This window comes from Alteromonas sp. B31-7, assembly GCF_015767655.1.
GTDB classification, from domain to species: domain Bacteria; phylum Pseudomonadota; class Gammaproteobacteria; order Enterobacterales; family Alteromonadaceae; genus Alteromonas; species Alteromonas australica.
Map to the genome: position 1 here is coordinate 1,038,082 of NZ_CP065233.1, position 57,671 is coordinate 1,095,752.

Below are 57,671 nucleotides of genomic sequence, written 5' to 3' on the forward strand. Positions count from 1 at the left end.
CGAAACCGGATAACGACAAAGCCTATGTGACCTTTTTAATTGAAGACACAGGCGTGGGGATCCCTGAAACGGAAATCGATAAAATTTTCGCTATGTATTATCAGGTCGACCATCCAGACCACCAGTCTGCAACAGGTACCGGTATCGGATTGGCCATTTGCAAGCAAATGGTAGATTTGATGAACGGTGAAATTCATGTGTCGAGCACAGTGGGTAAAGGCACACGGTTTGAAATAGTGTTGCCTGTTCAAATTTCCAATCGTCCCATGCAAGTGGCGCAGCTACAAGTCACAGGCCTTAATATTCTGCTGGTTGAAGATATAGAGCTGAATGTCATGGTAGCTAAAGCGTTACTAGAAAAGCTCGGGCAAAAGGTGGATGTTGCCATGACAGGACAAGAGGCCATCGATAAAGCAAGAGAAACCCAGTACGATTTGATCTTACTGGATATTCAATTGCCAGATATGACCGGTTTTGACGTGGCGAGCACACTCATTGAAGAAGATTTGGTCATGCAAACGCCCATTGTTGCATTAACAGCCAACGTGATTAAAAAGCGCGATGAGTATTTGGAAAATGGCATGGACGATGTTATTGCCAAACCCATTAAAAAATCGCGGGTCATTGAAGTGTTTAATGAGCTGTTTCATGCGCCGCCAGCGCCGTTAGAAATAGATGGTGAAGTCGCGCGCCCTGAGCCTAACAAAATATTAAGTAACATTTTAGATATGGACTTATTGCAGATGTTAGTTGATACCATAGGGGATGAAATGGTGCGCGCAAGCGTGAAAGTATTCCAAGAGAAAATGCCGGAATACATGGAAATACTGCAATTAAGTTTAAGTGCCGATGAAAAATCAGAAGTCTGTGCACAAGCCCATAAAATTAAAGGGGCAGCAGGCTCTGTGGGGTTAGCCCGTGTTCAGCGAATAGCAAATCAAATACAGCAAGGCGACCACCCTACGTGGTGGGAGAACGTTCATGACTGGGTAGAAGAGCTGCAAATGGCGGTTCAACATGACATGAAAGCTTTGCATGATTGGTTAAATGAACAAAGGGTGGACGATTAAGTTCCATAAAAGGGGTGAGATTTCACCCCGTTTTTGTTTGCCCATGACATGCTTTTGAATGGGGGTTTACAGGGAATCATGACCAACATGAACAGTGAAGCAAAAATAGAAGACTTTTCCAACAATGTGTTGGTGCCCGAAGATTTACCTACATTAACCGATATTCAGTTTCTTTCTATCTCGCCTCGATACCGGCTTATTAATGTGGGCGTTGCGTTAGGGACCTGCATCATTATTGCAATGATCCTTACTGCCGTTCGGTTTCAGCCCTTTTTTTCTGTGCCAGAGCAATTAACTCACCTTTACCCCTACGCGTTAATGGGCGTTACTGTGCTGGCGATATTGTGGGCCGTGTATCATGTCTTTGCCGATGTCAAAATTAAGTATGGTATGCGGGAGCAGGATTTAAGCTTGCAAAAAGGGTTGGTGTTTCGACAACAAGCCTGCCAACCCATTTTACGGGTTCAACACGTTGAAATTAAGCGAGGACCAATCATACGCTTGGCAAAGTTAGCCTCGTTGCAGGTGTTCTCTGCCGGCGGCGAATATCACACTTTTGAGATACCCGGTTTACCCCTAGAAAGAGCGGAGCAATTGCGCCAGTTCATACTTGATCATAAAGATGTGAGTGCAAAGTAATGGCCTCGTTAGAAGAGCAGCGCATGATGGAAGACGCGCCCGATAGCTCAGTACAGGTAGATACGGGTAGCCATTGGCAAAGGTTAGCAACCATAGCCATTATGTATTTCACGGTGAGTAATATAAAAGGAATGGCCAAAGGGCTCATTTATGTTGTGCCTGCTTTGGCCGTGACGTTTAATCAAGCGGATGGCCCTATGAAAGATTATCTTTACGTGGGCGGGGCGGCACTCGTATTGCTCATGGCAGTCTCCGGCTTGGCCAGCTTTTTAATGTATCGTTTTCGGGTTCACAACCAACATATCGAAATTCAAAGCGGTGTCTTTTCTCGAAAATACACCAACTTGCCATTTTGGCGCATTCAAAACGTTAAAATAGATTTACCTTTTTACTATCGTCCGTTCAAATACGCACTGTTGGTTCTTGATACCGCAGGGAGCGCAGGAGAAGAAGCTCGAATAGTGGCGGTGCCGCTTCATTACGCCCATGCGTTGCGAAGACAAGTTCTCGTACATCACAAAAATGCCGAAATAGCGGCTACCGAACCTCAGTCAAATCACGGCGCGGCCTTGCCATCTCATGATGTTGACGCTGATGAAGTGGTACTTAACCGCCGAAGCATCGGCGATATTGTTATTCATGGTATTACTAACAATAGAGTATGGATTTTACTGGGGGTGGCTGCGCCTTTTTATGATGACGCCATTACAATGGTGTCGTCTTGGCTGGCAGAAAAAGGCTTACAGTTAAATCAATTGGTGGGTGAACAGGCAATTGCATGGTGGCAATTTGGGTTATATGCCTTGGTTATCGTGATGATGATAATGGCTGTACTCGCACTAATAAGTGTAGGCGGGGCCTTATTCACCTTTTATGGTTACACCTTATCGCGATCTGATGACAGATATATACGTAGAAGTGGCCTTCTCAATAAACAAGAAGTCAGTATGCGCGCTTCGCGTATTCAAATGATTAAAGCCAAGCAAGATTGGTTGGACAAAATACTTAAGCGTGTAAATCTCTATTTTGAGCAAAACACAACGGTAGGAAAGCAAGTTCAAGAGCTAATGTCGCCGAATAAGTTAATTGTGCCCTCTGTCACCGAAGATGAGGTGGCTGCGCTTACTGTCGAGGTGATGCCAGGCTGTAAACTCCACCGACATGATTTTACCGCTATCAGCAAACGTTTCATTGTGCATTGGATGTTAATGGTATGGAGCTGGCCCCTAATCGGGCTTTTTGCCGTCGGCTTTATTGCGTCAGAATGGGATATTGTGATGGCATCATTGGTGCTGGGCGGGGTGTTATTAGCAATGCTCTCTTTGCAATGGTGGCGTTGGGGTATGGCCTACGATGGGAAGTATATTTATGTGCGGCAAGGTCGTATTGGCATAGATTACTTGTGCTTTGAACCCTTCAAAGTGCAGCAGGTTATCGTCAAGCAAAGTGTTTTTATGAAGCGCCGAAAACTGGCTTCCATTGTTTTTGTAATGGCTTCTGGTTCGGTAACCGTGCCGTTTTTACCTCAAAAGTATGTGCAATCGATAGCTGATAAGGTGCTATTTGAGGTGGAGTCCACCCGTAAGTCTTGGATGTAATTGGGAGTTACAAATAAAACCATTAGGTACGTCTTTCGTAACTATGTCATTGTAGTGTAAATGCACACCAACGCAGGTACTATATGGATATTCTTGATTATACGGTTATTTTTGTTTATCTCACAGGAATGCTTGTACTGGGCTTCCTACTACGCAAGCAATCGTCTAAACAAGACTACTTTCTCGGTGGGCGAGAGTTGGGGTGGAAACCCCTCACGCTCTCTATCATGGCCACTCAGCTCTCAGCGGTAAGCTTTATATCGGCCCCGGCCTTTGTGGGCTTTCGCGAAGGAGGTGGTCTAATTTGGTTGTCTTATGAACTGGCTGTTCCCCTTGCAATGTTATTGCTCCTTGGTACGGTTTTACCTACCTTGTACAAGTCGGGCGTTGTGAGTATCTATGCGTATCTAGAAAACCGCTTTAGTGTATCTACCCGCTTGTGCATCAGTGCTGTATTTCAATTTAGCCGTGCGTTTTCCACCGGCATTATGATTTATGCACTGTCTATTATTCTTCAAGGCACTATGGGGATCACGCCTTGGCAAGCTGTTCTTCTTATTGGTGTGGTCACCCTATTGTATTCTCTGCAAGGTGGGATGAAAGCGGTGGTGTATGGGGATGCTGTTCAAATGGTCATCATCATATTAGGCACGCTGGTGTGTGCGTATGTGGGAATGACTCAACTTGGCGGTTTTGACCGCTTTTTACAGTTGGTTCCCAGCGACAGACTTACCGCAGTTAATTTTTCTTCTTTGGGGTTCAGCGGAGATAGTTTCGGCTTTTTCCCTATGGTACTAGGCGGGATCATTCTTTATGCTTCTTACTACGGGTGCGATCAATCCGAAGCACAAAGGGCGCTGTCTGCCAAAAGTGACAAAGAACTACGCAAAATGATGTTTGCGAACGGCATTTTTCGTTTTCCTATTACCTTATTGTACTGCGCATCTGGATTGATTGTGGGGACTTTAGCTTTTTCTGACGCCGAATTTTTGGCACAAATTCCTACAGATAACCCTGACTGGTTAATGCCAATCTTTATACTTAATTATCTACCCCATGGCGTAATAGGTTTGTTAGTGGTGGCCATTCTTGCTGCTGCTATGTCTTCTTTAAGCTCTGCTATAAACTCTTTGACCGCGGTTAGTGTAGAGGACTTCAAACGGCTTTATAGCCGATTCAATAAGGATACTTTAGATGAAAACAGTCACCTACGAATAGCAAGAATTATTGGTGTGGCGTGGGGAGTCATAACATTAGTTTTATCACTGAACGCAGGTGCAATAGCGCCCACGGTGATTGAAGCGATAAACAAAGTCGGCTCGGTATTTTTTGGCCCTGTTCTGGCCGTGTTTTTACTGGGGATATTGAGTGTAAGAGTGCAAAGCTTAGATGTCAATATTGGTTTAGTTGCAGGCGTAGGTACTAACATCATGCTAGCGTTTTTTGTGCCCACTGTTTTTTGGTTCTGGTGGAATGCGATTGGTTTTTGCGTGGCAAGTGTAATGGCGCTCTTGCTATCAAGGCGGCACACTAAGGCATTCAGTAAGACAACCGCCACACCTAACAACCGGATAAAACACCATTCAGTTTTAACCCGCAGTATTGCATTCCTATTGATAGGTTACTTTATATTACTCGTGGCAATATGTTGGTTTATACCTGCCTATTTAGGTTAATTTATCCATGTTTGAGTTGCATGTCGCGGGCAAAAATTTGGTTTTTTCCTGCCCGTTTAGCGCAATACAAACGACTATCAGCGATATCTAGCTGTTCATCTAAGTTTGACTGCTGTTCAGCACACACTCCCACACTGCAAGTGATCGTTAATTTATGATGAGTAAACTGAGTAGAGCGAACTGCATCCATAAATTCTGATAAAGACGTAAAAAAGGATTTGCTCGCACCCACTGAAATGACAGTGAATTCTTCGCCACCGTATCTTACTATGAGATCATCAGCAAAAAAGTGAGTGAGTAGGGTTGCAAATTCCTTTAGCAAGGTATCGCCGGTTTTGTGGCCAAAGTTATCATTAACGCTTTTGAAGTTGTCGACATCTATCATCGATACTATGGCTTTGCCGTGTCCTGTTTTAGGGTTAAGAAGCGATTCACCATGCTCATTTAAATAACGACGATTATAAACCTGGGTAAGCGGATCTAAATTCGCTGAATTTCTAATGGTTTGAATCATTTCCTGTGATTCTAAATTTTGCATCACGCGGCAATAAAATTCTTCGTGATAAAACGGCTTAGATAAAAAGTCGTTTGCGCCACTTTTAATGAATTTAGAGGTGAGTACACTATCACCATTGGCTGATAAGCCTATAAATACCAAGTCTTGCCAACGACGGTCGTGTCGAATGGCTTTAATCAGCTCGTAGCCATCCATATTAGGCATACGGTGATCGGCAATGACCATTCTTATGTCTCTATGACGTTCAAGCTCTTGCAGGGCTTCAAGACCATCAGAGGCTTCATGTACCTGAAAATGAAATTTGCGCAGTAAGCTGCAAATATGATTACGACTGGTTTTAGAGTCTTCGACTACAAGTACCTTGGTAGATAGATTTTTACGCAATCTATCAACTAACTTTAATACTTGTAGGTAGGAGTAGCGAGACTCTTTAGTTATGTAATCTAATACGCCTTGGTCGAGCAATTGAGCACGTGTAAATTCGTCAAAATTACCCGTTAGTACCACCGTAGGGACATTATGGGAAAGTGCAAGTTCTACGCTCTCCCCATTCGGCGCATCCGGCAGGTTTAAATCCACAATGGCCACCAGGTAATCATGACTTTTTTCCAGCGCTTGTTGTGCTTCAGATAAGTTTTCGCATAGGTCGCAGGTAAAGTGAGGATTATCCTCAATCAGCTTATTAACAATTTTACGTACGGTTAAACTGTCTTCAACAACAAGAACTTTATACATGACTACTACTCTGTGTATTTGTCAGAGCATCCTACCCAATTAACAATAAAAAAGCCCCCCTTATGGCGACAGTTTATACTTATGTCTAAATATACTTTTCCTTATATAAACAGCGTGCTTACGTGTTATTCCTGCCTTTTATATAGCATTAAATTTGAGGTACACGTACCCAGCCTTCCATTAAAACTCGTGCACTTCTGCTCATGACCGCTTGTTGAATATGCCATTGGTTATTATCAAAAGTCGCTTTCGCGCCAACCCGTAAAGTACCAGAGGGATGCCCAAAGGTAACCGACTCTCTGTTTTCTCCACCTGCCGCTAAATTAACCAGCGTGCCGGGAATAGCGGCTGCTGCAGCCATAGCAACGGCTGCCGTGCCCATCATCGCATGGTGCAGTTTACCCATAGACAGGGCGCGAACGAGTACATCAATATCTGAGCCCAATATGTCTTTGCCGCTAGACGCTTTATAGCCTTTAGGCGGTGCTACAAAAGCCACTTTGGGGGTATGTTGGCGCGTTGCAGCTTCGCCAATATCTTTTATCAAACCCATTTGCACAGCGCCATGTGCACGAATAGCTTCAAATTTCCCAAGTGCTTCGGCATCACTATTTATATCATCTTGAAGTTCGGTTCCTGTGTAACCGATATCTTCAGCGTTGATAAAAATAGTAGGGATACCTGCGTTGATCATGGTGGCCTGCAAGCTACCCACGCCCGGCACTTCCAAGGTGTCGACTAAACGTCCAGTTGGGAATATCGCGCCCTCGCCATCGGCAGGGTCCACAAATGCGACCTCGACTTCTGCAGCAGGAAAGGTCACACCATCAAGCTCAAAATCGCCAGTTTCCTGTACTTCACCATCAGTAATAGGCACGTTAGCAATAATCGCTTTGTTAATATTGGCCTGCCAAATATTTACTGTGGCAACACCGTTTTGTGGAATTTTGCTGGCATCAACCAATCCATTGCTAATGGCAAAAGCGCCCACTGCAGCGGTTAGGTTACCGCAGTTACCGCTCCAATCTACGAAAGGCTTGTCGATGGCAACTTGGCCAAACAAGTAGTCTACATCGTAACCTTCACGCTCGCTTTTACTTAAAATCACGGTTTTACTGGTACTTGATGTCGCTCCGCCCATACCGTCGGTTTGTTTACCGTACGGGTCTGGGCTACCTATCACCCGAAGAAGCAGCGCATCACGGGCTGGCCCCGGTTTTTGTGCTGCCTCTGGTAAGTCGGATAAATTAAAAAACACACCCTTGCTAGTACCGCCACGCATGTAGGTAGCCGGTACTCGAAGTTGTGGCGCATACTTTGTCATGTTTTTTTCCTTTCTTCGGTATGAGAGCGTTTAGGCACCGTTGAAACACGCCGTAAATACATCCCTGTAGGCTCTCGGGGCGCGTCCATGCGCCCCGAAGGTTTCAACGGTGCCTAAACGCCCTCTTAAATTAAAAAACCATTTTATCTAGAGAGAAGTAAGGTAGTTCGTGATTTGAAACTCACGGTGAATACGTCCGTGTGCGCTCCCCAGCCGCATCCATGCGGCTGGAAGGTTTCAAATCGCAACCAACCTCCTGCCCAAAAGTAACAAATCCTGCCAAAAGAAGTTAGCTTGTTTAGGGAAAACTGAGTTGGGGGTGGGACCCTCAATTCGCATGGATGCGAATTGGGAGCCTACATGGATGTATTCACGGCGTGTCCTGCAACCGGCTCAGTTCTTCCCAGCCGAATCAGCTAGCTTCTGCTTCTAAGAAGTCTTTAGCGAAGCGTTGTAATACACCGCCCGCGCTGTAAATTGAGACTTCCTCACCTGTATCTAAACGACAGGTTACGGGCACTTCTAGTTGCTCGCCGTTTTTACGGTTTACTACCAGCGTCAGTGTTGCGCCCGGCGACGGTTCTCCGCTTACGTCGTACGTTTCTGTACCGTCTAGCTCAAGGGTTTTACGGGTTGTGCCAGGTTTAAACTCAAGCGGCAACACGCCCATACCAATAAGGTTAGTGCGGTGAATACGCTCGAAACCTTCTGCCACAATCACTTCAACACCGGCAAGGCGTACGCCTTTGGCCGCCCAGTCACGGGATGAACCTTGACCGTAATCAGCGCCCGCTACAATGATCAGCGGCTGTTTGCGGTTCATATAGGTTTCAATGGCTTCCCACATGCGCACGACTTTGCCTTCTGGCTCTACGCGGGCAAGCGATCCTTGCTTAATTTCGCCGTTTTCCAGCACCATTTCGTTGAACACTTTGGGGTTCGCAAGGGTAGCGCGCTGCGCCGTTAAGTGATCGCCTCGGTGGGTGGCGTAGGAGTTGAAGTCTTCCTCAGGTAACCCCATTTTTGCCAAGTATTCCCCAGCAGCGCTGCTTGCCATAATGGCGTTAGAAGGCGATAGGTGATCGGTGGTGATGTTGTCACCCAAAATGGCCAGCGGACGCATACCTTTCATGGTGCGCTCGGCATCCATTGCGCCTTCCCAGTAAGGCGGGCGGCGAATGTAGGTGCTCATTTCGCGCCAGTCGTAAAGCGGGTTAATGTCTTTACCGTAATCCACACTTAGGTCAAACATTGGCTCGTACACTTTTCTGAAATGCTCAGGCTTGACAGATTGAGTAACAATAGCGTCAATCTCTTCATCGCTTGGCCAGATATCTTTAAGCGTTACTGGGTTGCCATCTTTATCGGTGCCTAACACGTCCTTTTCGATATCAAAGCGAATGGTACCGGCAATAGCATATGCAACGACCAAGGGGGGCGATGCTAAAAACGCTTGCTTCGCATAGGGGTGAATACGCCCATCGAAGTTACGGTTGCCCGACAAAACCGCCGTGGCGTATAAATCGCGGTCGATAATTTCTTGCTGAATTTTAGGGTCTAGCGCGCCACTCATACCGTTACAGGTGGTACATGCAAACGCCACCACCCCAAAACCTAAGTCTTCCAACTCGCTCATTAAGTTGGCTTCTTCAAGGTATAACTTAACAGCTTTAGAGCCTGGCGCCAGTGAGCTTTTCACCCATGGCTTGCGGGTTAAACCGCGCGCGTTTGCATTTCTGGCAAGTAAGCCAGCTGCAATCACGTTTCGCGGGTTAGAGGTATTAGTACAGCTAGTGATAGCCGCGATAATCACCGCGCCATCTGGCATTTTACCGTCTTCCTCTTCCCATTTTGCTGCGATACCGCGACTTTCTAAGTCGCTGGTGGGTAAGCGTGCATGGGGGTTAGACGGCCCGGCCATGTTTCTGCCTACGGCAGACAAATCAAACGTAAGAACTCGTTCGTATTCGGCAGTTTCTAAGTCATCAGCCCATAAACCGGTATGCTTAGCGTACTGTTCCACTAGCGCAATTTGCTTTTCTTCACGACCCGTTAATCGCAAGTAATCAATAGTTTGCTGATCGATGTAGAACATGGCTGCAGTGGCACCATATTCTGGTGTCATGTTCGAGATGGTGGCACGGTCGCCCAACGTTAAGTGTGACGCACCTTCACCATAGAATTCAAGATACGCAGATACCACACGCTCTTTACGTAAGAATTCAGTCAGCGCTAAAACGATATCCGTTGCCGTAATGCCTGGCTGTGGTTTGCCGGTAAGTTCAACACCTACAATGTCTGGCAAACGCAGGTAAGAGGCACGGCCTAGCATCACGCTTTCCGCTTCAAGGCCGCCCACGCCCACGGCAATTACGCCAAGTGCATCAACGTGTGGCGTGTGGCTGTCGGTACCAACCAAGGTATCCGGGAAGGCTACGCCGTCACGGTTTTGAATAACCGGCGACATACGCTCCAAGTTAATCTGGTGCATAATGCCGTTACCGGGCGGAATAACATCTACGTTTTTAAATGCGGTTTTTGTCCAGTTAATGAAGTGAAAACGGTCGTCGTTGCGTCTGTCTTCAATGGCACGGTTTTTCTCAAATGCGTCTTTTTCAAAGCCTGCGTGCTCTACAGCTAATGAGTGATCCACAATTAGCTGCGTTGGCACTACTGGGTTCACCTTCGCCGGATCGCCGCCTTTTGCTGCAATGGCATCGCGAAGGCCTGCTAAATCAACCAGTGCCGTTTGACCCAAGATATCGTGACACACTACGCGAGCAGGAAACCACGGAAAGTCCAAGTCGCGCTTGCGGTAAATAAGCTGTTTAAGTGAATCGTTTAGCATGGCTGGGTCGCATTTGCGCACCAAGTTTTCAGCCAATACACGTGACGTGTAAGGCAGCTTGGCGTATGCACCTGGCTCTATGGCATCAACCGCTTCACGGGTATCGAAGAAATCGATACCCGCGTTAGGAAGCGGTTTACGGTAATCAATATTCATAAACCACCTATTCTCTTAGCGTTCGCTGATTGCAGGAACAGAGCGCAATTCTTCGCCAGTGTATTCTGCTGATGGTCGAATAATACGGTTATCAGCGCGCTGTTCCATTACGTGTGCAGCCCAACCTGTTAGACGAGACATAACGAATATTGGGGTAAACAGCGGCGTAGGGATTCCCATGAAGTTATAGGCAGAGGCGTGGAAAAAGTCTGCATTACAAAATAGCTTCTTCTCGCGCCACATCACTTCTTCACAGCGCACAGATACAGGGTACAGCACCTCATCACCCACATCGGCCGCTAGTTTTTCAGACCATTGTTTAATAATTTCGTTACGGGGGTCGCATTCGGAATAAATTGCATGACCAAAGCCCATGATTTTCTCTTTGCGCTCTAGCATGCCCATCATTTTTTCTTCTGCGTCATCGGCTGACGTGAAGCCTTCTATCATTTCCATTGCGGCTTCGTTTGCACCGCCGTGAAGTGGCCCGCGAAGAGAGCCAATCGCGCCGGTTACACATGAATGCATATCAGAAAGGGTTGAGGCACATACACGCGCTGTGAATGTAGACGCATTGAACTCGTGCTCGGCATAAAGAATGAGAGACACGTGCATCACTTGTTCGTGAAGCTCCCGTGGCTTTTCGCCGTGAAGCATGTGAAGGAAGTGACCGCCAATGGAGTCGTCATCGGTTTCTACATCAATGCGCACACCATCGTGTGAGAAGCGGTACCAGTAACAAATAATACTTGGGAAGCACGCTAACATGCGATCCGTCACATCTTGCTGCTGATCAAAGCTAGTTTCCATTTCAAGGTTACCTAGCATTGAACAGCCAGTGCGAAGCACGTCCATAGGGTGGGCGTTTTTAGGAATGCGTTCAAGCACGTCTTTCAGTGCGTCAGGAAGACCGCGCATACCGCGAAGTTTGGTTTTATAGTCATCAAGCTCAGCTTGATTTGGCAAGTTACCCTTTAAGATAAGATAAGCGACTTCTTCAAACTGACACTTTTCTGCTAAATCTTTCACGTCGTAGCCGCGATAGGTTAAACCTGAACCTGATTTACCTACCGTTGATAAAGCTGTTTTACCTGCAACTTGGCCGCGTAAACCCGCGCCACTTAACTGTTTAGCCATCTTGTTGTCTCCGGTCTTGTATAATATGTAAGGTACTTTTTAGTGTGATATCTTCGACATTTGGCGCTTGAAGTTGGCGGGCACATTGGCTGCAGGAGCAAAGCACAGTTCCCTGCCACGCCGTAAACCCATCCATGGGGGCTCCGCTTCGGCATCCATGCCTCAGAGGGGCAGGGAACTGTACTTCACCCCTGCATCCTCGTGCTCGTCAACTTCAAGCTGCAATCGTTTATTTATTTAGTTTTTGCCGTCGGCAAATAGCGCATCTAGCTTTTGCTCGTATTCGTGGTAGCCAAGGTAATCGTATAGCTCCATGCGTGTTTGCATGGTGTCGACAACCGCTTTTTGATCGCCATTTTCTAGTATAGATTTGTACACCATTTCTGCTGCTTTATTCATGGCGCGGAACGCACTTAGCGGGTAAAGCACCATATCAGCGCCCCATTCACCAAGTTCTTCTTTGTTCCAAAGTTCGGTTTTGCCGAACTCAGTGATATTGGCGAGAATCGGTACATCTAAGGCTTCTGCAAATGCGCGATAGTGTTCTTCGGTCTGCACTGCTTCTGCAAAAATACCGTCCGCGCCCGCTTCAACGTAGGCTTTTGCGCGTTCAATGGCTTTTTCTAAGCCTTCTTGCGCGAATGCGTCGGTGCGCGCCATAATGAAAAAGTCGGGGTCGGTTCTGGCATCAACGGCAGCTTTAATGCGATCTACCATTTCCGCTGTACTCACAATTTCTTTATTAGGGCGGTGACCACAGCGCTTTTGTGCGACTTGGTCTTCCATATGTACAGCGGCTGCGCCTGCTTTTTCCATGTCGCGAATGGTTTTGGCAATGTTAAATGCACCGCCCCAGCCTGTGTCGATATCCACCATAAGCGGTAGGTCACACGCACTGGTGATGCGCTGAACATCAGCAATCACGTCATTGAGTGAGGTCATACCTAAATCTGGCAAGCCATACGAAGCGTTAGCTACGCCGCCACCTGAAAGGTAAATAGCTTGATGACCAATGGCCTTCGCCATCATGGCCGTGTAGGCATTAATAGTGCCTACGATTTGAAGAGGTTTGTTATTCTCTAACGCGGTTCTGAATTTCTTTCCTGCACTCATGATAGTCACTCGCTTAATTGAAAGTAGGGTAGAGGTGTAATAGGTAAGCAGAAGCCTTATGGGTATTAGTCATTGTTGAGCTTCTTCTCGATATTGTTTTTTGAATAAAGAATGTGGCGACGCATGAGCATTTCTGCTAACTCTTCGTCACGATTGGCAATGGCGTTAACAATGTGTCTGTGCTCATCAAACGCCGTGCTTACCCGAGGCCCTGCCATACCAAGCTGTACGCGGTACATACGAACTAAATGGTAGAGCCCATCGATAAGCACGCTGATAAGGTGATCGTTTTTGCTGCCAGTGACAATTCGGTAGTGAAAGTCGACATCACCGGCTTCTTGATAATAGCTGTGGCTGTCTTTCACTTTGTCGAAATGGCTATCAAGCAGCGCTTGCATGTCGGCAATTTCATCATCACTCATATAGCGAGCGGCTAAGCGGGCGGCCATACCCTCTAACGCTTCGCGCACTTGATACAGCTGAATAAGGCCTTCAGGTGACAGTGCAACCACACGGGCACCTACGTTAGCTTTACGTTCCACAAGGTGACAACTGGTTAAACGGTTAATGGCCTCACGAATGACTGCGCGACTGACGGCGTACTTTGTCGACAATTCAGTTTCACTGAGTTTACTACCGGCAGGAATAATCCCTTCTACGATGTCTGTTCTTAACTGTAAAAAGGTTTTATCAGCCGATGTAACAATAGTTTCTTTACTGATCACGAGATGAATTCCAATAGAATACTTGCGCTAATTGTCGACAATGTTATCGTTATTTTGGCTAATAAGAAATAAAAAATGGAAATGAAATATTTATTGTCGACATGTTGTTGGAGGGGGAGTGTAAAAAACCGCCAGAGGTACAGTTTAATTTGTGTGCTGAAAGCGATTTAATAATTTACGACAAGGGCTTTTTATCAATATCACTATTAGGAGAAACACATGGGCAATTTTATCACACGCATTAATATAGATATTGTTTGCTCTTTGATAACCTGCATTATCTTGATTGTGCTTTTTTTCTATCCCGCCTATTTTGTCGACTCTTCTCTCTTGCGGTTACTTTTAGTGTTTGGAGGCGGGGTTGCTCCGCTTAGGTATTTGCGTGATTTGAAAAGGAACGGTAATCTTGATAGAAGTGATTGAAAAGTAATCAGTTAAGAAAAAAGCACTATATTGCCGTTAAGTTTTTTTAAAAATAATTTCTTTATATTTTAACCAATTAGTCTGGTTTTTGTTCAAAATATGACAGTTCTGTAATAAATATCTAGGCAAATTAGTACCTTGTCAGTATTATAGTTTTCCAGTCTTCAGGCTCAATAATGACTTAAGAGTAGACGAAGGCTGGTATTTTTGTTCATAAAGCAGGGATGTGGTGATATTTAGCTTTAAGAACATGGAGTATTTGTCAGCCTCTTAGCCAGTTCGGCAAGCCATTAGTCGTAATGGCGTTCTATTCGTGAGTTTATTGGGTTTTAAGGTTCCATAGAAGAATCTGAAGCAGCCTAAAAATACAATAATTTTACACCTAACACTCACGTAAAGAGGTTATACATGATCACCAATACTGATGTGTCCAAGACACTTGCCAGTAGGCTCTCCCCTGTGGCACTAGCAGTAGCCCTCACTGTTCCCGTTTTCTCAAACCCTGTTATTGCTCAAGACGCTGACGCAGCTGAAGAACAAAAGTTTGAAGCTATTACCGTTACTGCGACTAAACGTCCGCAAGTTATCTATGAAGTTCCCATTGCTATTAGTGCGTTTGATGGCGATAAACTTGCTGAACAAGGCATTAGCGACCTTACCGATGTAGGTAAATTTGTACCTAACTTGAATGTAACAGGCTTTTCTGCCGGTCATACTTCTTCTGTTAACCCGTTTATTCGTGGTATTGGTCTGCAAGACCACCTTATCACCACAGACCCAGGTGTAAGCGTGTACGTTGATGGCGTTTACCTAGGCCGCCAAGTTGGCCAAAACTGGAGTTTAAATAATATAGAGCGTATTGAAGTGCTTCGTGGCCCCCAGGGGACTTTGTACGGACGTAACTCTATTGGTGGTGCTATCAACATTATTACCAAAGAGCCAGATCAAGGTGATTTAACCAAAATCAACACTGAATTTGGTACGCGAGGCCGCGTAAAAGCAGATTTGTTTGTTAATCATGGTTTAACAGACACGCTGTCTTTCAATATGAATATGGCGTTTAATAAACGTGATGGCCTAGGCGAGTTTATTAATGTGCCTGACGCTGAGTATGATGTAGGCGAAACCGAAGATGTGTCGGGTCGTTTATCCGTTAAATGGGAACCATCGAATGACTTTCGTATGGTACTGACTGCCGATGGCAATAATGGTGACGGTGGCCTGCGCCCTTACACTGTGCTAATTGATGAATTGCAATCAGATCGTTATTACGGCGGGGATAACCCGTTAGGTGTTGCGCTGCGTAATACGGATGTGACGCCAGAAGGCTACGACATTTACGACAACGCAACCGGTGAAGAAGCCGTTACCGGCGTGTCTAACGAAGCTCGCGGTTTAGCGCTTACCACAGAATGGGACATGAACGACGACTATACGCTGAAGTTAGTTGCAAGTACCCGTTCTTCAAAATATAAAGCGGGTTTAGATGACGATGGCACTATTTACAGCCTGGATCACTATCCTGAGCGTGGTGAAGCAGATCAAACCTCTATAGAGCTTCAGTTAAATGGTTACATTAATGAATACACCGACTTTGTTGCCGGTTTGTATTATTTTAATGAAGAAGGCAAAAATCGTCAGGGCGAGGATTCTAGCTACAATACATGGTCCAATTTATTGGAACTTGACCAGGAAACAACATCAAAAGCGGTGTATGTGAATGTACGCCGAGACTTGACTGATGAGCTTAGCCTATCGGGTGGCCTGCGTTATACCGAAGATGAGAAAGATGCGTCAGCCAGTGTTTCAGAAGCAATAGGTACGGTTTATTCAAGCGATAACTGGGATGAAGTTACGTGGGAAATTGCCTCTAATTACACCTTTGAAAATGGCATGACAGGTTACGCGACAATTCAGTCAGGCTACCAGTCTGGTCAGTATCCTGCGAGACCTTACTGTTTGTTTGGTGACATTGAATGTTTCGTTGCTTCAGACAATATCACTGCGGTTAACTACGAAGTCGGGATTAAAGGTCGTGTAAATGAATATTTTGACGTCAGCGTAGCAGTATTCAATACAGACTTTGATGACTTACCGTATCAGGTGAGTAAAGTGACAGAAAATGGGTTTGAAACCGATAACCAAATTGTTACGCAAACCTCTCGTGGTATTGAGCTAGACACTACCTTTAACTACGGTAACTTTAGCATGATGGCGAGTGTTGGCTATATGGATGTGGATGTAGATGAGCAAGATGGCTACAAGCCAGTTGCGCCTTTAACGCCAGACCTAACACTTGCTATAGGGCCATCTTACACCTTCGATCTTGAAGGCGGTGACTCTATCCGCGTACGTGCTGACTACTCTTATCGTTCAGACATGTATGGTGAGCCATCATCACTGGCAAGCCGTCAGACTGAGCTAGATAGTCGAGAGCTAGTGAATGTTGATATTGCATATACGCCAGCAGATGACGCTTACACGGTGGCACTCTATGGCCGCAATATTTTTGACGAGCGTTATGATAATGCCCGCTTAAATACCGGAGACTACATTATTCAAGTGCTTAGCAATGACGCGAGTGAGTTTGGTGTAAGGTTCTCAACAGAATTCTAATACCAAGTTGTTTTTTATTGCTCATTAATAAGCCGGTCATATGACCGGCTTATTTTTTTCATTGGCATAAAATTGCATAGGAAAAGACTGTTGCCTTAAGATTGACGGGCTTTTTTCGCTTTACGTTTGTTTAATACAGAGACGCCGTCTTCTTTTGAAAGCATGAGGCTATCGGTAATACTCACCAGTGCCAGCACGCTCATAAATAGCATTGCCATAGTGAACGTTGTGAGGGTGGGGGTATCGGCACTTTGACCTAATAAAAATGAGGCGGCCGCAATGGCCAGTGCCGAGAGGGTAATACCTAGGCCTCGGTTCATTTGCATTAGTATAGCGCCTAAGGTATTGGCGTCGCGCATTTTATGAGTGGGCACATCAGCAAAAGCAATGGTGTTTAACAGCGTTAGGTGCATTGATCGGGTTACGCCATTTGCAAATAAAATAGCGGCAATAGTGAATAAAGAAGTTTGGTGGTTGACGAAAGCAAGCGCAACAAACCCAAGCGCGATGAGCACGCCATTGACCACAAGTACACGCTTAAACCCGAAGGTATTCATGATCCACGTGGTTGCAGGCTTTATCGCCAAGTTGCCAGCAAAAAGCCACAGTAACAGCGAACCAGCCTCCACCGGAGAGTAGCCCAAGCCAAGCTGTAACATAAGAGGGACTAAAAACGGCGCACTGCCTAGCGCAATGCGTACTACCGAGCCGCCATACACAGATAACCTGAATGTTTTGTGCTGCATGGCGTCAAATGAAAACAATGGGGTTGGGGCTTTCTTTACGTGCCGTATTGCGAGTGCCATCAGCACTAAACCAACGAGTACAATACTTAGCGACTGCATCAGTTTATCGCTGGTGCTGGCAAGAAACTCAATGCCTGCCATAAAAAGCGCAAAGCCAATGCCGGTGAGCAAAAAGCCTTTAATATCAAATTTGCCTACGTCACCTTTGGTATTTTTTAGTAAATAAAGCGAGGCGATAATAGCAAGTAAACCCAGTGGAATATTCATGTAGAAAATCCACTGCCAGCTGAAATGCGTGGCTATGTAGCCGCCGAGCACAGGCCCCAATAGCGGCGCACTTAGTGCAGGCCAAGTAATAATCGCTACGGTTTTTACCAGTTTTTCTTTAGGTAAGTCACGCAATACGACCAGTCGCCCTACGGGCACCATCATTGCGCCACCCACGCCCTGCAGAATACGCGATAAGGTAAATTCTACTAGGGTAGTGCTTAACCCGCAAAGCACGGATGCAAGGGTAAATACCCCTATTGCAGCAATAAAAATGGTCCGTGCACCAAACTTGTCGGCAACGTAGCCGCTTAACGGAATAAAGAGGGTGACAGCAACGAGGTAAGCAGAGACACCAATGGAAAGGTGGGCAGCCGGTACACCGAAATCGGCGGCAATAACCGGTAGCGCAGTGGTAATGACGGTCGCATCCAAAATTTCCATGAACAAGGCCCCTGCAACTAAAAGGGCCGTTGCTAATTCTCGATTAAATAATCTCAAATGCACGTACTACACGAGCTACGCCGATAACATTGCGCGCAATATCCACCGCGGTAGTTGCTTCTAAATTGGATAAACGGCCCATAAGAAATACTTCTGAATCTTGGACAATCACTTTAATTTGCAAGGCGGGGACGCGCTCGTCAGCAATAATTTTGGTTCTTACTTTTGAGGCAAGCCAAATGTCATTGGCCTGTGTGCCAGCACCAATAGGCTCACCTAATCGAATTTGGTTGTGAATTTTCTTAATATAACTGACGTCTTGTGCACGTTTTACCGCTTCATCGATGAGTGCTTGAGTGGGAGCTTGCCCAGTAAGTAGGGCAACGCCGTTATATACGTCAACTTGCAGGTTTGCTCTGGCCTTAAGCTCGTCACTTTTAGCCCATTGATAGGCTACTGCACGATTGGCATTTTGATCGTCAAGTTGCGTGCCTACCGTGCGTCTGTCATTGGCAACTTTTGCTGCCATGGCGCCCGCCGCACCAATCGCGGCAACACAACCTTGAAGTTGGGTCATCACGATTAAAGCGGCAATAAGCCCGAAAAGTTTACTGTGCTTTTGTTTCATTATGGCCTTATTCGTCTCCGTGATCGGCTGGGAACAAACTGTCATCAATGCATTCACATAAATTGTGAATAACCAACAGATGGACTTCTTGAATTCGTGCAGTACGGTTAGAAGGGACACGAATTTCCACATCGTGCTCGCTTAAGAACCCTGCCATTTCTCCGCCGTCTTTACCCGTAAGGGCGACAATGGTCATGTCACGAGATAGCGCCGCTTCCATGGCAGCAATGACGTTGCGTGAGTTTCCGCTGGTAGAAATGGCCAGTAGAATGTCACCAGGCTGACCTAGCGCACGAACTTGCTTAGCAAAAATTTCGTCATAGCTATAATCATTCGCAATTGAGGTGATTGTGGACGTGTCAGTACTCAGCGCTATTGCCGGTAAACTTGGGCGATCTCTTTCGTAACGATTAAGCATTTCAGATGAGAAGTGTTGAGCATCTCCTGCAGAACCGCCGTTACCACAACTTAAAATTTTATTTCCACGAATAAGCGCTTCAACCATCATAGAAGCTGCTTTCTCTATGGATTCAGGCAAGATTTCAGAGGCGGCAATTTTGGTTTGAATACTCTCTGTGAAATTCGCTTTAATTTGTTCAATCATACTTCTTCTCTTAATAGGCAAACGGCTGAACCTGCTTTGTCTGTGCGTTACAACACTAGAGTAATGCTATTAGCGCTTAGCAATGAATGTCACGCGCTTTAAAAATTCAACCGATGTTTTTAAGCCATTGAAGGTTATCTCCATCAATAGCGATAACGTCTATTCGCAGGGGGGTAGACGCTGGATTGAGGTTATTATCTAACAAATAGAAGGCAAACGCAGCTTGAATCCGTTGTAATTTTTTAACGGTCACAAAATCTACAGCTTGACCAAACTGGCGAGATTTTCTGTACTTTACTTCAACACAGACAATGGTCTCGCCGTCCTGCATGACAATATCCAGTTCACCTCTACGGGTTCGGTAATTACGACAACACAAAGATAAGCCTTGTTCCTCCAGAAAGGAGACGGCGCGTTCTTCTGCTGCATTCCCTTGCACTGTTGACATAAATGTTACTCCATAAGCATCTGTACACGTTCGTTGTTGATTACGGCTTGAGGTAGTTGGCGCTTCACTTCACCACTGTCGTTTAATTGCAGTTCCCCAGTTAAGCCTTCGTATTTCAAGTAAGGTAACACGGTTAACATGCCTAATTGAGGCAGCAAGTTATAGGCGTCGAACCCAAAGGCGAATAATCGGTTTTGCATGGTGGTTCGGTTGGGCCAAACCGTGTCAGTGGTAGCCGCCAAAGCCTGCCACTGGTGTGTTGGCATCATCCATGGCATATCTATAAAACGCACGTTCTGTAAATCTCGCCATTGATTTTTGCCACTGTCGTAATCCATAGAGCGTGACGTGGCATAGACAGGAACCTGTTTTCCATCATAGGGATTCAAGCTGGCTTCGATTATAGGGTTGAGCAGTTCTGTATCTTGTGGCGATGCAAAGGCAATAATTGCATCAATGTCTCGTCGGCTGCGCGGCATGTTATAGACGTCTTCATTAACCATATACTCAATCTGGTTAATACGTTTATTACTCTGCGCCACATCCAGGGCTTGGGTAATACCTTCACGTAATGAGCTGCTGTCGTTGAAGGTCACCGTTGTCACGTGTGCCCGGGTACCTTTCTGCTTATGTAGGGCAAACCAACGATCTTTAAACGCATCGTGCATGCGCTCGTACAAACTACTCTGTGCAGCAACTACAATGGGCGCTCTTAATCCTTTGTTAAATATAAAATTTGCCAGTTGTTCAGCTTCATCCTCCGGTGCTAAACCAAAATAGCGTACTTCCTGATGCAGGGGGGCATCTTGTGCACTGCTGTTTACTGATACGTCCGATGGGGATAGCTGGGGTTGAGTAGAAGGTGCTAGCGATGGCTCCACTCTATTAAGGGCAAGCATGTTAACGTTTGCAGGCAAAACAGGAATCAGTGATTCAACGGTTTCTTTCAATAACGGGCCCACAATAAACTTGGCTTCTCCTAGCTCAGAAACCAGCGTTTGTGGCGATTTACCCAGGGTGTCGATAAAACGTAATGCTGGTAAATTGCTGTTTTCGCCTTGAATGGTTAATTGCTCGTAATAGGCGGCCATAATACCGTCTTTCACGGCTTCACCGGTTGACGCTAAACGCCCACTTAACGGCAGGAATACGGCGATTTCTTGCAAGTCTGGTTGGCTAAGGGCTTGGGCTTGCATCACATCTTTAGGCAAATGAGCGGCTAACATGTGGCCAGGGTAGGTCCGTTGAAACGCTTTTAGCCCTTCTTGCAAGGAAACTGAGGATTGCGCATATTCATGGGTTAAGTTTCTCAACGAGATAAAGGGGCGCAATGCTGGAAATTGCCTATCTGCTTTTTGGAGCGCCGTTTCGTCGAGTTGTTTAATCCACGTCCACACCTGTTCAACCTTTACCTCGGCAGACGCATTTGTTCTTAAGAGTGCATTGGCAGCATCGGCCCACATTCCTTGCTTGGCAAATAATGTGGTCTGAATTTCCGCTTTTTTCGACGTAGAAGTGCTCAAACCTTCAAGCAGATGATGCAACTTGGCTGGGTCAGCAGAACGATTATTGATATAGGCCTTTGCAAGCAGTAAGGCATATCTATCGTGAAGCGAGGGCGCTATGCCGTCTTGTCTTAATTCAATCAGCACTTGCTGGGCAAGTAAGGTATCTTCTTGCTGTATATAGAGCGCTGCGGCATCTAGCAATAGGCTGTCCCGTGCATCTTTGTCTTTTTGACCCTGCCACACTTTTTTCGCTTCAAGCAGCTTATGTTCAGGAGTAACAGGTTGATTCGCCTGGACGTCGACGGGTTTTTGGGGGGTAACTACAGGTGTTTTCGCTACCGGTTTTGGCGTGCTGCCACAGCCCATCAGCAACGAAAGGCTGGCTGCTGTTGCGAAAATAAAACCTTTATTACGGTGTCCAATGGTGCCCACAGTTTCATTCCTTTTACTACGTTAAGCAGCAAGTTTATCTTAACCACAATGAAAATCTACGTTTGCAATCATAAACTGGCCTAATGGCGTGGTACACTTTCGTTAATATTTAAAAATTCGACCGTTTTTTATGACAGATTTTGCAACTTTATTTATCGTGCCAACGCCCATAGGCAACCTTGACGACATAAGCGCTCGCGCTATTGAGGTTCTAAACAGTGTTGATTGGATTGCGGCGGAAGATACCCGTCATAGTGCCAGATTGTTACAACACTTCAGCATACCCACACGAACCTTGTCCCTTCACGATCATAATGAAGATAAGCGCACGGCGATGCTTTGTCATAGATTAAAAGACGGTGAGTCTGTGGCGTTAATCAGTGATGCGGGTACACCATTAATCAGCGATCCTGGTTTTATCTTGGTGAGGAAATGCCGTGAAGAGGGAATTCCTGTTATCGCGTTGCCGGGCCCATGTGCTGCCATTACAGCGCTAAGCGCTTCTGGCCTGCCCACCGACAGATTTATTTTTGAAGGTTTTTTACCTGTAAAAGCGCAAGCTAAAGATAACCTGTTGTCTCAGCTTAAAGGGCGAACGTGTACAAGTGTGTTTTACGAAGCGCCTAGACGAATCGTGTCAACCGTGAGCGATATCGCCAGGGTGCTGGGAAACAGGCATATTGTTATCGCTAAAGAAATCAGTAAAACGTTTGAAACCTACGTCAGCGGCACTGCCGAGGATGTTATGGCCTACTTACACGCGGATGCCGCGCATCAAAAAGGGGAGTTTGTGGTCATGATTTCCCCCGCGCAGGTGGATTTAACCGCTATTCCTCCAGAAGCCATGGCGTTACTTGAGCGTTTGTGCGAACACATGCCCCTTAAAAAAGCTGCCGCGGTAGTGGCCGAACACTATCAACTAAAGAAAAATGCGCTTTACCAAGCGGGGCTTGGCATTAAAAAAGAGTAGCTAAGCGATAGGTAAGGCGATAGCATTCATTGTTATCTCCATTAATTATAATAACAACGCGGCGTGTCGCTCTTTGCCTATGTACTACTTTGCAAAGCCTTTATCAGCAATTGTATTTGCTGCCTTTTTATTTTTTAGCTTCATAGGCTATGGCAGCGCTGAATCTCAGTGGTCTTGGCACCATGAGACCTTCACTAACTTTGGCCATCAGCAAGGGCTTCCTTTCGGGAAAATCACCGCAATTGAAGAAGATGCTCTTGGTTTTAGTTGGTTTCTCACTCAAAACGGGATGTACCGATACGATGGCAGTTCCTTCACTGCCGTGCCTGTGAAGGTAAACGGAAAAACCGTGTCTGTGCACAGTATTTCGACGTATATCCAGCGCCAATTTTTGTTAGTTACCTCATCTGGCCTGGTGCAATTTAATCCGCTTTCACGTGAAGCTCACTCCCTACATCTTCCTAACGCGCTCACGTCTATTTCTTATGCTATTTATTCGCCTTCATTACACAGTGTGTGGTTTACGCATAGCAACGGCATCAGCCGACTAGACACCGACACGTCTGCGCTGGAAACCTTTTCTTTAGTGAACCCGAATAAAACGGCTGAGCTGCGTATTTTTGATATGGTGGTGGATGAAGAAAATCGAACTTGGGTTGCGTCCAGTGATGGTCTTTACGTTAAAGCGCACGATGCGAATGACTTTAAACCGGTAGATTTATCTCACCATCTGCCTCACTCTCAGCGAATCTCCACCCTCGGGTTGGTGTCAAACGGTGAACTTTGGTTTGGCACGCCACGAGATGGGCTATTTCACATAGCCTCTGATGGTCGTGTTGCCAAAGTGTCGCTTCCTCTGTTTAACGGAGAATGGATTTTTGATATTGCCCAAGTGAGTGAAACACAGATTTGGATAGGCACCTTTGGGCAAGGAATACTTAGTTATTCCCTTAACTCAGGTGAGGTAAAGCGCATAACACACAATCGATTGTACGCAGAAAGTGTGATTAATGACGAAATATGGCAAATCTATGTTTCTCCTAAGGGCTATCTTTGGATTGCGACTAGCAACGGCGCCAGCTTATTTAATCCTCAGCAAGAAAGTATAAAGAGTATTTACGGTGATATAGGCGCTGTTAACGGCATCAGTGATCAGCACGTAAAAGCAATCGCCACTGAAACCAACAAAGTATGGTTGGGGCTAGCCAAAAATGGGGTGGATATTGCTCACCCCGATAGGGGAATTAACGAACATATTCCCGTGCAATCCGTAGAAAACCCAAATGCATTGCCGGTAGGGGCGATTGAAGCCATCGCCATTACACCACATCGAGGGGCATTAATAGGCAGTAATTGGGGCATTTACCAGTATCACGAAGGGGAGTTATCTAAGCTTTCTTTGCAAGTGCGTGATAGTAACGCGTATACAGGTACGTTGTTAGTTGTTGATCAAAAAACCTTTTTTGCTGGTGGCACCGATGGACTTTGGAAATTCACAAGGTCGAAAACAGGCGAGTTAAGCAATGAAAATCACATTGCCGATACGTTAACAGATAGACGCATTTCTGCGTTGGCGAGGTTGCGCAATGGTAACTTGGTGGTGGGCACGTGGAATGGGCTGAATTGGATAGACATTCAAGGTGGGTTGATTCGACAACTTACCCACGTTGAAACGAAAAATAAAGAGGTCAGAGTTGGGTTTATTTCAGATCTCTTAGTTGATGGAAATAACCAGCTATGGGTGGCTACCGAAGGCGAAGGGCTGATTGGCATCGATTTAGCCAACCCTAGCGCCCCAGCGGTTCATTTCAATCATTTAAACGGGCTTACCGACAATGTAGTAAGAAGCCTTCAAGCAGATAGCTATGGGCGAATTTGGGTAGGCAGCCGCGATGGGATCAGTGTTATCGAGGCAGGGCAGTCCCATGCAAGAGCCATACAGGGAAAAGATAAACGTTTGTTTGCCCCCTATTATCGCGGCGCGTCTGCGATACGAGACGATGGCATGTTGCTCATGGGTGGCAGTGGTGGCGTTACCCTCATCGACACCCACAAATTTGACGAAACTGACACTATCCACCCTGTGGTGTTCGCCTCTACGCAGGTGGGAGAGCGCGTATTGAGCCATCCGCTGCTAGGCCAAAGTGAAAGTACACCAATACACGTACCCGCCAATGATAATAAGCTTCGCATTCACTTTACAAATTTAGATTACTTTCACACCGCAACGTCACAATATCGCTACATGTTGAAGGGACTAGAGAACGACTGGAATTATTCTGAGCAGCATAATCGAATTGCAAGCTATACCCAGATTCCTCCTGGTGACTATCAATTTATTGTCCAGAACAGACCCACGCTATGGTCTCAATGGTCTCCATCAACGGCGAGTAATGTGGTGGTTTCACCATACTGGTATCAAACGTTGTGGGCAAAACTTGTTTATGTGGTCCTTGCTCTCAGTGCAATCGCTCTGCTTATTGCCTTGCGAACTCGCCGATTAAAGCAGCGAGAAGCGTACTTGCTGGAGCAAGTTAGGCTTAGAACGGAAAGCTTAGAGGCCACCTCTGAAAAATTGAAAGAGAAAAGTGATGCTCTGCTTAAAGCAAGTCATACCGACCCGCTCACCCAAGTGTATAACAGACGCTTCACTGAATCGGCAATGGAAAAAGATGGTAACAAGGCGATAGCGGATTACGAAAAGTCGCACTCAGCCACAGCCATTGAGGGCAGTGACATACTGTTTTTCCTTATTGATATCGATCACTTTAAAAAGGTGAACGATGTGTATGGTCATCACGTGGGCGATCAAATCCTTATAGAGGTAGCAAAACGCTTGAGCGATGTGGCACGTGAAGATGACTATGTGGTGCGTTGGGGTGGCGAGGAATTCCTTTTAGTGGTGCGGCATTCTTCTAGAGAGCGCAGTGCGACGATGGCGGCCAGTATTCAAAACTCCATCTCTTCTGTGCCAGTGCCCATTGAAAATGGCAACCCTATTCATGTTACTTGTACCCTGGGGAGCGTGCCCTTCCCACTGTGCCCAGCGTTTCCGAATCAGTGGTCTTGGCTTGAAACCATTACGCTTGCGGACAAGGCTTTATATACTGGTAAAGCGGTGGGACGCGACGTGTGGGTAGACGTATCCGTGGCTAATACCTACAAACCGCCTATACCAAGCAGTTGCGAATTGCCGCCGTTAAGTGCGCTGTCACTAAGCAGTAACGCGAATGGTACTGTATTACGGCAAGTATGGTTAGTGACCCACAACGATCTAGATTAAGCGGCATTATTATTGACTCATACCTTATGGCGAATGATTTGGCGATCCTGAATGGGTTGGCAAAGGTACTAGAATCGTAATGATCAGTTTCTTTGCCAGCAAAAAGGAGAAGACCAATGAAAGACAGTATATTGAAAATTGAGATAGCCCAAGGCAATTGGTTGGTCGATGTGTTCAGCCAAACTGCAGATACAGGTGTATACGATCTTATTTCTCCGTCTAAAGAAACCACGGTTCGTTTGCGAGAAGAAGAAATATACGGGTTCAAATACAATATAACGGCCCCGAATAAAACGGCCTTTAAACTCTATCTGGATGATACGGTGATTGCCGAAGGCCAAGTGGGCAGTGAGGGAGCAGTTAGCGGCCGTGGCGTTATTTAGCGTTGTTAGCACCATGCTACACATCACAAGATGAGTAGCATGGTGTTTAATGATTTACGATAAACGACCTTTGAAGTCGCTATAATCGAATTCTCTTACCAGCTCAAACTCGCCATTAGCGCGCAATATGCCAATCGCTGGGTGCTCTACGCCATTGAAAAAAGTGGTTTTTACCATGGTGTAGTGCATCATGTCTTCAAATTGAACACGCTGACCGGGTTTTAATGGCGCATCAAAAGAATAACTATCGATGACGTCTCCAGCTAAACACGAGTTACCCCCTAACTTGACGTCGTAGGCTTTTTCGCCAGGAAAACTTCCGTGCAACACGGTAGGCCGATACGGCATTTCCAACACATCAGGCATATGGGCAGTGGCAGAAATATCTAAAATAGCGATATCGCCATCATTGTTCACCACATCTACCACCTCTGAAATAAGCGGGCCAGTTTGCCAGGCCACAGCGGAGCCCGGCTCTAAAATAACATCCAAGTTAGGGTAACGCTGCTTAAAGTCTTTGAGGGTGTTAATGAGGTGGACAACATCGTAGTCTTCACTGGTCATTAGATGCCCGCCACCCAGGTTTAGCCACTTTAGCTCGGGCAACCACTTGCCAAAGCGAGCCTCAATGGCTCGCAATGTTCGTTCGGTGGCGAAAGAATCACACTCACACAAGTTGTGGCAGTGAAAGCCTTCAATTTCCGAAAGGTCTTCACCCTCAAGCTCTATGGCGCGGATACCTAAGCGTGAACCTGGCGCTGCTGGATCGTAAAGAGGGGTGTCAGCTTCCTGATGTTCCGGGTTAATACGTAAACCCAAAGAAACATTCGCAAGCGTCTCTTTATGCTGCTGCCACTGAGACAAACTATTAAACGACAAATGATGAACCAACCCCGCTAACGCTTCGGCATCTGCCTTTTTATAGGCGGGTGAATAAGCATGAACTTCTTTGCCCATTTCTGCGGCCAACTTAGCTTCCCATACCGAGCTTGCGGTAGCGCCTTGCAAATAGTCTTTGATAATGTCGAAGCACGACCACATAGAGAACCCTTTGAGCGCTAAAATAATGCGCGCGCCAGATTCGTCTTGGACGCGTTTCATCAAGGTTAAATTCTTGATAAGTTTGGCTTCTTCTAGAACATAGCAAGGAGAAGGAATATCTGTTCGATTTGTTAAATCTGTCAACTTAGGTTGCTCCACTAAAGCGTGACCCTATTTTTTAAATGGGCTTTCTTCACATTCAATGACGTGCCATGGCAAGCCATGTTCGTTAAGCATTTCCATGAACGGGTCTGGATCGAATTGCTCCATGTTCCAAACGCCTGGCTGCTTCCATGTACCATCGAGCATAAGCGCCGCCCCAATCATGGCGGGCACACCTGTAGTGTAAGATACCGCTTGTGCACCTACTTCATCATTGCACTTCGCATGATCGCAGTTGTTATAAATGAAGATGGTTTTCTCTTTACCGTCTTTAATACCGGTAATGTAAGTGCCTATACATGTCATTCCTGTGTAACCTTCAGCAAGTGAGCCTGGGTTAGGCAACACAGCTTTTAGGAATTCAAGAGGAACGATTTTTTGGCCCTGAAATTCAACCGGCTCAATGCTGGTCATACCTACGCCTTCTAGCACGCGAAGGTGTGTTAGGTAAGCATCACCAAATGTCATCCAAAAACGCGCGCGTTTCAATGTTGGGAAATGTTTCACCAAAGATTCCAGCTCTTCATGGAACATTAAATAAGACGCACGTACGCCGATATTTTGATAGTCCAAATCTTCTCTAACGCTGAGCGGGTCGGTTTCCTTCCATTCACCATTTTCCCAAAAACGACCACGTTGGGTAATTTCACGGATGTTGATTTCTGGGTTGAAGTTAGTGGCAAAGGCCTGACCGTGATCACCACCGTTGCAATCCACAATATCAAGGTAGTGCACTTCGTCAAAATAATGTTTTGCAGCATACGCGGTATAAACGTTCGTCACACCAGGATCGAAGCCACTGCCTAACAGCGCCATAATACCAGCGTCTTTAAACTTATCCTGATACGCCCATTGCCAAGAGTATTCAAATTTAGCTTCGTCTTTGGGTTCGTAATTGGCGGTATCAAGGTAGTCTGTGCCAGTGGCGAGACAGGCATCCATAATGGGAAGGTCTTGATAAGGCAATGCCAAATTGATAACGAGGTCAGGCTTAACATCATTGATGAGCGCTTCCACTTCTTTTGCATTGTCAGCATCAAGCGCAAATACGCCTTTTACGCGATCTTCACCCACTTCTTTCTGTAAAGCTTCACACTTAGATACCGTGCGGCTGGCTAAGTAAATTTCGTCGAAATGCGCAGGTAAGCGGGCGCATTTTTTGACAGTAACAGAGGCGACACCGCCAGCACCAATAATGAGAACGCGAGACATAATAATGTTTCCCTAATTAAGCGTAATGAATTTGCGCTGAATGCTAGCAGACCGAACCAAATTGGCAAGCAAAGACAGCAATGGTAGAGATAAAAATTTTAATCGTGATAACAACAAAAACCAACTCTTGGGTTGCGGAGGTGGTTTATTCGGATTTTGTGCTGATAGGGGGAGATATAACGATCTTTTCGCCTACACGATAATACGGGTAAAGAAGCAAACCTTCTTCATCGTTTGGGCTGGCGGTATTGATGGCGATAGCATCCATCGATTTGTTCTTCCGCGTTTGAACGGTGGCTGCGTAAACCAGTATGCTATAGCTATTGGAATCTGTGGTGGTGTCGATAATTCGCCATTGCAATTGCTCTATCAGTTGGCTTTCATTCGTACGCTCTTCGTTTTCGTCAGTGAATAAGCAGCCTACCTTGCCATTTTCGTAGATGGCGGCAAACGGATAGAAGGCTTGGTTGTTTAACAAGATTAACTCGCACAAGTTTAACGCGCGAGAGACTAATATGGTTAGTGGCGTTGGCAGTGTGACAGGCCCTTCAATCATATTTGTCTCCTTTTTGACAGTAGGACGTTTCAATAAACGTCAAAATAATCATACCCTGTTATGATTCGTTTAAATATTAATCAATAGTCTTGATATTAGGTTAAACGAATGCAGAGGCGGAGAAGATCAGTTGCCTTTGGGTCGGGCGCCTTGCAAGCCTCCTGTGTGCAAAATCACAATGCGCTCCCCCTTCCTAAAGGCCCCTTCCCGTAATAACTGTTGTAGCGCATAAAACACTTTGCCAGAATAAACAGGCTCAATGGCAAAGGGCATACTCGTATTGAATTGCGCACAAAATGTCTTGAGATACTGGGGTTGCTTTGCGTAGCCTCCGCAATGAAAGTCATGGGTAATGCGCCAATTCATTTCATGGTCTAAAAACTGTGACACCAAAGACTCCAAATACCCTTCGCCTTTTAATACACCAATCCCAAGCGCGTGTTGAGTTGGGGCAAGTCCCTTGACGATTCCTGCGAGTGTGGCGCCACTAGCAACAGGGGCGATAATGGTATCGAAGGGATGGTCTATTTCATCAATGAGTTCCGATAGACCAAACAGCGCATCAGATTGACTTCCGCCTTCAGGCACAATAAGACAGTTAGGAAATTGTGCATTCAACTGGGCTAAATACCTTTTTTCATGACGTTTTTGGTAGGTGTCCTTATTCACATAGTGCAGGTTTGCGTGCCAGTGTAGTAAGTCATTTAACATGGGCGACTCATTCCCTTCATAGTTGCCTCTGACGATGGCATGAAAAGGTAGGCCTAACGTATGACAGACAAAGCCGAGAGCATGCAGGTGATTGGAAAAACCTCCGCCGAAACTCACAATGCTTTCAACCGTAGGGGGGAGATTTTCAATCGTGTGTTTTAGTTTTCGCCACTTATTGCCTGAAACCACAGGGTGTATAGCGTCATCGCGTTTAACCATCATAGTGACGTTTGAAGCACCTTCCCAAGGCGGGGTAAAGGGGATAAGGGGGGAGGGCAATTGGGGCTGAAAAGCGGACAAAATGATGATGGTCTCCACGTGCTGAAAATGATCAATGTGCTACAGCGAGAAGTATAACTAGGTTGGGTGTAAGAACAAACTATCAAACCAATACACGTAAAAAAGACAAAATAACAAGAGACTCATGACATGAAAAAACTTCAGGTAACTGTTTGGGTAAGCACAATGTTGGTCTTTAATTGGCTGCATGTACCGAGCGTTAACGCCCGTGAAGACGTGCCCGCCACGGTAACAAATGCCGTGCCCCAAGCTGAAATCGTGGGCTCTCAACGCTTTACTTACTATTTCTGGGATGTTTATACCGCCACTTTATTTGCGCCTGAAGGCAAGTGGACACCCAACAAACCTTTCGCCCTTAAATTGGATTATGTCCGCAATTTAAAGGGCAAAAAAATTGCTCAGCGCTCTATTGATGAAATGCGGCAACAGGGCGTTAGTGATGAGGAAAAACTCAATGAATGGATGTCACAAATGGACGATATTTTTCCAGATGTGGACGAGGGTGACACCTTGACGGGGGTAGCAACAGAAAGTAGACACTCGGCTTTTTATTTTAATGGCCGCCTAGTCGGCACCATTGAAGATGAAGATTTTACCAGGCACTTTTTTAACATCTGGCTAGGAGAAAAAACCTCAGAGCCTGAGTTTAGACACGCCTTATTGAATAACAATAATTGAGGTTAATATGAAAAAAATAATCATAATGTTGGGCGCAGGTATTCTTGTTTGCGCGGGTGTGTTGAGTGGTTGCAGTGTGTCGGTGGACGGAGCTGACTATGAAGACATTCGTCCAGTGTTTAATTTAGAACGCTTTTTCGACGGTAAAGTTACTGCATGGGGCATTGTACAAAATCGTTCTGGCGAAGTGGTGCAGCGCTTTATTGTTGATATTGAGGGTAAGCGCACAAACACAGGCGTCATGTTAGATGAAACCTTCACTTACGGTGTAGGCGAGGGGCCCTCTAGCCGCACGTGGGTCATTGAAAAGCAAAGTGATGGCACCTATGCAGGCCGAGCAGAGGATATTAAAGGGGAAGCGTTAGGGACGTCTTTTGGAAATGCGTTTAACTTCCACTACCAAATGGATTTGCCCGTGGGTGATAGCGAGTACGAAGTCACGTTTGATGATTGGTTCTGGGCCTTCGACGACACCGCAATGATGAATCGCTCGTACATTAGAAAATTTGGCGTGGTGATGGCCGAAGTGACCATTTTTATGCAAAAGCAACCTTAGCGCTTATTCAGCTACCGGAAGAGCGGGGAAAGCTGAATACGACCCCCAGCCCATGACCCTGCATCATAGGGTCGTGGATAAACCACAAATGGCCATCGTGCATGCTTACAATGGCTGAAACAAGAGAAAGACCCAAACCATTTCCTTGTGTGGAACGGCTGTCATCCGCCCTGAAAAATCGCCGTTCTAAGTGTGGGATATCATCCGCTTTCACACCCGGCCCATTATCATTAATTAATAACGCAATACGTGAGGGCGTGCAGGTTAACTGTACCGTGACCGTGCCTCCTGAGGGCGTGTATTTTACGGCGTTATCGAGTACATTCGCAATGGCTTGAAACAGCAGATTAGGGTCGGCAAATAAGGAAACTTCGGTTAACTGATCAATCAACTTGAGGTGGTGTTCCTCCGCAAAAGGGTGATACAAGTCGATCACGTCCACGGTGATATCTTTCAACGAAACCGTACAAAAGCCTTCTTTCTTACGGGCAGACTCCAAACCACTAATACGCAGTAAACTGTTAAACATATTCAGTAAGTTGTCGGCTTCTGCAATGGTGTCATCTCTGAGTGAGGGGTCATCAATTTTTTGCAGTGAATTTCTGAGTCGCGCCAAAGGGGTTCGCAAGTCATGAGCAATACTATCGCTCACAGATTTTATGTTGTTCACTGAGTTTTCTATGGTATCGAGCATTTGGTTAAACACCACGGAGAGCCGACTCAAGTCATCCCAGTTGCTGTCGATTTCGAGCCGTTCTTGTAAGCTGCCTGTGCGGATGATGTTATCCGCCGTTTGTGACATGCGGTTTATTCGTTTAACCACGTATGAAGCCACAGCAAAGCTAATCATTCCAAGCACGCTAAGTAACACCACAATTACCCAGCTGAAGGTTTTACCTAACCATTGTGCGCTATACAAATCATGAATGTTACGGCCAATAAAGAGGCGATTGTCACCAAGTTGAATACGTTTAAATAGCACCTTATGGGTGAAGGGTAAGGGCGATGAATGAGGGGGATTGGCGGCATTAATGATAGGCGTGGCTGTAATAAGTGCTGTTTGCGTATCATCTTGCCCGTCGTTCCCCATGGTTTGAACGCTTTCAATATACGGCCAAGAGGTAACATTGCCACCTAACAGTTCACCAGAAGATGCTTGCAACGCGACAATGGTATCGTCACTGATAGACCACTGCGCAAGCCCTCGTTCACTCATGGCGCGAACGACGCCTTCTACGCCTTGGTATTCATAAACCATGGCGTAAGCGTACGCCTCAGCATTAACCGCGGCTTTTGCTTCACGAAGGAATACATCGCTACTGGCGATGCGCCAGAAGTAAACAATAAATATGATGGCTGCGACGGCTAATGACGTAAGCAGGGCACCCACCCGAAAGCTAGAGCTTCGGGTAAAGTTACCAATTGCAATCACGCAAGCATATCCGAAATTCGGTAGCCCGTGCCGCGAACGGTTTCTATAACCGGTACATTAAACACCTTATCTACCTTCTGTCTTAATCGACTAATATGTACATCAATCACATTCGTTTGCGGGTCGAAATGGTAATTCCATACTTGTTCTAACAACATACTACGGGTAACCACCTTTCCTTTATGCCGCAATAAACATTCAAGCAATTGAAACTCTTTCGACTGCAAATCAATTTCAGTTTCACCGCGCAATACTTTGCGGTTAACCAAGTCGAGAGTGAGATCGCCTACCTTTATGGTTGTTTTATCTTGCGACGCTTGTGCCCGACCACCTAAGCCTTCGGCTCTTGCCAAAAGCTCTTCAAATGCAAAAGGTTTGGTGAGGTAATCATTGGCACCTGTACGCAACCCTTTCACCTTGTCGTCCACTTCACTTTTCGCGCTTAGTAAAAGAACGGGGGTGTTTATTTTTTTGCTTCTAAGCTGCTCTAAAACAGAAAATCCATCTAGCAATGGCAGCATAATATCTAAAATAATCACATCGGCGTTGGTCGATAACGCTAATGCTAAACCTGTACTACCGTCATTGGCAGACACACATTCATGTCCCGCGCTGATTAATCCCTTTTCAATATCTGCGCAAACTCTAGGATCATCTTCTACTAGTAACACTCTCATGATGGCAGCTTCTTGTATATAAGGTTGGAAATATATCTATTACTAATACTGGTCAAACATCCCAATTCGATCACTTTGCCCCCCTAGGCTAATCAACGTGTAAAGCGCACGTTAGCGTTGTAAGGCGTGAAGTGTTGAACGTCGCCCTTAGCACATTTTCTTTGTACCTCACGCCAATATTCGGAAGTCATCAAATCGCCATGCAACGCCTTGAGAATGTCTTTAAGCTTGCGTTTTCCAACAATAAAGTGCTCAAACTGTTCTGGAAATACATCATTGGGTGCCACTGACAGCGTATCAAGGGCGTAGGGGTCATCAGATTTTGGTATGTCTCTAAAATTGCGCTCATGCATTAAACAAATTTCATCATAGTCGTAAAAGATCACCCTGCCATGGCGGGTGATGCCGAAATTTTTATGCAGCATGTCACCGGGGAAGATATTCGCCATGGCAATTTGCTTGATGCATAAGCCTAGCTCATTGAGCGCATTTTTTATTTTGTCTTCATCGGTTTCTTGCTGAAGATATAAATTTAAAGGCGTCATTTTCCGTTCAATGTAGAGATGGTTAATAATCAGTTCGTCTTCAGTGAAGGTTAAACTCGATGCGCAGGTGGCTTTCAATTCTTCAATTAAAGCTGGATCAATACGGTTTAAAGGGAAGCGAAAATTAACGTATTCATGAGTATCGGCCATGCGCCCCACGCGGTCTGACATTTTCACTAGCTTGTAGCATTCTTTCACATGGTCACGGGTGATTTTTTTACTTTCTGCAAATTCATCTTTAATGATTTTAAACACGACGCCATAGGAAGGAAGGTGAAAAACCATCATCACCAAGCCGCGTATTCCTGGCGCGGCTTCGAATTTATCGGTGGTGGACGACATATGCTCTAAGAAGTTTCGATAGAACACGGTCTTACCATGTTTATAATGGCCTAAGGCCATGTAAAGTTCGAAGTGCTTCTTATTGGGTAGCAACTCTTGAAGGAAAGCGGCGACCTCCGCAGGGTGTTGAGTGTCGGCCATAAAATAACTGCGTGCAAAACCAAAGATTACGCTTAAGTCTTTCCTGTCTGTTAACAGGGCATCCACGAACAACATGCGCTTATCACTGCTCTGCAGTGAAATAACGAAAGGCAGGCTTTCCTCTGGCATGCAGATCTTCCCAATTAAATAGGCCGCTTTACCTCGGAAAAAAGTCGGTTTTAGTATTTCTACGGTATGTACCGAAGCCAGCTGCTCAGTAGTTAGCCGTTGCCTAAGCGCCGCCTCTAAATTCGTCATGTCCCTTTGGTAATCTTCAAATGGAATGTTATAGCGGTAAATTTTAAAAATAGAGGTATACATTTCATTCACGGTGGTAGTGGTATCAAAGCTATGCACCACCTTATGCCTGTCTTGACCTGGCAAAAAGCACCGACTTGGCAGCACAAACATCATGGCGTTTTCTATTTTGCGGTGTTTAAACAAACGCCCAATGACTGAATTGTAAAATGTTTCTGCAAGCTCAAATTGTGGGTGGCCTTCAAGATGTATGGCAAAAGCCTTTTTTAGCGCCTGCCAAAATTGCTCATCTTTTTTATGAACGGCGATGAGGTGGTAAATCTCTGCAACCGCATCTGATAAGCTTTGTTCGTATATAGTGATGCGTTCTTTTGAAGCGTGAAGGGTTTCTTGCCATTGCCCTTGTTCAAACCGTTCTTGGGCTCCACGTGTTATGCGTGTAAACCAGCGATAGCTTTTATCGAAGTGAGACAAAATAAGGTAAGCCACTTTTTTAGCGACCAGTGAATCTTGCATATTGAAACCTTAATTTAGGTGTATAAGCGCTGTTATTTTTATTTTAAATGACTGCATTTCTTGCACATTACCAGTAAACGCCAGACAAAAGGGATAGAAAAATTCGCAGAAAGCATTTTTTTATACTTTTGTTTAATATACTCTACAGAATAGCCAAGTGGTGTTTATATTAATTACCGGTATAAAAGAAGAGCACTCCCATGGGGTTTAACATTTTAATTTGTGACGATTCTGCGTTAGCAAGAAAAATTGCCCGTAGGAATTTACCATCAGAGTTAGCGGCAAATATTTTTGAAGCTTCAAATGGTATGGACGCACTCGAGGTGCTAGCCCATCAACGGGTAGATTTAGTTTTACTCGATTTAACCATGCCAGTATTAGACGGTATTGCAGTGCTAGAGCAGATTAAAGCGAGAAAAATTGAAACTTTCGTCATCGTCATTTCAGGCGACATTCAGCCCTTTATGCAAAAACGTGTGATGGAATTAGGCGCGTTAGGTTTTATCGGTAAGCCGCTACAAGTCAAACCGCTAGAAGATTTACTCACCCGATATGGTTTTTTGTTGCCTAGCACCCTCGTGGGTTAGCTAACGGGGATAACGACCAGCATTAAATACAAAAAAAGGGCTAACTTGCGTTAGCCCTTTTTTATTGCCCTTTTTGACTAGGACGAAGGTATTAGTTGAACCAGTGTCGTGTTCTATTTGCAAACCATACTAAAGATAGCATGACAGGCACTTCTACAAGGACACCCACTACGGTGGCTAACGCAGCACCACTGTGCAAACCAAATAATGAAATGGCGACGGCTACCGCTAACTCAAAGAAATTCGAAGTACCAATCATACACGCCGGCGCCGCCACATTATGGGGCAGCTTGAGTTGCTTTGCTGCAAAGTAAGCAATAGCAAATATTCCGTAGGTTTGTATAAGCAGAGGAATCGCAATTAAGACAATATCTTGTGGTTGAGCCAAAATGGTTTCAGCCTGAAATCCAAACAACAGGATAATGGTAACCAGCAAGCCAAGCACGGAATAAGGTTTGAAACGCTCAATCAGTGCCGACACGGCTTGACTTCCCTTTTTCTCAATGCGTTGACGGGTGATAACGCCGGCCACCAAGGGCAAAACCACATACAATACTACCGACAGAAGCAGGGTGTCCCATGGCACCGTAATATCGGTTACGCCCAGCAGCAAGCCGGTAATAGGGGCAAAGGCCACCACCATGATTAAGTCGTTAATCGATACCTGCACAAGGGTGTAATTGGCATCGCCCTTAGTCAGGTGACTCCACACAAACACCATGGCTGTGCAAGGTGCAACGCCCAATAAAATCATCCCCGCAATGTATTCCGTCGCAGTTTGGGGGTCTACCCAATCGGCAAAAATACCCTTGAAGAATAACCAGCCAAGTAACGCCATAGTGAAGGGTTTAATTAGCCAGTTTATGACCAATGTAAGCAGTAGGCCTTTCGGCTTTTTACCGACATCTTTAATAGACGAGAAGTCTATTTGTATCATCATAGGGTAAATCATTAACCAAATGAGTACGGCCACCACGAGATTGACATGCGCATATTCTAGTGCTGCAATGCCGGCGAACACGTTTGGAAAAAAGCTGCCTAAAGCCACACCTGCAATAATGCATAAACCTACCCATACTGATAGGTAACGTTCAAAGAACCCCATTTTCTTATCCTTTTAAACTTGTTAAAGCGATTTCTGATTAACGCGTTTACTGACTTCTTCCGCACTTTCCACCCGCTCAGAGTAGCGGTCTACAAGAAAAGCTTTGTTGTCACGGGTCAGCAGAGTGAATTTAACCAACTCCTCGACCACATCTACGATGCGGTGGTAGTAGGGTGATGGCTTCATTCGCCCATCGTCATCAAATTCTAGAAATGCTTTGGCAACCGACGATTGGTTAGGAATGGTGAGCATACGCATCCATCGGCCTAAAATTCGCATTTGATTAACAGCATTAAATGACTGAGAGCCGCCACACACTTGCATAAGGGCAAGGGTTTTTCCCTGTGTAGGACGCACGCCGCCCAAACTTAGAGGCACCCAATCAATGATACTTTTCATGATTCCCGTGATACTGCCGTGACGTTCTGGAGAGCACCAGATTTGCCCTTCAGACCACATCATTAGTTCTCTTAATTCTTTAACTTTTGGGTGGTTTTCGTCTTCTGTATCCGGTTGCGGAAGGCCACGAGGATCGAAGATTTTCGCTTCAGCGCCAAAGTAATCTAAAAGGCGTGCTGATTCTTCAATCACTAGACGGCTATATGAACGGTCACGAAGCGACCCATACAACAACAAGATTTTGGGTTTGCTCTCAGAAAACTGAGAGGCAAAGTCAGCCATCTCTGGTTTGTGCATCAAGGTCATATCTAAGTTAGTTGAAGGAACCGGTGTTTCACTCATTACTTTGCTCCGAGGTCGGCCAGTGCCGCTTTGAGTTCATCGCCGCTTAACCCTTTCTCTGCAATTTGTGCCAATGCGGCTACACGACCTTCAATAATGTCTATGGTGTTATTGAATGCGGCCGCTTTATCTTCTTCAGAGCCCTCTAGCTTAGATGGGTCTTCCAGTCCCCAATGCACTTTGAGTGACTGTCCAAAGTAAACGGGGCAGGCTTCGCCTGCGGCAGAGTCACACACTGTCACGACAATATCTGCCTGGTAATCTTCAAATTCATCCCATGACTGGCTCTTTAGGCCATCAGTGCTATAACCGCGTTCACGGAGATACTTTAACGATAAAGGGTGTACCTCACCTACAGGAGAACTACCAGCGCTCTTGGCCTCTAGCTTGCTACTGCCCTTGTGACTATCACTGCCGTTGGTAATGGCTTCACAAAGAATGCTACGACAGCGGTTGTGAGTACAGATGTATAAAATTTTCACGAAAAGTACGCTCCTAGAATTAGCGATGGATGATAAGTAAATGCTTAACAGTTTCCGGTTTTCAAATTCGCTCGTGCCTGAGCAACGAACTCAACATTGTGTTTAGCCGTATTGTGGATTACGTCAGACGCCCAGCCAGGAAGGTCTGGGTGTAAACGGTAGTAAACCCACTTGCCTTTCCTTTCGTCGAGGACAAGGCCACATTTTCTGAGATCGGCGAGGTGGCGCGATATTTTTGGCTGGCTTATGTCCAGTGCTGTGGTGAGATCGCACACACACAGTGACGTGTGCTCACTAAGCAAAAGTAGCGTTTTTAACCGTGTGTCCTCTGACAAACATTTAAAAAATGAAAGCGGAGAAAGGGCACTGCAGTTGGTTTCAGTATTCATGGCTACACCTATCGACATGCAAAAGACGATTATGCACCTGTATTTTGACGAACAAGTTACATATCTAGTATTTCATATGTGTTAAATCATATATGAAAATTCGTATGTGTCAACAAGGAACATGGCAAGAGTTTAATCATGGACCATGAAAAAGGAGCGGCTATTGGTTCTGGGCGTCTAAATTGGGTTCTACCGTGGTGACAATGCGTGTTTGATTGGCCGCGTTATGATGCTCGATAACCTTATTCATAAAAGCAAACCATGTTGAATTGGGTTGCCAAATGGCAAGTAGGTCTTGTTTCGCTGTTTTTTCATCTTCCGATAATACAGTGATGCGATACAAATAAGTGAAGACGGCACCTCGCCAATTGAGCTTGCAGTGGGTGAGTACTTTACCTTCCTCAGGGCGATGCAGTGACATATACGCGGAGTAGTTTAAAAAGTCACTCACTTGTGGGTTTGTCCAGGCGACGGGGATATTGTGATACTGCATCCCCAGTTCATTAACGATGCTGATTTCTTCACTTCTGTTTCCAGGAATAAGGTCGATAACACGCACCACGCCTTCCTGCTTTAATAACAGTAAATGAGCAGGTGATGGTAGACCCGAACTTAGCATTGTATTCGAGTTTGTTTGGAAGTTAGTGAGTGAATCTAGTGTGGTGGGTGTATTATCCATGGCTGGGCTGCTTGTGTCTTGCGCCGAGTAAGCAGGCAAGTTTACGAAAACATTAACGTACGAAGCAGCGGAACTCGCTTTTGTTAAGGCTAAACTGCATAAAAAAAGGATAAGGAGGGGCGTTAAATTGACAACACGGCTTGTGACGTTCTTCATGATGCAGCTTTCTTCTGTTTGCTCGAAATTTAAGCTTAAATGAAAAGCCATGAAATTGATACTCAGCCATTCCGTTTTCAAAAAGCCTCTGCGTTTCAATTAAAAGTCTGTGGTGAAGGGCGTGTTTTATACGAAAAAGGGAGCGTACCGTTAAAGTATGCTCCCTTTTAGAAAGACCAAGTGAAGGCTATTTATTCATATGTACCACTGAACGAATGCTTTCACCTTTGTGCATTAAATCAAAGGCATCATTGATTTCAGCTAAGCCCATGGTATGTGTGATGAACTCTTGTAATCCGAACTCACCGTCTAGATAACGTTCAACAATGCCAGGTAGTTCAGAGCGTCCTTTTACTCCGCCAAAAGCAGAGCCACGCCATACACGACCGGTGACAAGTTGAAATGGACGGGTAGAAATCTCTTGCCCAGCGCCAGCGACGCCAATGATGACAGATTCGCCCCATCCTTTGTGGCAGCACTCTAGTGCAGAACGCATAACGTTAACGTTGCCAATACACTCAAAAGAGTAGTCAACACCGCCCTCTGTCATTTCAACAATCACTTCTTGAATAGGCTTGTCATAGTTTTTGGGGTTAACTAAATCTGTCGCACCTAATTGAGAGGCCAGTTCAAACTTGCTTTCATTAATATCAATACCAATGATTCGCGACGCGCCCGCCATTCTTGCACCTATGATGGCTGACAAGCCGATGCCGCCAAGGCCGAAAATAGCCACCGTGTCACCTTCTTGCACTTTCGCTGTGTTTAGCACTGCGCCCATACCGGTAGTGACACCACAACCTAGCAAGCATACTTCTTCAAGTGGGGCAGATTTGTTCACTTTTGCCAACGAAATCTCAGGCAATACGGTGTACTCGGAAAACGTAGAGCAGCCCATGTAGTGATAGATGGGTTCACCGTCTTTTGAGAAGCGGCTGGTGCCATCTGGCATGAGGCCTTTGCCTTGCGTTTCACGTACTGCTTGGCATAAATTGGTTTTGCCCGACGTACAAAACTTACATTCCCCACATTCCGCAGTGTATAACGGAATGACGTGGTCGCCGACTTCAACCGAAGTAACCCCTTCGCCAACCATTTCTACAATGCCGCCACCTTCGTGGCCGAGTACAGCAGGAAATACCCCTTCAGGATCTTCGCCAGATAAAGTGAATGCATCGGTATGACACACACCAGTGGCAATGATTCTAACTAATACTTCACCTTTCTTAGGCAGCTCTACATCCAGCTCTTCCATTTTTAATGGTTCGCCTGGACCCCATGCGACTGCGGCTTTCGATTTAATATGTGTTTGACCATCTTTGAGTGCTAGTGACATTACGTACTCCTACATTCGTCTTGTATCGTTGCCTTCCCAATGAGGGAAGGGGGAGATAAATCTTAGGGCTTAAGTATAGAAGTAGAGGTCTATTTGATAAATACAATACAGGTAATTCATTATTACATATTTGAAATAATAGGCTAGTATACGGGTATGACCCTTAACCTTAATATCGTCGCCGCTTAAGTTAGCCTATTCAGCAGTGTCAAAAGCAAAGACGATGAGCATAAAAAAGAGATTCAGCATGGTTTGGGAAGGAATAATAGAATTCACCACGGTGGCTGATTTAAACAGTTTTACTTCTGCGGCGATTAAACTCGACACGTCTGTGGCGCAAGTCAGCAGAAAAGTCGCGAGTTTAGAAAAGCAATTAGGCGTAAAGCTTTTTAATCGTTCTACTCGCAATGTGTCGCTCACTGAAGCGGGGAGAGTGTATTACGCCCAATGTGCTCCTGCACTTGCTGCGCTCCAGGACGCTGAGCTAATGGTGACGGAGTTACAACGCGTGCCCAGTGGTTTGATTAAAATGACGGTGCCAGTGGCGTTCGGAGAAGCATTCGTTGCGCCCCTGCTTAATCGCTTTTTGAAGCAATACACGGATATTTCAATTGAGTGTAAATTTTCTAACGACACCGTGGACATTATTGAGCAAGGGCTGGATTTGGCGATTCGAATTGGCCGCCTCGAAGATTCTTCCTTAGTGGCGAAAAAATTAGCCACACGCCAGCTGTTTGTATGCGCCAGTGAAGACTACCTTCGTAAACACGGTGAACCTAAAGTGTTGGACGATTTAAAAGCCCATGCATGTTTGGTGGGCTCCCACTCCTATTGGCGATTTCATTGGAAAGGGGAGTCTCGTGTGCATAAAATCCAAGGGAGAATTAAATATAATAGTGGTAACGCCCTTCGTCACGCCGCCTTAGAAGGGTTGGGATTGGTGCAACTGCCTGGCTTTTACGTGCGCAACGATCTTGAAAAACGCAAGCTCATCGAAGTGCTGGCAGATCATAGAGACGAAAAAGAGGCCGTATGGGCACTTTTTCCTTCTAATCGTCATATGGCACCTAAAGTTCGCGTGCTGGTGGATTACTTGGGGCAACACCTCGAAGACGGATAAGTCAGCTAATATCGCTTAATTCGAAACGAGTTTCAGGAAATATTTCACTTTGTGCAATACAGTATGGTGAAAACTGCGGTTGACAGATAGACGTCTATACGGCAAATTGTCGTTATGAAAAAGATTCTTCTTATGGGCACCACCAGCATTATGATTACCACCTTAAATAGGGCGGTCGCTGGCTAGTGCAAGTAAGCAAAAGACAACGAAAGCCCGCCCTTACAGAGAGCGGGCTTTTTTTTACTCACGCCAACCTAGTTTAAGAAAGAGAGCTTTGGCGTAAATAATAGGAGCAGCACATGAAAGTCTTAAAGTTTGGGGGTTCTTCACTTGCCGACGCACCGCGCTATTTGCGCGTGACGGACATTAGCACGGCCACCCACCAAACCGACGGTGCTGCGGTTGTACTCTCTGCCCCTAAAGGGGTAACGAATGCACTATCGCTTTTGTGTGAGCAAGCAGCCGCAGGTGAGGATTTCCAACCCCTTTTTGAAAAGCTCACCAGCACCGTTACCGGTATTGCAAGCGCCTTGAACGAAACGCTTACGGGGTTTGAATATGCAAACGTTATCGACTTTATCGACACCCATTTAGGGGTGTTAAAGCAACACCTTGAGGGTATTAAGCTGTTAGGTGTTGCACCCGATAATGTGTCGGCAGGCATATTAAGTATTGGTGAGTACATTTCTGTCACGTTATTTAGTGCAATATTGTCTGCCAAGGATATTAAAAATCGCATTATTGACCCTGTATCTTATATTTTGGCTGAGGGCGATTATCTAGACAGCATCGCCGATGTTTCTCTCAGCAAGGCCAGATTTACTGATGTGCCTAACGATGGTAGTGAGCTGCTCATTATGCCCGGTTTCGTCGCGGCCAATGAAGACGGCGAGAAAGTCACGTTAGGCAGAAACGGCTCAGACTACTCAGCTGCAATATTAGCCGCCTGTATAGACGCCAGCTGTTGTGAGATTTGGACAGATGTTGACGGTGTTTATAACGCCGATCCTAATCAAGTAGAAGGCGCAGTACTGCTTGACAAGCTAACCTATCAAGAAGCCATGGAGCTATCTTATTTTGGTGCGAAAGTGCTGCATCCAAAAACCATTGGCCCCATTGCGCAACATCATATTCCTTGTTTGATCCGCAATACATTGAACCCGGCTGCACCCGGTACGCTTATCAGTAATGAGAAAAGTGAAAAGTGGACATCGGTTAAAGGCATTTCACAACTTGATGATGTCACCATGTTCAATGTAGCAGGCCCAGGTCTTAAAGGTATGGTGGGAATGGCAAGCCGTGTATTTGAAGTGATGTCAAATGCCAATATTTCTATCAGCTTAATTACCCAGTCGTCATCTGAGTATTCCATCAGTTTCTGTATTCAAAGTAAAGACGCGCCAAAAGCGCTCCAGTTACTGGAAGATGCCTTTGCGTTGGAACTTCAGAACCAATTGCTTGATCCCATTGAAATACGACAAGATCTCGCGATTGTTACCCTTGTGGGTGATGGTATGCGTCAAACCAAAGGACTTGCTGCTAAATTTTTTAACTCCCTTGCTCAAGCGCGGGTTAACAACGTGGCTATCGCGCAGGGGTCATCAGAGCGTTCAATTTCAACCGTGATTGAAAGTAAGCGTGCGAAAAAAGCGGTGAAGGTGATTCATCAGAATTTTTTCTCCGACCGCCATACCATTGACGTGTTTCTCGTAGGGTGTGGCAATGTAGGTACCGAGCTATTAAGCCAAATTTCTAAACAGCAACCTGCGTTATTAAAGCGTAATATTCAGTTGCGGGTGTACGGTATTGCCAACAGCCGTAAATTGCTGCTTAACAGCCAAGGCATAGACCTCTCACAAGATTGGCAGCCTGCACTTGCTGCCGCGAGCGAGGGCCTCTCTATTGAACGTCTGCAACAGTTTGCCAATGACAACAGTTTGATTAACCCCGTTATCGTTGATTGTACAAGCCATGAAGCCATCGCCGAGCAGTACGTGGCTATGATGGAAAACGGTTTTCATGTGGTCACGCCGAACAAAAAGGCGAACACCAGCTCTATGGCGTATTACCGTAAGCTGAGAAATACGGCCTTATCGACTAATCGCCAGTACCTTTATGAAACCACTGTAGGGGCTGGACTACCGGTAATCGATAACCTACAAAAGCTGTTTAGTGCAGGTGATGTGTTGCACCGTTTTGAAGGGATCCTTTCTGGTAGCCTTTCTTACGTATTTGGCAAGCTAGACGAAGGCATGACGTTGTCTGAAGCCACGGCTACAGCCAAAGAAAATGGCTTTACAGAGCCTGACCCAAGAGACGATCTGAGCGGCATGGATGTTGCCCGTAAGCTACTTATCATGGCGCGAGAAGCAGACCTATCTCTTGAGCTTTCCGATATTGAAATTGAATCGGTGTTACCGGAGGGGTTCGCTGAAGACTGCTCTATTGATGAGTTTATGCAGCAGCTTCCAGCCTTAGACGACGGTTTCAAAGAACGAGTAGAAAGCGCAAAAGCAGAAGGCAAAGTACTGCGTTACATTGGCAGCATTGAAGGCGATAAATGCAAAGTGACCATTCAAGCTGTGCCTGCGAGTAACCCACTTTCACAAGTCAAAGACGGTGAAAACGCGTTGGCGATAAACAGTGATTACTATAACCCTATTCCTTACGTCATTCGCGGTTATGGAGCGGGTGGCACAGTGACAGCGGCAGGCGTGTTTGCAGATATTTTACGCACCATGCCGTGGAAGCAAATGGCGCATTAGTAAAGAGGCATATGAAATGAAAGCATTACGTGCATATGCACCCGCATCTATCGGCAATGTCAGTTTAGGGTTTGACGTATTAGGCGCAGCACTTGCGCCTGTGGATGGCAGCCAATTAGGCGACGTGGTGGATATTACCGCTGCCGAGTCATTTTCGTTAACCACCGTTGGCACATTTGCTCACAAGCTACCCGCAGGGGCAGACAATAACATTGTGACTAAGTGTTACCACTTCTTTTGCCAAGCGATGGAAAAACACGGTAAAGCGACCACACCGGTGGCGCTAACCTTACATAAAAACTTGCCTATCGGCAGTGGCTTGGGCTCGAGTGCAAGTTCTATAGTGGCCGCTTTTGCCGCACTAAATGGTTATTTTGATTGCCCTTTCGATGAAGACACGCTTCTGCACATGATGGGGGAGCTGGAAGGACAAATTAGCGGCAGTATTCACTACGACAATGTTGCACCTTGTTATCAAGGTGGCATGACCTTAATGACGGGTGCCCAAGAGCCTGTAACGCTGTCTTTGCCCCTTAATCCAACGTGGTATTATGCAATTTGTTATTCTGGTATTAGCGTTTCAACAGCCGCAGCGCGGGATATTTTGCCTAAGCAGATAGAAATGAGCACCGCGTTAACCTTTGGCCGACAGCTAGGGGTATTTGTTCATGCGTTGCATGCAGGAGAGTTTGACCTGGCTGCGTCGGTAATGAAAGACGTTATAGCTGAACCTTATCGTAAATCACTGTTACCGGGATTTGACGATGCAAGAGCATTTAGTGAGCGAGAAGGTGCCCTTGCGTTTGGCATATCTGGGTCTGGGCCCACGGTTTTTGCCGTGTGCAGTAGTGAACAACAAGCGCAGCGCATCGCCCGCTATTTAGATGAAAATTATATTCAAAATGAAGACGGTTTCAGCCGTGTGTGTCAAATTCCTCAAGCAGGAACAGTGGTAAGCCCACTGAACGAAAACGACACCGCACCGGCACTTTGATAAAAAGGTAATAATTCGTGGAATTGGTAAACTTAAAAGATTCACAGGACACAGCATCTTTCGCCGAGGCGGTAAAGCGCGGTTTAGGTAAGCAACAGGGGCTGTATTTTCCAACAAATATCCCTACTCTTGATGACATTGATGGCCTTCTGGAAATGCCATTTGTTGAGAGAAGCATAAAGGTGTTACGTGCACTGATTGGCGATGAACTCAACAACGGCGAGTTAGAAGAAATAGTGACTCAAGCTTTTGCCTTTGGCGCTCCCGTTGCGCAAGTGACCGACAACGTGTATACCCTTGAATTGTTCCATGGTCCTACGCTGGCATTCAAAGATTTTGGTGGCCGCTTTATGGCGCAAACCCTATCGAGAATAAGCGAAGGTAAGCCTATTACCATATTAACCGCAACCTCTGGTGATACCGGTGCGGCTGTGGCTCACGCCTTTCATGGTATCGATAATATTAATGTTGTTATTCTATTCCCGAAAGGCAAAATCAGTGCCCTGCAAGAAAAGTTGTTTACCACCTTAGGTGGCAATATACATACTGTTGCCGTGGAATCTGACTTTGATGCCTGTCAGGCGTTGGTGAAAACGGCATTTGACGATGTTGACGTAAGAGAAGGGCTGCACCTGAATTCTGCCAACTCTATTAATATTAGTCGTTTACTTGCGCAAGTGTGCTATTACTTCGAAGCCATGGCGCAGTTGCCAAAAGACAAACGCGACCAGCTAGTGGTATCAGTACCTAGTGGAAACTTTGGTAACTTAACAGCGGGTATGATTGCTAAGGCTATGGGCCTTCCTATTAAGCGTTTTATTGCTGCAACTAACTTAAATGATACCGTGCCGCGTTACCTTAAAACGGGCGAGTGGGCGCCGAAGCAAACTGTGGCAACCATGTCCAACGCAATGGATGTTAGCCAACCTAACAACTGGCCGCGAATTGAAGCGCTAGTAGAGCAAGGTTACATTGACAAAGCTTGCCTAAAAGGTGAAATGGTCGATGAGGAATATACGCAGTTAGCCATGCGTCAACTATCACAACTGGGTTATACCAGTGAGCCTCACGCAGCCATTGCCTACAGAGCCGTGAGTCATGATTTAGAAGAAGGTGAAATTGGCTTGTTCTTAGGAACGGCGCACCCGGCTAAGTTCCGTGAGACGGTGGAAAATGTACTGGGTACGCCCATAAGCCTTCCTCAAGAGCTTGCCGATGTCGCCGGAGAAGATAGCTTAGCGATAGATTTACCGTCTTCCTACGAGGCATTAAAACAGCATATGATGGATTTGCTTAAAGCATGATGGATTGGGCTGAAGCCTTAAGTGCAGAGAAAGAAAAACCGTATTTTTCTGCACTTATGGACAAGGTGAATGCTGAGCGGAAGGCGGGGAAGCCTATCTATCCGCCTGCGGGACAGGAATTCAATGCGCTCACACTTACCCCTCTAAATCAGGTTAAGGTGGTGATTTTAGGGCAAGACCCTTATCACGGCCCCAAACAAGCTCACGGGCTTTGCTTTTCTGTACCAGAGGGGGTAAAAACGCCGCCTTCACTTAAAAATATCTATAAAGAGCTTGAGAGTGACATTACCCATTTCTCGGTGCCAGAGCATGGAAATTTAACGTCCTGGGCAAAGCAGGGGGTGTTGTTGCTGAATACTGTGCTGACTGTAGAGCAAGGCAAGGCGCACAGCCACGCTAAATGGGGCTGGGAAGTGTTTACTGATGCAATTATTGCAGCCGTAAACGAACAGCAACAAAAGGTTGTATTTTTGCTGTGGGGCAGCCATGCACAAAAAAAGGGTAGACAGATAGACCGCGAAAAACACCACGTTTTGCACGCCCCTCATCCTTCACCACTTTCAGCACATCGTGGCTTTTTCGGCTGTAAACACTTTAGCCAAACGAATCAGTACCTTACTGAACACGGGGCATTACCCATTCAGTGGCAGGTATAAATACGTTGGACAGAAAGTAAAAAGGCCGCCTGTACATACAGGCGGCCTTTTTTTATCTTTCGAGTGTTTCTAGCTCATATTCGAACCCACAATCGAGTTCAGCGAGCTCTTTTTCTAGTGCAAAGCGATCTTGCAGCGCTTCTATTTCTCTCCACTTGCGTTTCTTGCTTTTTGTTTTTGCTGGGCTTGCTTCAATGTCTAACATGGCAAATAGATCTGACTTATCCACTGGGATCTCCTTTTAATACCACTACAACAGTACAGAGTGCTTTTATTTCCCTCTGTATATTTTTGTATCACAGCCACATCTAAAATAAAATAGGTAAATTTACCTTTTATTAACAAAATGTGACAGTATGATGACAGGGTATCCACCGTTCAAGGGCCGAGCGAAAAGCGATACGAGAAAAATGCATTCTCGTGGGAGAAACAAAAATGGCCGGTATAAGCCGGCCATTCAGTCTATTTATTGCACCAAAGGTGAATGGTTAATTCACACTAGTTTCCTTACTTTGGTGCATTCGCTGCTCTGAAACGGGCAATCAATTGTTGGGTTGATGCGTCGAAGCTTTCTTTTTCTGCTTCACCCTGAATGCCTGCAAGTACCTGGTTTCCAAGTACTTTTCCTAACTCTACGCCCCATTGGTCGAATGAGTTAAGGTTCCAGATAACGCCCTGAACGAATACCTTATGTTCATACATTGCAACCAACGCGCCAAGTGTTTTAGGCGTAAGGCTATCGAACAAAAATGTGTTACTTGGCTTGTTACCAGGCATGGTTTTATGCGCCGCTAGACGTCTGCGTTCATCGTCGTCTAGCCCTTTGTCCTCAAGGTCGGCATAACAGGCTTCAAAGTTTTTCCCCTGCATTAATGCCTGTGTTTGTCCAAAACAGTTTGAGGCAAGCATGGCATGATGGGTATCGTCTTGATTCGGTACATTTAGCGGCAACATAAAGTCTGCAGGAATGACTCCAGAACCTTGGTGAATAAGCTGATGGAAGCTGTGCTGGCCATTTGTTCCTTCACTTCCCCAGATGATTGGCCCAGTTGGGTAATCAACCTGCTCGCCGTCTTGGGTCACTTCTTTACCGTTACTTTCCATGTCCAATTGTTGAACATACGCAGGAAGGCCACGTAGGTAATGGTAATAAGGCAGCAAGACATGAGATTGCGCATCAAAGAAGTTACGATACCAAATGCCTAATAGCGCCAGTAAAACAGGCATGTTCTCTTCAAGGGGCGCTTGTGTAAAGTGGGTGTCCATCTCAAATGCACCCTCAAGCAATCCTTTAAAGTTCTCAAACCCTAAGGCAAGAGAAATAGGAAGGCCTATTGCTGACCAAAGTGAATATCGGCCGCCGACCCAATCCCACATGGGGAAGATTTTTTCTTCCGCGATACCGAATTCTGTGGCGGCTTTGACATTTGAAGATACGGCCACAAAATGTTTAGCGATGTCTTGTTGCGTACCGCCCGATTTTAAGAACCATTCTTTCGCAGTAAGCGTATTTTGTAACGTTTCTTGGGTCGAGAATGACTTCGAAGACATCACCACTAAGGTTTCTTCGAAATCTACACGGGATAGAACATCGTGGATGTGGCAGCCATCAACGTTTGCCACAAAATGAACCTTAACCGAATCCACCGTGTGGGGCTTTAAGGCTTCTGTCATGATTTTAGGCCCTAGGAAAGAGCCACCGATACCAATTGCCACTATGTCTTTAACCGGCTTGCCCGTATAACCTGTGTGTTCGCCACGATGAACAGAGGCAGTGAAGGCTTCTATTTTCTCTAAGGTGGCGCGAACTTCAGGCATCACGTCTTTACCATCAACCACGACTTCGCGGTCGGAGAAATTCCTAAGCGCGGTATGCAAAACTGCGCGGCCTTCGGTACTATTAATTTGCTCACCAGAAAACATGGCATCGCGAAGCGTCTCAAGTTTACAGGCGCGAGCAAGGTCGAACAGTGCATTTAATGCATCGTCATTAACACGGTTCTTAGAATAATCTAAAAACAGCCCACAAGCTTCCAGTTGCATTTTATCCGCACGAGACGGATCGTCTGCGAACCAATCACGCATGTGCGCGTTTTTCACAGAGGCAGCAATTTCAGATAGTTTTGTCCATTCTGGCAATGAAGTGAGTGCACTCATGAATGTATGTCTCCCTATGCGCTTAGCTTTTCGCGAAGTAGTACTTCTAGTTTTACTTGGTCTGCGGCGAAGTTGCGTATTCCTTCAGACAGCTTCTCTGTGGCCATGGCATCTTCATTCATTGCCCATCGGAATTCAGACTCGGTGAGTCGGTCGCCAGGGGTTTTACTTGCCCCTTTGTCAACCAGTTTTACTTCAAGTTCGCCTGGTTCGTTCGCCAGTTCTTCAAGAAGGGCAGGGCTAATGGTTAATCGATCACAACCCGCTAATTGCTGAATTTCGCCAATGTTTCTAAAGCTTGCGCCCATTACAACCGTTTTGTAACCGTGTTCTTTATAGTAGTTGTAAATACTGGTAACAGACACCACGCCTGGATCTTCATGGGCAGCGTACTCTGTTTTACCGGTAGATTTCTTATACCAGTCAAGAATACGACCCACAAAAGGAGAAATGAGGAAAACCCCCGCCTCTGCGCAGGCGCGAGCTTGTGCAAAGCTAAATAATAGGGTGAGATTACACTGGATACCTTTCTTCTCAAGTTCTTCAGCGGCTTGAATACCTTCCCACGTAGACGCCATTTTAATAAGGATTCGAGACTTATCTACGCCAGCATCTTCGTATAACTGAACAAGGCGCTCTGCTTTTTCAATGGTTGCGGCTTTGTCGAAAGACAAACGGGCGTCAACTTCAGTCGAAATACGGCCAGGTATCGTCGATGAAATTTCTTTCCCGATAGCCACAGAGAGTTTGTCTGCCGCGTCGGTAAGTTGTTGCTCGCTGTCGTTAGATTGCAATTTGGCCCATGCCACTGCATCGTCGATTAGGCTAGCGTACTGAGGCAAGCTTGCCGCTTTCAATAATAATGACGGGTTGGTTGTTGCATCGACAGGCTGATACTTTTTGATGGCATCGATATCACCGGTATCGGCAACAACGGTAGTGATGTCACGTAACGAAGCTAACTGATTGCTCATAATTCTCTCTAATCAATATTTAAAAATTCGGACAACTCGCCAGAAGAGCAAGTTGAATAAAACGGTCGCGTTTGCGTATGTAGGGTGTTGCCGCTTATAAACTGATGAAGCGTTTATGCGTTTAGGTGTAGTTATACCAAACCCGTGTGACAATTTATAGCTAAGGCGACGCAATTCGCGGCTAATCGGATTTCTCTGTTAAGACGATTACATGCTTTACTATGTCTTTTCGCACTTTTTTCAATGGGCAATGGTATAATAACTGTGTAAATAATTGAGGAGTCGAGATGTTAGTTGTTGTTTCCCCAGCGAAAAATTTAGATTTTGAGTCTGTAGTGCCTACCCGCGAATATACGCAACCGGCGTTACTTGATGAAACGGAACGATTAATGAAGGTTTGTCGCACCTTATCGCCAGCCGATCTCGCTTCGTTAATGAAAATCAGTGATAAGTTAGCCACCTTAAACGCAAACCGTTTTGCTGAATTCTCCACACCATTTACCCCAGAAAATGCCCGTCAGGCAATGTATGCGTTTAACGGTGACGTGTACACCGGGTTAGACGCTTACTCCCTTGATACTGACGCGGTAGCCTATGCACAAAACCATTTACGTATTTTATCAGGCCTTTACGGGTTATTGCTCCCACTAGATTTAATGCAAGCATATCGCCTTGAGATGGGAACTAAGTTGGCTAATCCTGCTGGTAAAGACTTATACGCTTTTTGGAATGACACTATTACGCTTGCACTCAACAAAGCGTTGGAAGCCCAAGGCGACAATGTGCTTATTAACCTTGCGTCTAACGAATACTTCAAAGCAGTGAAAAAGACATCGTTGGATGGCATGATTATCACGCCAACCTTTAAAGATTGTAAAAACGGTCAGTACAAGATTATTAGCTTCTTTGCCAAGAAAGCCCGAGGGTTGATGGCGCGCTATATTTTAGAAAATCGTGTAGAAGACGTTGAGGGCCTAAAAGCCTTCGACCTTGATGGCTACCAGTTCTGCGAAGCGCAAAGCACCTCTACCGAGCTTGTATTTCTAAGAAATCAGGAAAGTTAGTTTTCAGGGCTAACGCATTGTATGATGTTGGTAAAAGGTTTACTCACGTAAACCTTTTACCTCTTACGTTTTTTCAACGCAGCCGATTAAGCCAATAAGCCCATCTGCTCGCCACCCATTCCGTTCTCTTTTCTCAATCTTCCTACGACCAAGGTTCAGCTGAGCTTTTGACGTCTGACTCATACCCTTAAAAAATTCTGTTACTTAGGACAGTGTCGATAATCCTTAATTTCCATTTAAATGGAATTGGGTGACGTGAAGAGTGACCTAGTTAGCAACTGGAATCTGGTAATGGAAGCGTTAAGAATTTGGCAATTTATAGTCACGACAAGCAGTGTTTTTACCTTAACTTTCTCCTTAGTCGTACATCACGAAAAGAGGTATATGCCTATGCGTTGTCCAGAAACGTAATGAAAGGGTACCTAACCGTGTTGTATCTCTGTATGGCTTTTGTCGCTTGGGTTTTCGTTAAAAATATAGCGATGATTTCAAAGGTGGGATTGCATGTAACACCCAGTGAATTGAAAACATTGGGCTTCTTGTTTCTGTATGGCTCGGCGCCCCTCATACTCTTAGGGATATTCAGCCCATTATTGCAAAAAAAGAAAGTGGTATTGGCAACGCTACCACTTTGTATTCATCACTCAGTTATATTTTCACTTACCTTCTTGTTGTCTTTTTCTAATGCGTCGTTAGCGCTTACATATTTCATCGTGCAAAGTGCGAGTAGTAATATGATGGTGTATATAGGTTTGCTATTCGCATTCACGGCAACCATTTTCTCCCTTTGTTCTGCCGTCAAAATAGCTAACGACAAACGCCTGTAAAAAGCATTGGATGAGAGTATTCGCTTGACTTTCACCTGTTCTATATATAGAACGTTCAATAAATGGAACAAATGTGAAGGTAGGCACGGTGAATCAATCGACGTTAAACATCCTAGGCCGGCATTTGCAAAAGTTGCGACAGGATAAAGGCGTGTCTTTGTCTCAGTTGGCAGCCGGCGCAGGCATTGCTAAATCTAACCTTTCTCGTTTAGAGCAGGGAGTAGGTAACCCCACCCTCGATACTATTTGGCGGCTAGCTAAGCAGCTTGATGTTCCTTTTGGTGAACTTGTTCAGCCTTTAAGTGCAAGCGTAGGTGAAAATGGTGTTGAAGTTAGGCTAATAGAGCAAGGCAAAGGAGAGCCTAATGTTGATGCTTACTGGATGTCTATAGCACCACATACGCTGCGTGAAGCTGAATCCCATGCTACGGGTACGCGAGAATGTATTACTGTCATCAGTGGTGCGATCGAGGTCGGAAACCTCGGTAAAACAGCGCGGCTTACACCGGGGCAAACCCTCTCATTTAACGCTGACCAACCCCATATTTATAGTACACAAGCGCAATGGGCTACATGCCTTATTTCTATCGTTTACCACAAAGAGGCAATGTCATGAGTAGTTCCACTCAGCGAAGTGGTTGGAAGCAGGGAGTTTTAGATGGGTTGCCCTTATTGGGGGGCTACATTCCTGTGGCAATATCCTTTGGCGTTATCGCCGTACAAGCTGGGTTTACCACCCTGGAAGCCACGCTTATATCGGTATTCATTTATGCAGGGGCATCACAATTTTTATTGGTGGCAATGGTCGCCGCAGGCTCTCCTTTGTGGTTGGCTGTTTGTATGACTATGTTGGTCAATGTGCGTCACGTTGTTTATGCCCCTAATTTGGTGCCCTATTTAACACAGAGTAAGGCTTGGCCATTGCTTATGCATGGGCTTACCGACCAAATATTTGCTATTGCTCATACACGACTGCCGCAAATGGCTGACGCCGAAAAAGTCGATTGGTTTAAAGGTGTTTCCCTGGTTGCATGGGTAAGCTGGATTGCGGGCACGGCACTGGGAGGTATTGCTGGAGATTCATTGGCACAAAAATGGCCCGTTCTAGACAGTGTCATGCCGTTTGCGCTTCCTGCCTTATTCCTTGTATTACTGGCGCCTAAATTTTCGAATAAAACTTGGAGTTTGACCTTGCTGGTAACGATAACCGCCGCGTTACTTATGGCGCTCACGGTAATAAAAAATGCGGCTATCCCCATGGCTGCACTTTGCGGCGCACTCACCTTTTTTATTCTTACGTCCAACTTTGGCAGGAAACACTTTCATGCAAACTGATATTTGGGTGGCTATTATCCTTGCCGCTATAGGGACATACGCGTTACGAGTTGGACCATTGCTATGGACTCAACGCCACTTTAATAAACACAAAGCGAGCAACACCGAAGCACGTTTACCCACATGGTTGAGTGTGCTTGGACCATTGATGATAGCTGCAATGCTGGGAACGTCGCTTATCCCTAAGGTACCATCAGCGTCTAGCTGGTTTGCCACGGTAGTAGGTACCCTGGTGACGATTTTGGTGTGGCGAAAATTCAAATCATTGGGACTGCCTGTTTTTTGTGGCGTATTGTCGTTTGGCCTAGCGTTAACGGCGACTTTCAATTGGCTTTAGGGGGCTAGGAGGGGATACTTCTTGTCCCCTCGAGTATTTCATCAGCGCAGTGATGTCCGTGAAGTACTGAAATATCGCCGGTTGTTTCCAATACCACGGCTTTCACTTGCTGAATGTCCAACACATTGGCCTCTCGTAACTTGGCCATAAGATCGCTGCGTGCCACCCGAGTTTCAGCCAGTGCACTTTCAATAATCTGACCGTTGCGCATTAATATAACGGGTGTGTTCTGCATTACAGCTTCAATTGTGTCTGACTGTCTGCGCATTCGAGCCGTCACCGACTGCACTAAAAACAATGTCGCCATCGCTATCATCGCTTGTAAAAATGCCTCCCAGTTATTGGTTTGAGAGGTACTTGCTAGTAATGACCCCACCGCAACAGTCATGACAAAATCGAAATTAGTCATTTTGGAGAATGAACGTAACCCGTTTATACGTACCAGCACCACTACCCAAACCATCCCCATCGCCGTTAACAGCAGGCCTTTTAGTATGACATCCAGCATGGGATAGCTTGTAAACATGATTATCTCCTAGGTTTGTGGGGGCAATAGCGCTTGTGCATACCCGCGACAATTTTCACCACACTTAACGCAGCGAAAAGTAAGTCTATTCGCGTTAGTAATAGGTACTGAAAACGCCATGAATTAGATGACAATAACTGAAATTGCGCGGGGCGTGTTACGTTAAGGTGATGCTCTGCATTGCGTCGCATCTGTACAGATGCTTGGTGGGTTATATTTTTGAAACTATTTTGTAATTGGTATGTTATGGTGTTAAATTGGTATTACATTTTTTATGTATTGGTCAATTTGTTTGGTCTGCTTTGATGTCTAGGTTTATTCCCTGATGGGGTGACCAGTGAGGCAGATTAAAAGAAAACGTGCTAACAATAGAGGTTAATATGGGTGTTAATTACCGCCTAAAGGCGAGAAGCAGTGTGCTCGCGTGCATTATGCTTGCATCAACTGGGGTGAGCGCAAAAAACAGTGCTGTACCCGCGGATAAATTTGATTTAAGTGAATGGTATATAACCCTACCCACTGATGAAAACAATGATGGTAAACCTGATAATATCTCGGTGAAAGACATTCAACGCTTTTCTCATCCTGACTTTTTTTATTTAGATGATGAGGGTGGCATGGTGTTCACTTCACCCAACAAAGCCCTTACCACCAAAAACTCTACAAATACGCGCAGTGAATTACGTCACATGTTGCGTGGTTCAAATACAAAAATTAAAACCCAATCGCCCAAAAATAGTTTTACAGTGGCAAGTAACCCCATTGCCAATAGGTTTGCTCGTGTGGGCGGAAAAATGGAGGCGACGTTAAAAGTAAATCACGTGGCGCTTCGTGCTAAATATCCAGAAAAGCCACCGGCGTTTTCTGTGGTGATTGGACAAATCCACGCAACCAAGTGGGAAAAGAAAGTAAAAGGGTTTGGTTGGGGTAACGAGCCACTGAAAATTTACTATAAAAAATGGCCTAATCATGAAACTGGCTCGGTGTTTTGGACCTACGAACGCAACCTCCCTAAATCTGACCCCAATCGAAGAGACATTGCTTATCCTGTTTGGGGTAATTTATGGAAAAACCCTGCTGATCCGGGGGAGCAAGGTATCGCGTTGGGTGAAGAGATAAGCTATGTGGTCAACGTTCACGGTGACGTTATGTACCTGACGTTTAAAGCCCAAGGTCGAGAAGATGTTGAATACAAGATTAATTTGGCGAATGCAGTGGATGCCCACGGGAAATTAGACCCCCATGATCATCCGTATGGGTATACGTTGGATTGGAATTATTTTAAAGCGGGAGCCTATAACCAATGTAGCACCAAAGACGATCCCGCGTTCTGGTATCCAGCATGTTTAGGTACAGGAAACTGGGCGGAAGATAAGGCTAACGGCGATTATGCCAGTGTTACCTTCAAGCGGCTGGTCGTGGGCGAAAGTACGCCGCCAAAAGCCAACCACGGTGAAAAGCCTAAAATAGGTGCCACGCTAAATAATAAAGTCTCGTTAAACTTAGAGGAATTACCGCCAAGTGCATTGCAAGCCATTATGGCCATTGAACCAAATTTTGCCATGCAGGAAGCTGAAAAAGAATCTAAGCACGGAAAAACCTACTTAGATGTAGAAGGCCACTTACCGAATGGCGACGAAATAGAGTTTGATATGCTAGAAACAGATGGCATATGGCAAGTTGTCGAAGTGCAACGTGATTTAACGTGGGAGCAATTGCCGGGAAATGTCGCTTCAGCACTGACAAGTCATGACTCTTCTTTTACCCCCAAGCGTATTATAGAAAGCAAACAGCACGGTACGCCGGTAACGGTTTACGAATTCTATGCGGTGGACAGCGACGGCAAAGAGTCTCGTAAAGAGGTGAAAGTGGAAGGTGGCGAAGCCACTGTGCTTAAAAAGGAATGGCAACACTAGGCCTATTCACTTTTCAGTGATATTTCTTTCCCCTGTTCATCGCCAGATTACAGGGGAGAGAAATGATTTGTTACTTAAATAGTTTTGACTGTTCATCGCTCTTCTTTTCTACTTATCCTTCCTATAGCCATCAGAGTAAATGACAGTGAAGTCTTATTGGCGATATATTCTTTTGTTTGTTTTTGCGCTTGTCGTTATTTATTGTTATGCCCGAGGTTTCTTTACTGGCGCATTAGTCTTTATTTTGGCCGCGATGGTATTAGAGATGCTTTTTTGGACGGGATTGTTTTCTCACCGTTTTCGTGGCAAAAAACGGCAAGGTAACAAAAGCGGTTTATCTTAATTTTTGCGATAAGTGGCCGTGATCTTCGTTGGTGAGTTATTTAAAGTGGTGACTCATCACATCAACGTTCATGGAGAACACTGTGGATTTAGGACTTTTTTCATTAAGTTTAGCGGTTAAAAATATTGAAGTATCGAAGGAATTTTATGAAGCGTTAGGCTTCGAGGCGATGACGTCCTGTGGTTCAATAGAAGAAAAATGGCTAATAATGAAGAACGGGCAAACCATGATAGGCTTGTTCGAAGGTATGTTTGAAGAGAACATTCTCACCTTTAATCCAAGCGATGTTCGTTCAGTGCAAGAGAAATTAGCGGCTCACGGTGTAGACATTGACGTGCCAGTAAAAGGCGATAGTGGGCCGGGGCATTGCATAGTAAAAGACCCTGACGGCAATACCCTTATGTTCGACCAATTTTAGTTGCGCAAGGTGTGCTGCTTTAGCACTACCGCTTTTGCGGCTG

50 protein-coding genes and 1 pseudogene (1 of these 51 running past the window's edge) are annotated in these 57,671 nt (G+C 45.6%); 23 read left to right on the forward strand and 28 right to left on the reverse strand.

Features of this window, described 5'->3' with window-relative positions; all coding sequences use genetic code 11:
- The 4 genes from arcB to IUA53_RS04385 form a co-directional block, all read left to right on the forward strand.
- On the forward strand, positions 1-1,070 hold the final stretch of the coding sequence (arcB, locus tag IUA53_RS04370; RefSeq protein ID WP_044057930.1) for an aerobic respiration two-component sensor histidine kinase ArcB. It extends 1,285 nt beyond the left edge of the window; 1,070 of the gene's 2,355 nt are visible here — the last part of the coding sequence; the start codon falls outside the window, past its left edge; the stop codon is at positions 1,068-1,070.
- Between the two features lie 78 nt (positions 1,071-1,148).
- The gene (locus IUA53_RS04375; protein ID WP_332310801.1) at positions 1,149-1,709 is read left to right on the forward strand and encodes a PH domain-containing protein; all 561 of its coding nucleotides are present in this window, start codon (positions 1,149-1,151) and stop codon (positions 1,707-1,709) included.
- Positions 1,709-3,307 carry a PH domain-containing protein gene (locus tag IUA53_RS04380; protein ID WP_052806705.1) on the forward strand — a complete coding sequence of 533 codons (1,599 nt, stop codon included), beginning with the start codon at positions 1,709-1,711 and terminating at the stop codon, positions 3,305-3,307. Before IUA53_RS04375 ends, IUA53_RS04380 begins: the two co-directional genes overlap by 1 nt.
- An 83-nt stretch (positions 3,308-3,390) precedes the next feature.
- A complete protein-coding gene (locus IUA53_RS04385; protein WP_044057929.1) occupies positions 3,391-4,983 on the forward strand; it encodes a sodium:solute symporter family transporter in 1,593 nt (530 codons plus the stop codon).
- Position 4,984: 1 nt separating this feature from the next.
- Here the strand turns inward: IUA53_RS04385 and IUA53_RS04390 are convergent, their stop codons facing one another.
- From IUA53_RS04390 to IUA53_RS04415, 6 genes are all read right to left on the reverse strand, one after another.
- Positions 4,985-6,235 carry a diguanylate cyclase gene (locus IUA53_RS04390; protein ID WP_044057928.1) on the reverse strand — a complete coding sequence of 417 codons (1,251 nt, stop codon included), beginning with the start codon at positions 6,233-6,235 and terminating at the stop codon, positions 4,985-4,987.
- A 148-nt stretch (positions 6,236-6,383) separates the two neighbouring features.
- On the reverse strand, positions 6,384-7,559 hold the full coding sequence (gene prpF, locus IUA53_RS04395) for a 2-methylaconitate cis-trans isomerase PrpF (protein WP_196898497.1): 1,176 nt from the start codon (positions 7,557-7,559) through the stop codon (positions 6,384-6,386).
- A gap of 412 nt (positions 7,560-7,971) precedes the next feature.
- Positions 7,972-10,563 carry a Fe/S-dependent 2-methylisocitrate dehydratase AcnD gene (gene acnD / locus IUA53_RS04400; RefSeq protein ID WP_196898499.1) on the reverse strand — a complete coding sequence of 864 codons (2,592 nt, stop codon included), beginning with the start codon at positions 10,561-10,563 and terminating at the stop codon, positions 7,972-7,974.
- Positions 10,564-10,578: 15 nt separating this feature from the next.
- The gene (gene prpC / locus IUA53_RS04405) at positions 10,579-11,700 is read right to left on the reverse strand and encodes a bifunctional 2-methylcitrate synthase/citrate synthase (protein WP_044448430.1); all 1,122 of its coding nucleotides are present in this window, start codon (positions 11,698-11,700) and stop codon (positions 10,579-10,581) included.
- Between the two features lie 237 nt (positions 11,701-11,937).
- Positions 11,938-12,813, reverse strand: coding sequence for a methylisocitrate lyase (gene prpB, locus IUA53_RS04410; RefSeq protein ID WP_020744174.1), 876 nt, complete (start codon positions 12,811-12,813; stop codon positions 11,938-11,940).
- A 65-nt stretch (positions 12,814-12,878) separates the two neighbouring features.
- Positions 12,879-13,538: a GntR family transcriptional regulator gene (locus IUA53_RS04415; RefSeq protein ID WP_231401255.1), complete on the reverse strand. Its 660-nt coding sequence runs from the start codon at positions 13,536-13,538 to the stop codon at positions 12,879-12,881.
- A gap of 831 nt (positions 13,539-14,369) precedes the next feature.
- Here IUA53_RS04415 and IUA53_RS04420 point away from each other — a divergent pair.
- Complete coding sequence (locus tag IUA53_RS04420; protein ID WP_044448425.1) at positions 14,370-16,577, forward strand: TonB-dependent receptor; 2,208 nt, start codon at positions 14,370-14,372, stop codon at positions 16,575-16,577.
- Positions 16,578-16,672: 95 nt separating this feature from the next.
- Here the strand turns inward: IUA53_RS04420 and IUA53_RS04425 are convergent, their stop codons facing one another.
- The 5 genes from IUA53_RS04425 to IUA53_RS04445 form a co-directional block, all read right to left on the reverse strand.
- The gene (locus IUA53_RS04425) at positions 16,673-18,034 is read right to left on the reverse strand and encodes an MFS transporter (protein ID WP_052806704.1); all 1,362 of its coding nucleotides are present in this window, start codon (positions 18,032-18,034) and stop codon (positions 16,673-16,675) included.
- A 43-nt stretch (positions 18,035-18,077) separates the two neighbouring features.
- Complete coding sequence (locus IUA53_RS04430; RefSeq protein ID WP_196898501.1) at positions 18,078-18,662, reverse strand: BON domain-containing protein; 585 nt, start codon at positions 18,660-18,662, stop codon at positions 18,078-18,080.
- Between the two features lie 7 nt (positions 18,663-18,669).
- A complete protein-coding gene (locus IUA53_RS04435; RefSeq protein WP_044057919.1) occupies positions 18,670-19,266 on the reverse strand; it encodes a phosphoheptose isomerase in 597 nt (198 codons plus the stop codon).
- Positions 19,267-19,372: 106 nt separating this feature from the next.
- Positions 19,373-19,714, reverse strand: coding sequence for a YraN family protein (locus IUA53_RS04440; protein WP_044057918.1), 342 nt, complete (start codon positions 19,712-19,714; stop codon positions 19,373-19,375).
- Between the two features lie 5 nt (positions 19,715-19,719).
- A complete protein-coding gene (locus tag IUA53_RS04445; RefSeq protein WP_044448422.1) occupies positions 19,720-21,654 on the reverse strand; it encodes a penicillin-binding protein activator in 1,935 nt (644 codons plus the stop codon).
- A 130-nt stretch (positions 21,655-21,784) separates the two neighbouring features.
- Here IUA53_RS04445 and rsmI point away from each other — a divergent pair, with 130 nt between their 5' ends.
- The 3 genes from rsmI to IUA53_RS04460 all read left to right on the forward strand — a co-directional run bounded on the left by rsmI (position 21,785) and on the right by IUA53_RS04460 (position 26,290).
- On the forward strand, positions 21,785-22,624 hold the full coding sequence (rsmI, locus tag IUA53_RS04450) for a 16S rRNA (cytidine(1402)-2'-O)-methyltransferase (RefSeq protein WP_044448421.1): 840 nt from the start codon (positions 21,785-21,787) through the stop codon (positions 22,622-22,624).
- Positions 22,625-22,703: 79 nt separating this feature from the next.
- Entirely contained in the window at positions 22,704-25,907 is a 3,204-nt protein-coding gene (locus tag IUA53_RS04455) for a ligand-binding sensor domain-containing protein (RefSeq protein ID WP_044448419.1), read from the forward strand.
- Between the two features lie 116 nt (positions 25,908-26,023).
- Entirely contained in the window at positions 26,024-26,290 is a 267-nt protein-coding gene (locus IUA53_RS04460; RefSeq protein ID WP_044057915.1) for a hypothetical protein, read from the forward strand.
- Positions 26,291-26,344: 54 nt separating this feature from the next.
- Here the strand turns inward: IUA53_RS04460 and nspC are convergent, their stop codons facing one another.
- The 4 genes from nspC to IUA53_RS04480 form a co-directional block, all read right to left on the reverse strand.
- Positions 26,345-27,475 (reverse strand): carboxynorspermidine decarboxylase, encoded by a 1,131-nt coding sequence (gene nspC / locus IUA53_RS04465; protein WP_044059025.1) that lies wholly within the window; start codon positions 27,473-27,475, stop codon positions 26,345-26,347.
- A 27-nt stretch (positions 27,476-27,502) separates the two neighbouring features.
- Positions 27,503-28,705, reverse strand: a complete 1,203-nt coding sequence (locus IUA53_RS04470) for a saccharopine dehydrogenase family protein (protein WP_044448417.1) — start codon at positions 28,703-28,705, stop codon at positions 27,503-27,505.
- A 145-nt stretch (positions 28,706-28,850) separates the two neighbouring features.
- Positions 28,851-29,261 (reverse strand): hypothetical protein, encoded by a 411-nt coding sequence (locus tag IUA53_RS04475; protein ID WP_044057913.1) that lies wholly within the window; start codon positions 29,259-29,261, stop codon positions 28,851-28,853.
- A gap of 126 nt (positions 29,262-29,387) precedes the next feature.
- Positions 29,388-30,281, reverse strand: coding sequence for a 1-aminocyclopropane-1-carboxylate deaminase/D-cysteine desulfhydrase (locus tag IUA53_RS04480; protein WP_052806797.1), 894 nt, complete (start codon positions 30,279-30,281; stop codon positions 29,388-29,390).
- Positions 30,282-30,401: 120 nt separating this feature from the next.
- On the opposite strand from IUA53_RS04480, the gene IUA53_RS04485 reads away from it, so the two are divergent.
- Entirely contained in the window at positions 30,402-30,950 is a 549-nt protein-coding gene (locus IUA53_RS04485; RefSeq protein WP_231401256.1) for a chalcone isomerase family protein, read from the forward strand.
- 7 nt (positions 30,951-30,957) lie between these two features.
- On the forward strand, positions 30,958-31,506 hold the full coding sequence (locus tag IUA53_RS04490) for a DUF3833 domain-containing protein (protein WP_196898503.1): 549 nt from the start codon (positions 30,958-30,960) through the stop codon (positions 31,504-31,506).
- Positions 31,507-31,513: 7 nt separating this feature from the next.
- Here IUA53_RS04490 and IUA53_RS04495 read toward each other — a convergent pair whose 3' ends face one another.
- The 3 genes from IUA53_RS04495 to aceK form a co-directional block, all read right to left on the reverse strand.
- A complete protein-coding gene (locus IUA53_RS04495) occupies positions 31,514-32,938 on the reverse strand; it encodes a sensor histidine kinase (protein ID WP_196898505.1) in 1,425 nt (474 codons plus the stop codon).
- Positions 32,935-33,615, reverse strand: coding sequence for a response regulator transcription factor (locus IUA53_RS04500; RefSeq protein ID WP_044448411.1), 681 nt, complete (start codon positions 33,613-33,615; stop codon positions 32,935-32,937). Before IUA53_RS04500 ends, IUA53_RS04495 begins: the two co-directional genes overlap by 4 nt.
- Before the next feature lie 92 nt (positions 33,616-33,707).
- Positions 33,708-35,417, reverse strand: coding sequence for a bifunctional isocitrate dehydrogenase kinase/phosphatase (gene aceK / locus IUA53_RS04505; RefSeq protein ID WP_196898507.1), 1,710 nt, complete (start codon positions 35,415-35,417; stop codon positions 33,708-33,710).
- 200 nt (positions 35,418-35,617) lie between these two features.
- On the opposite strand from aceK, the gene IUA53_RS04510 reads away from it, so the two are divergent.
- Positions 35,618-36,004 carry a response regulator gene (locus IUA53_RS04510; RefSeq protein WP_044057908.1) on the forward strand — a complete coding sequence of 129 codons (387 nt, stop codon included), beginning with the start codon at positions 35,618-35,620 and terminating at the stop codon, positions 36,002-36,004.
- Positions 36,005-36,095: 91 nt separating this feature from the next.
- Here the strand turns inward: IUA53_RS04510 and arsB are convergent, their stop codons facing one another.
- From arsB to IUA53_RS04540, 6 genes are all read right to left on the reverse strand, one after another.
- Entirely contained in the window at positions 36,096-37,109 is a 1,014-nt protein-coding gene (gene arsB / locus IUA53_RS04515; RefSeq protein ID WP_044057907.1) for an ACR3 family arsenite efflux transporter, read from the reverse strand.
- 21 nt (positions 37,110-37,130) lie between these two features.
- The gene (gene arsH, locus IUA53_RS04520) at positions 37,131-37,850 is read right to left on the reverse strand and encodes an arsenical resistance protein ArsH (protein WP_044057906.1); all 720 of its coding nucleotides are present in this window, start codon (positions 37,848-37,850) and stop codon (positions 37,131-37,133) included.
- On the reverse strand, positions 37,850-38,332 hold the full coding sequence (locus IUA53_RS04525; RefSeq protein WP_044057905.1) for an arsenate reductase ArsC: 483 nt from the start codon (positions 38,330-38,332) through the stop codon (positions 37,850-37,852). Before IUA53_RS04525 ends, arsH begins: the two co-directional genes overlap by 1 nt.
- A gap of 44 nt (positions 38,333-38,376) precedes the next feature.
- On the reverse strand, positions 38,377-38,721 hold the full coding sequence (locus tag IUA53_RS04530) for a metalloregulator ArsR/SmtB family transcription factor (protein ID WP_044057904.1): 345 nt from the start codon (positions 38,719-38,721) through the stop codon (positions 38,377-38,379).
- Between the two features lie 160 nt (positions 38,722-38,881).
- Entirely contained in the window at positions 38,882-39,556 is a 675-nt protein-coding gene (locus IUA53_RS04535) for a protein tyrosine phosphatase family protein (RefSeq protein WP_196898509.1), read from the reverse strand.
- Between the two features lie 187 nt (positions 39,557-39,743).
- Positions 39,744-40,892 (reverse strand): S-(hydroxymethyl)glutathione dehydrogenase/class III alcohol dehydrogenase, encoded by a 1,149-nt coding sequence (locus tag IUA53_RS04540; RefSeq protein WP_044057903.1) that lies wholly within the window; start codon positions 40,890-40,892, stop codon positions 39,744-39,746.
- Between the two features lie 247 nt (positions 40,893-41,139).
- On the opposite strand from IUA53_RS04540, the gene IUA53_RS04545 reads away from it, so the two are divergent.
- The 5 genes from IUA53_RS04545 to ung all read left to right on the forward strand — a co-directional run bounded on the left by IUA53_RS04545 (position 41,140) and on the right by ung (position 47,731).
- Entirely contained in the window at positions 41,140-42,012 is an 873-nt protein-coding gene (locus tag IUA53_RS04545; RefSeq protein WP_044448402.1) for a LysR family transcriptional regulator, read from the forward strand.
- Positions 42,013-42,311: 299 nt separating this feature from the next.
- Positions 42,312-44,777 (forward strand): bifunctional aspartate kinase/homoserine dehydrogenase I, encoded by a 2,466-nt coding sequence (gene thrA / locus IUA53_RS04550; RefSeq protein WP_044057901.1) that lies wholly within the window; start codon positions 42,312-42,314, stop codon positions 44,775-44,777.
- A gap of 16 nt (positions 44,778-44,793) precedes the next feature.
- Positions 44,794-45,771 carry a homoserine kinase gene (gene thrB, locus IUA53_RS04555; RefSeq protein ID WP_044448400.1) on the forward strand — a complete coding sequence of 326 codons (978 nt, stop codon included), beginning with the start codon at positions 44,794-44,796 and terminating at the stop codon, positions 45,769-45,771.
- A gap of 17 nt (positions 45,772-45,788) precedes the next feature.
- Complete coding sequence (gene thrC / locus IUA53_RS04560) at positions 45,789-47,075, forward strand: threonine synthase (RefSeq protein ID WP_044057899.1); 1,287 nt, start codon at positions 45,789-45,791, stop codon at positions 47,073-47,075.
- Positions 47,072-47,731, forward strand: a complete 660-nt coding sequence (gene ung, locus IUA53_RS04565) for a uracil-DNA glycosylase (RefSeq protein ID WP_044448398.1) — start codon at positions 47,072-47,074, stop codon at positions 47,729-47,731. Before thrC ends, ung begins: the two co-directional genes overlap by 4 nt.
- Before the next feature lie 52 nt (positions 47,732-47,783).
- Here ung and IUA53_RS04570 read toward each other — a convergent pair whose 3' ends face one another.
- From IUA53_RS04570 to tal, 3 genes are all read right to left on the reverse strand, one after another.
- On the reverse strand, positions 47,784-47,960 hold the full coding sequence (locus IUA53_RS04570; RefSeq protein WP_081869513.1) for a DUF3545 family protein: 177 nt from the start codon (positions 47,958-47,960) through the stop codon (positions 47,784-47,786).
- A gap of 278 nt (positions 47,961-48,238) precedes the next feature.
- Positions 48,239-49,888 carry a glucose-6-phosphate isomerase gene (gene pgi, locus IUA53_RS04575; RefSeq protein WP_044448396.1) on the reverse strand — a complete coding sequence of 550 codons (1,650 nt, stop codon included), beginning with the start codon at positions 49,886-49,888 and terminating at the stop codon, positions 48,239-48,241.
- Positions 49,889-49,902: 14 nt separating this feature from the next.
- Positions 49,903-50,862, reverse strand: coding sequence for a transaldolase (tal, locus tag IUA53_RS04580; protein ID WP_044057896.1), 960 nt, complete (start codon positions 50,860-50,862; stop codon positions 49,903-49,905).
- Positions 50,863-51,149: 287 nt separating this feature from the next.
- Between tal and yaaA the strand changes: the two genes are divergently transcribed.
- The 4 genes from yaaA to IUA53_RS04600 all read left to right on the forward strand — a co-directional run bounded on the left by yaaA (position 51,150) and on the right by IUA53_RS04600 (position 54,425).
- Positions 51,150-51,926: a peroxide stress protein YaaA gene (gene yaaA, locus IUA53_RS04585; protein ID WP_044448394.1), complete on the forward strand. Its 777-nt coding sequence runs from the start codon at positions 51,150-51,152 to the stop codon at positions 51,924-51,926.
- 900 nt (positions 51,927-52,826) lie between these two features.
- Entirely contained in the window at positions 52,827-53,369 is a 543-nt protein-coding gene (locus tag IUA53_RS04590) for a helix-turn-helix domain-containing protein (protein ID WP_231401257.1), read from the forward strand.
- Entirely contained in the window at positions 53,366-54,088 is a 723-nt protein-coding gene (locus tag IUA53_RS04595; protein ID WP_044057893.1) for an AzlC family ABC transporter permease, read from the forward strand. Before IUA53_RS04590 ends, IUA53_RS04595 begins: the two co-directional genes overlap by 4 nt.
- Positions 54,078-54,425, forward strand: a complete 348-nt coding sequence (locus tag IUA53_RS04600; RefSeq protein WP_044057892.1) for an AzlD domain-containing protein — start codon at positions 54,078-54,080, stop codon at positions 54,423-54,425. Before IUA53_RS04595 ends, IUA53_RS04600 begins: the two co-directional genes overlap by 11 nt.
- Before the next feature lie 4 nt (positions 54,426-54,429).
- On the opposite strand, the gene IUA53_RS04605 is transcribed toward IUA53_RS04600, so the two are convergent.
- On the reverse strand, positions 54,430-54,951 hold the full coding sequence (locus IUA53_RS04605) for a DUF421 domain-containing protein (protein ID WP_196898511.1): 522 nt from the start codon (positions 54,949-54,951) through the stop codon (positions 54,430-54,432).
- A 380-nt stretch (positions 54,952-55,331) separates the two neighbouring features.
- Between IUA53_RS04605 and IUA53_RS04610 the strand changes: the two are divergent.
- The 3 genes and pseudogenes from IUA53_RS04610 to IUA53_RS04620 form a co-directional block, all read left to right on the forward strand.
- Positions 55,332-56,390, forward strand: a pseudogene (locus IUA53_RS04610) (polysaccharide lyase family 7 protein); the annotation flags it as partial.
- A 616-nt stretch (positions 56,391-57,006) separates the two neighbouring features.
- Positions 57,007-57,210 (forward strand): hypothetical protein, encoded by a 204-nt coding sequence (locus IUA53_RS04615; RefSeq protein WP_196898513.1) that lies wholly within the window; start codon positions 57,007-57,009, stop codon positions 57,208-57,210.
- 82 nt (positions 57,211-57,292) lie between these two features.
- Positions 57,293-57,628 (forward strand): VOC family protein, encoded by a 336-nt coding sequence (locus IUA53_RS04620; protein WP_044057888.1) that lies wholly within the window; start codon positions 57,293-57,295, stop codon positions 57,626-57,628.
- Positions 57,629-57,671: the final 43 nt, after the last annotated feature.

Excerpts from the sequence above, each read along its gene's own strand:
- IUA53_RS04375 (WP_332310801.1), top strand. The coding sequence starts at position 1,149 with ATGACCAACATGAACAGTGAAGCAAAAATAGAAGACTTTTCCAACAAT.
- IUA53_RS04380 (WP_052806705.1), top strand. The coding sequence starts at position 1,709 with ATGGCCTCGTTAGAAGAGCAGCGCATGATGGAAGACGCGCCCGATAGC.
- IUA53_RS04385 (WP_044057929.1), top strand. The coding sequence starts at position 3,391 with ATGGATATTCTTGATTATACGGTTATTTTTGTTTATCTCACAGGAATG.
- IUA53_RS04390 (WP_044057928.1), bottom strand. The coding sequence starts at position 6,235 with ATGTATAAAGTTCTTGTTGTTGAAGACAGTTTAACCGTACGTAAAATT.
- prpF (WP_196898497.1), bottom strand. The coding sequence starts at position 7,559 with ATGACAAAGTATGCGCCACAACTTCGAGTACCGGCTACCTACATGCGT.
- acnD (WP_196898499.1), bottom strand. The coding sequence starts at position 10,563 with ATGAATATTGATTACCGTAAACCGCTTCCTAACGCGGGTATCGATTTC.
- prpC (WP_044448430.1), bottom strand. The coding sequence starts at position 11,700 with ATGGCTAAACAGTTAAGTGGCGCGGGTTTACGCGGCCAAGTTGCAGGT.
- prpB (WP_020744174.1), bottom strand. The coding sequence starts at position 12,813 with ATGAGTGCAGGAAAGAAATTCAGAACCGCGTTAGAGAATAACAAACCT.
- IUA53_RS04420 (WP_044448425.1), top strand. The coding sequence starts at position 14,370 with ATGATCACCAATACTGATGTGTCCAAGACACTTGCCAGTAGGCTCTCC.
- IUA53_RS04425 (WP_052806704.1), bottom strand. The coding sequence starts at position 18,034 with ATGGAAATTTTGGATGCGACCGTCATTACCACTGCGCTACCGGTTATT.
- IUA53_RS04430 (WP_196898501.1), bottom strand. The coding sequence starts at position 18,662 with ATGAAACAAAAGCACAGTAAACTTTTCGGGCTTATTGCCGCTTTAATC.
- IUA53_RS04435 (WP_044057919.1), bottom strand. The coding sequence starts at position 19,266 with ATGATTGAACAAATTAAAGCGAATTTCACAGAGAGTATTCAAACCAAA.
- IUA53_RS04440 (WP_044057918.1), bottom strand. The coding sequence starts at position 19,714 with ATGTCAACAGTGCAAGGGAATGCAGCAGAAGAACGCGCCGTCTCCTTT.
- rsmI (WP_044448421.1), top strand. The coding sequence starts at position 21,785 with ATGACAGATTTTGCAACTTTATTTATCGTGCCAACGCCCATAGGCAAC.
- IUA53_RS04455 (WP_044448419.1), top strand. The coding sequence starts at position 22,704 with ATGTACTACTTTGCAAAGCCTTTATCAGCAATTGTATTTGCTGCCTTT.
- IUA53_RS04460 (WP_044057915.1), top strand. The coding sequence starts at position 26,024 with ATGAAAGACAGTATATTGAAAATTGAGATAGCCCAAGGCAATTGGTTG.
- IUA53_RS04470 (WP_044448417.1), bottom strand. The coding sequence starts at position 28,705 with ATGTCTCGCGTTCTCATTATTGGTGCTGGCGGTGTCGCCTCTGTTACT.
- IUA53_RS04475 (WP_044057913.1), bottom strand. The coding sequence starts at position 29,261 with ATGATTGAAGGGCCTGTCACACTGCCAACGCCACTAACCATATTAGTC.
- IUA53_RS04485 (WP_231401256.1), top strand. The coding sequence starts at position 30,402 with ATGAAAAAACTTCAGGTAACTGTTTGGGTAAGCACAATGTTGGTCTTT.
- IUA53_RS04490 (WP_196898503.1), top strand. The coding sequence starts at position 30,958 with ATGAAAAAAATAATCATAATGTTGGGCGCAGGTATTCTTGTTTGCGCG.
- IUA53_RS04500 (WP_044448411.1), bottom strand. The coding sequence starts at position 33,615 with ATGAGAGTGTTACTAGTAGAAGATGATCCTAGAGTTTGCGCAGATATT.
- aceK (WP_196898507.1), bottom strand. The coding sequence starts at position 35,417 with ATGCAAGATTCACTGGTCGCTAAAAAAGTGGCTTACCTTATTTTGTCT.
- IUA53_RS04510 (WP_044057908.1), top strand. The coding sequence starts at position 35,618 with ATGGGGTTTAACATTTTAATTTGTGACGATTCTGCGTTAGCAAGAAAA.
- arsB (WP_044057907.1), bottom strand. The coding sequence starts at position 37,109 with ATGGGGTTCTTTGAACGTTACCTATCAGTATGGGTAGGTTTATGCATT.
- arsH (WP_044057906.1), bottom strand. The coding sequence starts at position 37,850 with ATGAGTGAAACACCGGTTCCTTCAACTAACTTAGATATGACCTTGATG.
- IUA53_RS04530 (WP_044057904.1), bottom strand. The coding sequence starts at position 38,721 with ATGAATACTGAAACCAACTGCAGTGCCCTTTCTCCGCTTTCATTTTTT.
- IUA53_RS04535 (WP_196898509.1), bottom strand. The coding sequence starts at position 39,556 with ATGAAGAACGTCACAAGCCGTGTTGTCAATTTAACGCCCCTCCTTATC.
- IUA53_RS04540 (WP_044057903.1), bottom strand. The coding sequence starts at position 40,892 with ATGTCACTAGCACTCAAAGATGGTCAAACACATATTAAATCGAAAGCC.
- IUA53_RS04545 (WP_044448402.1), top strand. The coding sequence starts at position 41,140 with ATGGTTTGGGAAGGAATAATAGAATTCACCACGGTGGCTGATTTAAAC.
- thrA (WP_044057901.1), top strand. The coding sequence starts at position 42,312 with ATGAAAGTCTTAAAGTTTGGGGGTTCTTCACTTGCCGACGCACCGCGC.
- thrB (WP_044448400.1), top strand. The coding sequence starts at position 44,794 with ATGAAAGCATTACGTGCATATGCACCCGCATCTATCGGCAATGTCAGT.
- ung (WP_044448398.1), top strand. The coding sequence starts at position 47,072 with ATGATGGATTGGGCTGAAGCCTTAAGTGCAGAGAAAGAAAAACCGTAT.
- pgi (WP_044448396.1), bottom strand. The coding sequence starts at position 49,888 with ATGAGTGCACTCACTTCATTGCCAGAATGGACAAAACTATCTGAAATT.
- tal (WP_044057896.1), bottom strand. The coding sequence starts at position 50,862 with ATGAGCAATCAGTTAGCTTCGTTACGTGACATCACTACCGTTGTTGCC.
- yaaA (WP_044448394.1), top strand. The coding sequence starts at position 51,150 with ATGTTAGTTGTTGTTTCCCCAGCGAAAAATTTAGATTTTGAGTCTGTA.
- IUA53_RS04595 (WP_044057893.1), top strand. The coding sequence starts at position 53,366 with ATGAGTAGTTCCACTCAGCGAAGTGGTTGGAAGCAGGGAGTTTTAGAT.
- IUA53_RS04600 (WP_044057892.1), top strand. The coding sequence starts at position 54,078 with ATGCAAACTGATATTTGGGTGGCTATTATCCTTGCCGCTATAGGGACA.
- IUA53_RS04605 (WP_196898511.1), bottom strand. The coding sequence starts at position 54,951 with ATGTTTACAAGCTATCCCATGCTGGATGTCATACTAAAAGGCCTGCTG.
- IUA53_RS04615 (WP_196898513.1), top strand. The coding sequence starts at position 57,007 with ATGACAGTGAAGTCTTATTGGCGATATATTCTTTTGTTTGTTTTTGCG.